At 54.4% G+C, this 47,835-nt stretch carries 40 protein-coding genes and 3 tRNA genes; 24 read left to right on the plus strand and 19 right to left on the minus strand.

Annotated elements, in window-relative coordinates; all coding sequences use genetic code 11:
• Positions 1 to 44: 44 nt before the first annotated feature.
• Positions 45 to 2,279 (plus strand): T9SS type A sorting domain-containing protein, encoded by a 2,235-nt coding sequence (locus tag MKJ04_RS11595; RefSeq protein WP_241641804.1) that lies wholly within the window; start codon positions 45 to 47, stop codon positions 2,277 to 2,279.
• Positions 2,280 to 2,308: 29 nt separating this feature from the next.
• Entirely contained in the window at positions 2,309 to 2,665 is a 357-nt protein-coding gene (locus MKJ04_RS11600; protein WP_241641805.1) for a hypothetical protein, read from the plus strand.
• Positions 2,666 to 2,685: 20 nt separating this feature from the next.
• Here MKJ04_RS11600 and MKJ04_RS11605 read toward each other — a convergent pair whose 3' ends face one another.
• The 9 genes from MKJ04_RS11605 to mfd form a co-directional block, all read right to left on the minus strand.
• Entirely contained in the window at positions 2,686 to 3,459 is a 774-nt protein-coding gene (locus MKJ04_RS11605; protein WP_241641806.1) for an amidohydrolase, read from the minus strand.
• 87 nt (positions 3,460 to 3,546) lie between these two features.
• Complete coding sequence (locus MKJ04_RS11610) at positions 3,547 to 4,695, minus strand: pyridoxal phosphate-dependent aminotransferase (RefSeq protein ID WP_241641807.1); 1,149 nt, start codon at positions 4,693 to 4,695, stop codon at positions 3,547 to 3,549.
• A 51-nt stretch (positions 4,696 to 4,746) separates the two neighbouring features.
• Positions 4,747 to 5,334, minus strand: coding sequence for a uracil-DNA glycosylase family protein (locus MKJ04_RS11615; protein WP_241641808.1), 588 nt, complete (start codon positions 5,332 to 5,334; stop codon positions 4,747 to 4,749).
• Positions 5,335 to 5,582: 248 nt separating this feature from the next.
• Entirely contained in the window at positions 5,583 to 6,044 is a 462-nt protein-coding gene (locus MKJ04_RS11620; protein WP_241641809.1) for a hypothetical protein, read from the minus strand.
• Between the two features lie 195 nt (positions 6,045 to 6,239).
• Positions 6,240 to 7,019 (minus strand): hypothetical protein, encoded by a 780-nt coding sequence (locus tag MKJ04_RS11625; RefSeq protein ID WP_241641810.1) that lies wholly within the window; start codon positions 7,017 to 7,019, stop codon positions 6,240 to 6,242.
• A gap of 325 nt (positions 7,020 to 7,344) precedes the next feature.
• Positions 7,345 to 7,752 carry a response regulator gene (locus MKJ04_RS11630; protein WP_241641811.1) on the minus strand — a complete coding sequence of 136 codons (408 nt, stop codon included), beginning with the start codon at positions 7,750 to 7,752 and terminating at the stop codon, positions 7,345 to 7,347.
• Positions 7,753 to 7,779: 27 nt separating this feature from the next.
• Positions 7,780 to 10,068, minus strand: coding sequence for a PAS domain-containing protein (locus MKJ04_RS11635; protein WP_241641812.1), 2,289 nt, complete (start codon positions 10,066 to 10,068; stop codon positions 7,780 to 7,782).
• A gap of 142 nt (positions 10,069 to 10,210) precedes the next feature.
• Positions 10,211 to 11,824, minus strand: coding sequence for a PAS domain-containing protein (locus MKJ04_RS11640; protein ID WP_241641813.1), 1,614 nt, complete (start codon positions 11,822 to 11,824; stop codon positions 10,211 to 10,213).
• A 132-nt stretch (positions 11,825 to 11,956) separates the two neighbouring features.
• Entirely contained in the window at positions 11,957 to 15,334 is a 3,378-nt protein-coding gene (mfd, locus tag MKJ04_RS11645) for a transcription-repair coupling factor (RefSeq protein ID WP_241641814.1), read from the minus strand.
• A 274-nt stretch (positions 15,335 to 15,608) separates the two neighbouring features.
• On the opposite strand from mfd, the gene MKJ04_RS11650 reads away from it, so the two are divergent.
• The gene (locus MKJ04_RS11650; protein ID WP_241641815.1) at positions 15,609 to 15,848 is read left to right on the plus strand and encodes a hypothetical protein; all 240 of its coding nucleotides are present in this window, start codon (positions 15,609 to 15,611) and stop codon (positions 15,846 to 15,848) included.
• Complete coding sequence (locus MKJ04_RS11655; RefSeq protein WP_241641816.1) at positions 15,849 to 16,181, plus strand: type II toxin-antitoxin system RelE/ParE family toxin; 333 nt, start codon at positions 15,849 to 15,851, stop codon at positions 16,179 to 16,181.
• 419 nt (positions 16,182 to 16,600) lie between these two features.
• On the opposite strand, the gene MKJ04_RS11660 is transcribed toward MKJ04_RS11655, so the two are convergent.
• Both MKJ04_RS11660 and MKJ04_RS11665 read right to left on the minus strand, forming a co-directional pair.
• Positions 16,601 to 17,149 carry an REP-associated tyrosine transposase gene (locus MKJ04_RS11660; protein ID WP_241641817.1) on the minus strand — a complete coding sequence of 183 codons (549 nt, stop codon included), beginning with the start codon at positions 17,147 to 17,149 and terminating at the stop codon, positions 16,601 to 16,603.
• 92 nt (positions 17,150 to 17,241) lie between these two features.
• On the minus strand, positions 17,242 to 18,312 hold the full coding sequence (locus MKJ04_RS11665) for a J domain-containing protein (protein WP_241641818.1): 1,071 nt from the start codon (positions 18,310 to 18,312) through the stop codon (positions 17,242 to 17,244).
• Positions 18,313 to 18,669: 357 nt separating this feature from the next.
• Here MKJ04_RS11665 and MKJ04_RS11670 point away from each other — a divergent pair, with 357 nt between their 5' ends.
• The 5 genes from MKJ04_RS11670 to MKJ04_RS11690 all read left to right on the plus strand — a co-directional run bounded on the left by MKJ04_RS11670 (position 18,670) and on the right by MKJ04_RS11690 (position 23,573).
• Positions 18,670 to 19,617, plus strand: a complete 948-nt coding sequence (locus MKJ04_RS11670) for a sterol desaturase family protein (RefSeq protein ID WP_241641819.1) — start codon at positions 18,670 to 18,672, stop codon at positions 19,615 to 19,617.
• Between the two features lie 741 nt (positions 19,618 to 20,358).
• Entirely contained in the window at positions 20,359 to 21,324 is a 966-nt protein-coding gene (locus MKJ04_RS11675; RefSeq protein ID WP_241641820.1) for a DUF2157 domain-containing protein, read from the plus strand.
• A complete protein-coding gene (locus tag MKJ04_RS11680; protein WP_241641821.1) occupies positions 21,314 to 22,390 on the plus strand; it encodes a DUF4401 domain-containing protein in 1,077 nt (358 codons plus the stop codon). Before MKJ04_RS11675 ends, MKJ04_RS11680 begins: the two co-directional genes overlap by 11 nt.
• Entirely contained in the window at positions 22,377 to 22,886 is a 510-nt protein-coding gene (locus tag MKJ04_RS11685) for a GDYXXLXY domain-containing protein (protein WP_241641822.1), read from the plus strand. The genes MKJ04_RS11680 and MKJ04_RS11685 overlap by 14 nt, the downstream gene beginning before the upstream one ends.
• Before the next feature lie 156 nt (positions 22,887 to 23,042).
• Entirely contained in the window at positions 23,043 to 23,573 is a 531-nt protein-coding gene (locus tag MKJ04_RS11690; RefSeq protein WP_241641823.1) for a DUF2911 domain-containing protein, read from the plus strand.
• 123 nt (positions 23,574 to 23,696) lie between these two features.
• On the opposite strand, the gene MKJ04_RS11695 is transcribed toward MKJ04_RS11690, so the two are convergent.
• Together MKJ04_RS11695 and MKJ04_RS11700 are read right to left on the minus strand one after the other, a co-directional pair.
• Positions 23,697 to 23,810 (minus strand) — tRNA-Asp (locus MKJ04_RS11695).
• A 224-nt stretch (positions 23,811 to 24,034) separates the two neighbouring features.
• Positions 24,035 to 24,571: a YfiT family bacillithiol transferase gene (locus MKJ04_RS11700; protein ID WP_241641824.1), complete on the minus strand. Its 537-nt coding sequence runs from the start codon at positions 24,569 to 24,571 to the stop codon at positions 24,035 to 24,037.
• Between the two features lie 300 nt (positions 24,572 to 24,871).
• Here MKJ04_RS11700 and MKJ04_RS11705 point away from each other — a divergent pair, with 300 nt between their 5' ends.
• Positions 24,872 to 25,345 (plus strand): DUF4174 domain-containing protein, encoded by a 474-nt coding sequence (locus MKJ04_RS11705; protein ID WP_241641825.1) that lies wholly within the window; start codon positions 24,872 to 24,874, stop codon positions 25,343 to 25,345.
• A gap of 6 nt (positions 25,346 to 25,351) precedes the next feature.
• On the plus strand, positions 25,352 to 26,158 hold the full coding sequence (locus MKJ04_RS11710) for an SDR family NAD(P)-dependent oxidoreductase (protein WP_241641826.1): 807 nt from the start codon (positions 25,352 to 25,354) through the stop codon (positions 26,156 to 26,158).
• A gap of 75 nt (positions 26,159 to 26,233) precedes the next feature.
• Here the strand turns inward: MKJ04_RS11710 and MKJ04_RS11715 are convergent, their stop codons facing one another.
• Positions 26,234 to 26,797: a lipocalin family protein gene (locus tag MKJ04_RS11715; RefSeq protein WP_241641827.1), complete on the minus strand. Its 564-nt coding sequence runs from the start codon at positions 26,795 to 26,797 to the stop codon at positions 26,234 to 26,236.
• Between the two features lie 10 nt (positions 26,798 to 26,807).
• Complete coding sequence (locus MKJ04_RS11720; protein ID WP_241641828.1) at positions 26,808 to 27,242, minus strand: GNAT family N-acetyltransferase; 435 nt, start codon at positions 27,240 to 27,242, stop codon at positions 26,808 to 26,810.
• A 261-nt stretch (positions 27,243 to 27,503) separates the two neighbouring features.
• On the opposite strand from MKJ04_RS11720, the gene MKJ04_RS11725 reads away from it, so the two are divergent.
• The 4 genes from MKJ04_RS11725 (at position 27,504) to MKJ04_RS11740 (ending at position 32,198) form a co-directional block, all read left to right on the plus strand.
• Complete coding sequence (locus tag MKJ04_RS11725) at positions 27,504 to 28,001, plus strand: YajQ family cyclic di-GMP-binding protein (RefSeq protein WP_241641829.1); 498 nt, start codon at positions 27,504 to 27,506, stop codon at positions 27,999 to 28,001.
• Positions 28,002 to 28,271: 270 nt separating this feature from the next.
• Positions 28,272 to 29,063, plus strand: a complete 792-nt coding sequence (locus MKJ04_RS11730) for a TerC family protein (RefSeq protein WP_241641830.1) — start codon at positions 28,272 to 28,274, stop codon at positions 29,061 to 29,063.
• Between the two features lie 126 nt (positions 29,064 to 29,189).
• Entirely contained in the window at positions 29,190 to 31,508 is a 2,319-nt protein-coding gene (locus MKJ04_RS11735) for a M20/M25/M40 family metallo-hydrolase (RefSeq protein ID WP_241641831.1), read from the plus strand.
• Between the two features lie 132 nt (positions 31,509 to 31,640).
• Positions 31,641 to 32,198, plus strand: coding sequence for a DUF4142 domain-containing protein (locus MKJ04_RS11740; protein ID WP_241641832.1), 558 nt, complete (start codon positions 31,641 to 31,643; stop codon positions 32,196 to 32,198).
• Positions 32,199 to 32,593: 395 nt separating this feature from the next.
• Here MKJ04_RS11740 and MKJ04_RS11745 read toward each other — a convergent pair whose 3' ends face one another.
• From MKJ04_RS11745 to MKJ04_RS11755, 3 genes are all read right to left on the minus strand, one after another.
• A complete protein-coding gene (locus tag MKJ04_RS11745; protein WP_241641833.1) occupies positions 32,594 to 33,253 on the minus strand; it encodes a hypothetical protein in 660 nt (219 codons plus the stop codon).
• 416 nt (positions 33,254 to 33,669) lie between these two features.
• Positions 33,670 to 34,686: a dipeptidase gene (locus MKJ04_RS11750; protein ID WP_241641834.1), complete on the minus strand. Its 1,017-nt coding sequence runs from the start codon at positions 34,684 to 34,686 to the stop codon at positions 33,670 to 33,672.
• Positions 34,687 to 34,756: 70 nt separating this feature from the next.
• On the minus strand, positions 34,757 to 37,243 hold the full coding sequence (locus MKJ04_RS11755) for an outer membrane beta-barrel family protein (protein ID WP_241641835.1): 2,487 nt from the start codon (positions 37,241 to 37,243) through the stop codon (positions 34,757 to 34,759).
• Positions 37,244 to 37,657: 414 nt separating this feature from the next.
• Here MKJ04_RS11755 and MKJ04_RS11760 point away from each other — a divergent pair, with 414 nt between their 5' ends.
• Complete coding sequence (locus tag MKJ04_RS11760) at positions 37,658 to 38,740, plus strand: glycoside hydrolase family 113 (protein ID WP_241641836.1); 1,083 nt, start codon at positions 37,658 to 37,660, stop codon at positions 38,738 to 38,740.
• Positions 38,741 to 38,949: 209 nt separating this feature from the next.
• Here MKJ04_RS11760 and MKJ04_RS11765 read toward each other — a convergent pair whose 3' ends face one another.
• Positions 38,950 to 39,489, minus strand: a complete 540-nt coding sequence (locus MKJ04_RS11765; RefSeq protein ID WP_241641837.1) for an RNA methyltransferase — start codon at positions 39,487 to 39,489, stop codon at positions 38,950 to 38,952.
• 429 nt (positions 39,490 to 39,918) lie between these two features.
• Here MKJ04_RS11765 and mutS point away from each other — a divergent pair, with 429 nt between their 5' ends.
• The 8 genes from mutS to MKJ04_RS11805 all read left to right on the plus strand — a co-directional run bounded on the left by mutS (position 39,919) and on the right by MKJ04_RS11805 (position 47,425).
• Entirely contained in the window at positions 39,919 to 42,546 is a 2,628-nt protein-coding gene (gene mutS, locus MKJ04_RS11770; protein WP_241641838.1) for a DNA mismatch repair protein MutS, read from the plus strand.
• Positions 42,547 to 42,919: 373 nt separating this feature from the next.
• Positions 42,920 to 42,992: transfer RNA gene (locus tag MKJ04_RS11775), tRNA-Gly, on the plus strand.
• Between the two features lie 83 nt (positions 42,993 to 43,075).
• Positions 43,076 to 43,159, plus strand: a tRNA-Leu gene (locus tag MKJ04_RS11780).
• A gap of 203 nt (positions 43,160 to 43,362) precedes the next feature.
• On the plus strand, positions 43,363 to 44,457 hold the full coding sequence (locus MKJ04_RS11785; protein WP_241641839.1) for a site-specific integrase: 1,095 nt from the start codon (positions 43,363 to 43,365) through the stop codon (positions 44,455 to 44,457).
• Between the two features lie 2 nt (positions 44,458 to 44,459).
• Positions 44,460 to 45,470: a hypothetical protein gene (locus MKJ04_RS11790; protein ID WP_241641840.1), complete on the plus strand. Its 1,011-nt coding sequence runs from the start codon at positions 44,460 to 44,462 to the stop codon at positions 45,468 to 45,470.
• A 60-nt stretch (positions 45,471 to 45,530) separates the two neighbouring features.
• Positions 45,531 to 45,926 carry a helix-turn-helix domain-containing protein gene (locus MKJ04_RS11795; protein ID WP_241641841.1) on the plus strand — a complete coding sequence of 132 codons (396 nt, stop codon included), beginning with the start codon at positions 45,531 to 45,533 and terminating at the stop codon, positions 45,924 to 45,926.
• A complete protein-coding gene (locus tag MKJ04_RS11800; protein WP_241641842.1) occupies positions 45,926 to 46,459 on the plus strand; it encodes a hypothetical protein in 534 nt (177 codons plus the stop codon). The genes MKJ04_RS11795 and MKJ04_RS11800 overlap by 1 nt, the downstream gene beginning before the upstream one ends.
• Before the next feature lie 54 nt (positions 46,460 to 46,513).
• A complete protein-coding gene (locus MKJ04_RS11805; RefSeq protein WP_241641843.1) occupies positions 46,514 to 47,425 on the plus strand; it encodes a phage/plasmid replication protein in 912 nt (303 codons plus the stop codon).
• Positions 47,426 to 47,835 lie beyond the last annotated feature (410 nt).

Genomic DNA, 47,835 nt, shown 5'->3' on the forward strand with positions numbered 1-47,835 from the left:
GTCTAAATAAAGCACTGGCCTGGCAGCCGCCTCAGCTCTTTACCATGAAGAAGTACCTCTCCCTTTTATGCCTTACATTTTGCACCCTGGCAGCAGCTGTAGCCCAGCAACAGGAGCCGTTCAAGTTCCGGTTCCGGCACGATGTGCCTGTGGCAGCGCCAGGCAAGCCACTGTCTGCCCCCTGGAGCGGTGGCCTCAACACCCCGCAGTTTTCCACCATCGACCTGAACAAGGATGGGCAGGAGGATCTTTTTATCTTCGACAGGCAACTGCAAAAAGTGTATACCTGGCTGGCCGTGCAGCAAAACGGGAAGTGGCAGTATCAGTATGCACCTGCGTATGAGGTGTTTTTCCCGGCGGAGCTGGAGAGCTGGGTGCTGCTGCGCGACTACAATTGCGACGGCCTGAAGGATATTTTCACCAGCAGCCCGCTCGGCATCAAGGTATACAGGCAGGAGGCAGCCACGCAGGGGCAACTGCAGTTTTCGCTCGCGGAAGAGGCGCTGTTTTATAACAACAATCATATAAACTTGCAGATGCTGAGTGTTGATATCCCTGCCATCACAGACATTGATAACGACGGCGATCTGGATGTGCTGATCGCAGAGTTTTCCGGAGGCTATACCCTGGAGCTTTACCGCAACCAACAGGCCGAGGAGAACCTGGCGTGCGGCACCCTGCAGTTTGTGCAGCAGACCAACTGGTGGGGCAGAATTACGGAGTGCACTGGCTGCAACAACTACCTGTTTAGCGCTTTCTGCCGGGTGGCGGCACCGCAGCATACCGGCCACGACGGCTCCGCGCTGCTATTGTTAGATATGAACGCCGATGGCGACAAGGATCTGGTGATGAGCGGCGTGCAGTGCAATAATCTAGTGCTGATGGAAAACGAAGGCACCGTTGAAAATGCGGAGATGACCAGCTTTCTGCCTGCCTTCCCGGCGGCTACCCCCGTGGCGTTTACGGGTTTCCCGGCAGCATACTACGAGGATGTTACCTTTGACGGCATACCGGATATGCTCGTGGCACCCCAGGCAGCGCAGGGTATCGTGCAGGGAGTGAACTATGAGAATTCGACCTGGCTTTACCGTAACGCAGGCGCAGCCAACCAGCCCGAATTCCAGTTTATACAGGACGATTTCCTGCAGGGGCAGATGATAGACGTGGGCGATGGGGCTTTTCCTGCCTTCGCCGATATCGACGCCGATGGCGACCTGGATATGCTGGTCGGCAACGTGGCCGCGCCGCATGGGAATATGTATAGCGCCTCGCTGCGCTTTTACCGCAATACCGGCACCTCCACTTCTCCCGCCTTCGCGGTAGAAGACTACGATTACCTGGGCCTGCAGCAGGCGAATCTTTTCAACCTGAAGCCTGCCTTTGCCGATATAAACGGCGACGGTGCCACAGACCTGGTGCTGACGTATAAAACCGCGCAAGCCAACTCCACCCGCATCAGTTTTATACCTAACAAAGCTACCAAAGGCCAGCGGGCGCAGTATGATTTTAAGGACGTGCAGCAGCTGCAGGCCATTTCCGAAAATGCCGCGTCCGCTTTGGTAGACGCCGACACTGATGGCGACCTGGACCTGCTGCTGGGCAAAAGCGACGGCAGCCTGCTCTTTTACCGCAATACCGGTACAATGGCGGCACCTGTGTTTACAGAAGAAATCGCCTCCTTCGGGGATGTGACACAAGATTATGCGCGCCGCTTTTTATACCCTGCCACCGCCGACGTAGACGGCGACGGTATACCTGATTTGCTGACTACAGACGAAAGCGGCACCCTGCGTGTATACCGCAATATAGCGGCCGCTTTACAGGGCGATGCGTTAACCGCTGAAACAGAAGTGCTGGAGAACGAGCTGCTGGGCGCCACTCAGGCAACGCGTTTCGGCAAAGGACAGAGCATCACAACGGCTGCGTTAGGGGGAGAAAACACGCTATACCTTGTCATCGGCACGCAGGGCGGCGGGTTATACCTGCTGGAGCAGGTAAGCGGCAACACCGGCGCACTCCCCGCGCCAGAAGCTGCCCTGACGCTGGCGGTGTATCCGAACCCGGCCGACAGGGGCGCCGTCGCCGTGGCGCGGATGGACGCATCTGAGCCGGTGGTGCTACAGGTATATGACGCCATCGGCAGACAGGTATACCGCAGCTCCGGCACCCATACCCGTAGCCATACCATGCCGCTGCAGCGTCTGCGGGCCGGCATATACATCGTCAGGGCCACCTCCGAAGACGGCAGGCATGTTTCAGGCAAGTTGATGGTATGGTAAAGCAGGCATTCCTCTATCTTGATCTGACAATGGCTGCTGCTTATCGCAAGGGATTGCCGGAGAAGGTGCAGCAAATCTTGCCAGAGGCGGCTGTGCTGGATGTGGATTCGACTTCAGGCGAACTGGTATTGCACTATGCTCTGCGTCTGCTCCGCGAAAGTGAAAAGGCTGTGGTATATATAAAAGCTGACGCTACGGTAACAGGTTTCGGAGGCATCCTGCCGCTCTTGGAGGAGTTGTTTGATGGGAACGAACAGCGGCTTATACTGCTGTCCGGCGATTACCCGCGTCTCCTGCGCATGTTGCAGGCGCGCCCGCAGGTGCAGTTTGCGCAGGTAAACGAGCAAGACGCGCTGGAGGCGGTAAAGCAGTTTCTGGAAGAATAGCCTTTTTTTACTTGCAGAAATTACAGCAGCTTAAACCCATCCGCGTCCAGGTGGGCGGGGAAGGCTTCCCGGAAATCTACTAGCTCCTGCTTGCGCAGCGTAAGGGTATGGATGCCCTCCGTGTGGCTCGTCTCCAGGAGGTGGTGCCCTTTGGGATGTATAATGGCAGAGTCGCCGGCATACGGGTGGCTGTTGCCGTCGGTGCCCACGCGGTTTACCCCCACCACATACGTTACGTTTTCGATGGCGCGGGCCTGCAGCAGCGTGCGCCAGGCCAGGCTGCGCACCTGCGGCCAGTTGGCCACATACAGCAGCAGATCGTAACCGCTGCCTATGTTGCGGCTCCATACCGGGAACCGGAGGTCGTAGCACACCAGCGGGCAGACGTTCCAGCCCTTCAGGTCCACCACCAGCCGCTCTTTGCCCGCCGCGTAGGTATGGTGTTCCCGGGCCATCCGGAAGAGGTGCCGCTTATTGTATGTTTGGTAACTGCCGTCGGGGCGCACCCAGTACAGGCGGTTGTAGTATTGCCCGTTTTCCTGCACCATCACGCTGCCGGTCAGCACGGCCTGGTGCCGCTGCGCCTCTTGCTGCATCCAAGATAAGGTAGGCCCAGCCGCAACTTCTGCCAGAGAACTTGCCTCCATACTGAAACCGGTCGTGAACATCTCGGGCAGCACGATCAGGTCGGTATGCGGCGCGGCCGCGGCCAGCTTTTCCGAGAACATGGCGCGGTTGGCCTCCGCATCCTGCCAGTGCAATGGCGTCTGAACGATAGTGACTCTCAAGTCCATACGTGGTTGTTGTTTTTTGATGATCGTGTTTTGAAGGAGGTATAAACTGAAGGATTCCCTGCTTTGGGTCCTGCTGGCGCAAACTTACTATAGCCGCGCCAGCCTTTCGGCGGCGACACGCAGCGTCTCCTCATTCTTTGCGAAGCAGAAGCGCAGGTACTTGTGGTCTGTTTTCTCGTGGTAGAACGCCGAGACCGGTATGGCCGCCACGCCCGTTTCTTTGGTCAGGCGCTTTGCAAATTCCAGATCCGGCTCCGCAGAGATTCGGGTATACCGCGCCAACTGAAAATACGTGCCCGCCGAAGGGATGATCTCGAACCTGGAGTCCTGCATGCGCTCATTGAAGAAGTCGCGCCTGGCCTGGTAGAAGTCGGGCAGTTGCAGGTAGTGCGCTTCCTCTTCCATAAAGTCGGCAATGGCCATCTGCAGCGGCGTGGGGGTGCAAAAGGTGATGAACTGATGCATTTTGCGCAGCTCTGCGGTAAGCGGGGCGGGGGCCACCGCGTACCCTACCTTCCAGCCGGTGGTATGGTAGGTCTTCCCGAAGGAGGAGATTACGATGCTCCGTTTCCGCAGGTGGGGGTGCTGCAGGGCACTGTAATGCTGCTGCCCGTCAAACACCATGTGCTCATATACCTCATCGCTGATCACCAGGATGTCTGTTCCCTCCAGCAGGTTGGCCAGCGTGTCCATGTCTTGTTTTGTGATGATCGCGCCAGTGGGGTTGTGGGGCGTGTTGATGATCAGCAGGCGGGTGCGGGAAGAAACGCACCGTTTCAGCTGGTCCCAGTCGATGCGGAAGTCGGGCAGAGTGAGCGGAACGTAAATCGGAGAGCCGCCGCACAACCTGATCACCGGGGCATAGGAGTCGTAGCAGGGTTCGAGCAGCACGACCTCATCGCCTGTTTTCACGGTGGCCGTGATGGCGGCATACAGGGCCTCCGTCGCCCCGGCTGTCACGGTTACTTCCGTGTCGGCATCGGGCCGGTAGCCATACATCCGCTCCGTTTTCCGACTGATATTCTCGCGCAGCTTAGGCACTCCGGCCATCGGGGCATACTGGTTAAAGCCCTGGCGCATGTATGAGTCCACCAGGTCGATCAGCGGCCGCAGGCAGTTAAAATCCGGGAAGCCCTGGGAGAGGTTAATGGCCCCGTGCTTATTTGCCAGCGCCGACATCACCGTGAAGATGCTCGTGCCTATGTCCGGGAGTTTGCTCGAAGGATAGTTGATCATAAGGGGAGTGGCTTGTTGAAGGGGTAGTATGATGCAACGGGAAACAATGCGTTAGGTTTTTGAGAGCACCCCTGCCACCAGCTGCTGCAACGCCGGAACCGCATCGGCCTCGAACCAGGGGTTTCGCCGGAGCCAAAACTGGTTGCGTGGCGACGGGTGGGGTATGGGCATGTACTGCGGGAGGTAACCGTGCCAGTTGGCCACTGTCTCCGTGAGGGTAGCCTTGGCGGCAGCGCCCAGAAAATGCTCCTGCGCATACTTCCCAATTAGAAGCGTGAGCTGTATATGCGGCAGCAGGGCAAGCAACTGATGGTGCCAGTGGCGGGCACACTCCGGGCGGGGCGGCAGGTCGCCGCTTTTTCCTTTGCCCGGATAGCAGAAACCCATCGGGATGATTGCAATCCGGGCGGCGTCGTAAAAGGTGTCCGGCTCCAGGCCGAGCCATTGCCGCAGGCGCTTGCCGCTTTGGTCGTCCCAGGGGATGCCGCTGGCGTGCACCCGGGTGCCGGGCGCCTGCCCCACAATCAGGAGCCTGGCACTGGCACTGGCGTGCAGCACGGGGCGCGGGCCCAGTGGCAGGTGTTCTTCGCAAAGGCGGCAGGCCCTGACCTGTTGCAGCAAATTCTCTAAATCAGGCATCGTTCTGCAAAGATATGGCGAATGGCGTATCGAGGTGGCATGCAGCACTTGCCTCAAGAGTAGCGAACTCTATATAAACATAGACGAGCAATTCCTGCTCATGCGGTAGTCAGGACCCTTGGCGCGAGGCGCTGAATGGTAGCGTGCCTGACGCCTCGCCGATTAAGGGAGATGGAGGGGTATGGCGTAACACAACGAAAGCCGGATATTCCCGGCTTTTGGTGTGTTCATACAGTTGGTTGGCGAAACTACTGGCGGTTTCTGTCTCTGTCTCTTTCCCTTTCTTCCCAATACTGATCATCGTCAGGTATACCGCGCCTGCGGCGGCGGCTGTCGTCGGGGTGCTGTATAGACTCGTCTTGCTGCCAGCGGTCTTCTGCGCGCTGGTTGTCGCTATCAAAGTTTATGTCGCGCTGGCGCCAGGACGTATCGTGGTGGCGTTGCGGCTCCTGATGGCGCGAGGAATACGGCCTGCGCTGGTTTGGCAGCCACTCCTCCCATTGGTGCTGGAAGCGCTCGCTTCGTTCGTTGTGTCCAGCGTTACGGGGTTGCCATTCGTGCTGGTGCAGATTTAGCGGCCGGACAGGCTCTCCCCACCGGCTTTTAAAGTCGTTGAAGTAGCGTCCGTCCTCAAAGTTCTCTTGCTGCTCCCGGCGGTGGCGCAGGTCCCGGTGGTGCGGGTGTCGTGGGTCATTTTCGTCGTGATGCATGGTTTGTGTCGTTAATATGAATGTATTGCTCTGGAGCGTGGTATAAATATGTACGCGGTGAGTATCAGTATGTTCGCACAGAGCCAGAACCGGAAGTTACAAAAAAACGAAGCCAACTGCAAGAATCGGCTTCGTTTTCTGCTACCCTGAATGGGTATACTACCAAACCAAACCGGTTTGGGCTTTGCGGTTATTCTAGCGGCGGTCGCGTCCTTTGTCCGACTCGTCGGCCCAGCGCGGGCCGCCCTCATGGCCTCTGTCGAAGTCGCGGTCACGGTAATTCTCGAAGCCATACCGCTTATGCGAGTCCACGCGGTCGGCGTTAGACTGGTAGCGGGGGCGCGGCTGGTAGTTGCGGTCGTCTGAGTGCCAGATGTCGTTCCAGGTGTCCTTTACCCGGTTCATGATACCGCGGTCGTCGTGCTGGCGGTTGTGGCGGCGCTCGTCTGCCCTGTCGGGGGTATAGCGGTTCTCCGAATACCAGTTGTGCGAGCCGCTGCCGTAGCGGAAATCGTCCTCCTTGTAACGGCTTCCGCTGCCTGGTCCCTCGCGCCACGGATCATTCTGATAGCCGCTCACGTCATTTTGGTTTCCCTGCGGTGCGCCTCCGGGAGTTTGCGGCCTGCGCATGTTGTGGATTTCCTCGTGCTGATAGTGGGCGCGGCCATGGTCGCCGTGATCTATAAACGAGCGCTCGTTGCGGTATGAGCTATCGGAGCGGCTGCCGTAATGGTCTTTCAGATGAGCGTTCTGCCCCTGGTTGTAGCTGCCACTGCGGCGGTTCTCCTCCTGGGGGCGTCTGTCGCTGCCCTGGTCCTGCGCGCCGCGTGGGCTGGGGCCTGTATGGAAGAAATTGCCTTCATCCCATTTCCGGTCATGGTCGCGGCGCTTTGCATAGCGCTGGTTGCTGCCCTGTTCGTGGCCTCCCTCCGGGTTGTCGTTTTGGTTTCTGTTTTTATATGGATTGTATGCCATAGCTTTGTGTCGGTTTAGGTGGTACAACTTATCCCCACCCCTTAGAGCATGTTTAAAATTCATCTTTTGGGCTGCAAATTGTTCATAAAGGAACCTGACTTCACCTTTTTATCACCCCATAGCGCTGCTATGCGGCTCAAAAAACGCTTCGCCAGAACCCTTCCTGAACAATTTTCGCTTCCAAAAACGAAATTTAAATATGCTCTTAGGCGGGATTTATGTTTACGGGATCGGGAGGGCGTTAGTTAAGCTGTGACTGGGGGTATAAACACAGCGGCACCCCCATTGCCGGGGGTGCCGCTGTCACGATGCGTAGGGGTATACCCTAAAAGTATGTCTGCATAATCTCGCGCACATCCGTGTCCGTCAGGGGCTTGGAGTAATGCTGGCGCACATCCGGGAAATTCTTCAGCTTTTCGAGGTCGTAAAAACTGGCCGAGGAGGTGAGCATCAGCATCACGGTGCCGTCCTTGTCGGCCTCGGGCACTTTCCTGTACTCCTCCAGAAACTCAAAGCCATCCATACCCGACATCTTGATGTCCACAAAAATGAGGTTGGGGCGCGGGTAGTCCTTGTCACCGGCAAAAGCCTTGTTCAAATAACCCAGGGCTTCCTCGCCATCCGTCACGATGCGCACATCCGAGGCTATCTCCATGCGCGAGATCAGGCGGTGGTTCAGGTAGTTGGTCGTGTCGTCGTCGTCGATCAGGAGAACCGTGTTCAGTTGTTTCATTGTCTCTTCATTTACGTACTGGCAAAGCTACTGCTTTTTCTGCTTAAAATATAGGTAGAAGGTAGTGCCTTCGTCGGGGTTGCTATCGATGTTGATGTAACCGCCGTGGTTGGTCAGGAGCCTGTTCACGATGTACAGCCCCAGCCCCGAGCCGCTCACGTGGTTATGGAAGCGCTTGAACATCTGGAACAGCTTGCTCTGGTGTTTGTTCATGTCGATTCCGAGTCCGTTGTCTTTCACCTCCAGCTCCACATAATCGCCTTTCAGCTGGGTGCGCAGGCGCAGCTCCGGGGGGCGGTTGGGTATGCGGTACTTGATGCCGTTGCTGATGAGGTTGAAGAGAATGCTGTTCAGGTTTGCCCTGGTGAACTGCAGCGAAGGCACCGCTGCAAAGTCAAGCTCGATGCGCGCCTCTGTCTCCTGGATCATGTCCTGAAGGCTGAGCAGCACCTCCTCGGCCAGGCTTTTCAGGTCAACCGACTCCAGTTTGTGGCTGCGTGTCCGCTGCACCCGCACCACATCCGTGAGGTCCTGTATGGTGTTGTGGATTTGCTGCAGCGCCTTGTCAAACATCTCCATCATTTTCGGTGCCTCCGGATCGGAGAACACGGCCGTGCGCATGAGCTCGGCATAGATCCCGGCCATGTTGATGATGGGCAGCTTGAGGTCGTGGGAGGCAGAATACACGAAGCTGTCGAGGTCGTGGTTGATGCGCTCCAGCTCCAGATTCTTCTCTACCAGCTCTTCCTCTGCTTTCTTGTGGTCCTCAATGTCGGTGCAGGTGCCAAACCACTTCACGATGGCGCCCTCGGCGTTGCGCATGGGCAGTGCCCGCGCCATGTGCCACCTGTGGCTGTCGGAGTTAACGTTGCGCAGGGGCACCTCCATATAGTATGGCTCCCCGGAAGAGATGGAGGTGCGCCAGGAGTCTATAAACCGCTGGCGGTAGTCTGGGTGGATGGCGGGCAGCCAGCCTTGTTCCTGGGTTTGCTGGGCAGACATGCCGGAGTAATCATACCAGCGCTGGTTCACGTAGTCGGCGTCGCCGCTCGGTCTGGCGCTCCACACGATCTGCGGGATAGACTCTGCCAGGAACTGGAATCTCTCGTTGATCTCCTGCATCGCCAGCAGCATCTGCTTCTGGTTCTCAATGTCTGTCTGCGTGCCAATCCAGTGGGTAATCTGGTCCTGCTCATCGCGTATGGGCACGGCGCGCACCAGGAACCAGCGGTACAGACCGTCCAGGGCCGACTTCCAGCGGCACTCCGTCACGAAGGTCTGCCCCTGGGCCAAAGCCTCGTCCCATGCCTGTAGCGTTGTGGCGGCATCGTCGGGGTGCAGCAGGTGGCTTATGTTATAGTCTGCAAGGTCTTGGTGGGAGGTGCCGGTATACGTGTGCCAGCTTTGGTTTCCGTAATCTATCCTGCCGTTGGGCTGGGCCGTCCACGTCATCAGGGGGAGCGACTCCAGCAGCGTTCTGGACCAGGCCAGGCTTTCCTGGAGTTGCTGCTCGTGCTGGCGGCGGGCGGTTATGTCCAGCATGGCCCCCACCATCCGGATTGGCTTGCCGGCGGCGTCGCGGATCACGCTGCCCTTGTCATATATTACTTTATAGGAACCGTCGGCACCGCGGAACCGGTATTCGCCTTCCCAGTAGTTCGTGTTGCCGTCAATCACCTTGTGTATGGAGGTGTGTATGCGCACCGCGTCCTCGGGGTGTATAAAATCTGTCCAGGAGGTGATGGTCATACCGGCCTTTGTGGGGTAGCCGAAAAGCTTCCGGTAGCCATCGTTCCACCAAATGGAGTCGTTGCGCAGGTTCCAGTCCCAGATCACGTCGTTGCTGGCCATGGCAATGCGCTGGAAACGCTCTGTGCTCTCCTGCTTTTCCTGCTCGGCCATAACCTGGCTGGTCACCTCGCGCACCTCGTGTATGATGTACTGCACCGCTCCGGCCGCGTCCAGCGCGGGCGTGCTGCTGATGTGCCAGTACCGGCTTTCGTAGCTGCCATCCTGGCTAATCAGGTCGTAGCGCTGCGCGCGGAGCTCGTGCGGCTCCCTGTGCGTGAGCACGTGCTGCAGCGAGGCCTCCACGCTTGCCCTGGATTTCAGCTCGTGGGCATCAGGATTTTCGGGGAATGAGTCGAACAGATTCCTGCCAACAAGTTGCGCTCGCGTAGACTGTGTGACTTTCAGGTACTGATCGCTGGCAGCCAGTACGATTAATTCTGGCGACAGGATGATGTATAATCCGGGTAGTAACTGAAAGAGGTTCTTGAAGTCTAGCGCAATTGGCCTTGCAGGAGCATTTTCCATAAGTATAATTTCCTGATAACAGGTATCGGGGAAGTGGTCTAACGTAAATATACCAGATTAGGGGCCGGATATATAGACCGCGGGCTGAATTTTGTGGCGTGCCCGCCGGATTTCCTCCGAAACAGCCACCGCCGTGGAAGCGTTACCGCTGCCGCAGCTCATTGGCGAGCTGCTCGGCTTTCTTCTTTGCCTCGACCAGCTCCGTCACTTCCAACGCCGAGATCAGGATGCCCGTAGTGGACCCGTTTTCCGCAAAAGGCTGGTATTTGAAGTTAAAATAAGCCTCGTGTGCCTTGCCATCCCCGCCGATAGGGTCAACCTTGGTCATAAACTCGTTTATCTGCACCGTGTCTCCCTGCTGGTATACCTGATCCAGCAGGTCGTTGAAGCCGAGGGGCAGCAGCTCAGGCCATATCTCGTGGGCCGGGTGGCCCAGGTAATTCCGGTTTCCGTAGAGGTGGTATATGCCGGGGGTTACGTAGCTACAGATATGCTCCGGCCCTTCGAGCAGGCAGAGTTGCACCGGCGAGAGCTCCAGGATTTTCTTCAACTGCTGGTCTTTCGGCCATACCCTCTTCAGCGACTGCCGTTGGTCCTCGATGTCGGTATAGGTGCAGATCCACAGCTTTACCTTGCCCGCAACGTCAAACATCGGGACGCTGCGGCGCAGAAAAGTGCGGTATGCGCCGTCTGCCGCGTTGCGGATGCGTAACTCCATCTCGTGTGAGTGCCCCTCGCGGGCTGCCTCATGCCAGCTAATGAGGGCATCTGACGAGTCGTCGGGGTGCACCACATGGACCCAGCCATCGGTCTGTCCGGGCTTCATGCCGGTATAGCTGTACCAGTTGTCGTTGAAATACAGGGTCTTCCCGTCGGCGTCGGCGGTGCTGGCCATGTGGGGCAGGTTCTCAAGCAGGTGCCGGAAGCGGGCGTCGCTCTCCTGCAGGTCCTTCTTCAGCCGCTTGCTTTCCGAAATGTCAATCATGGAGCCAAAGGTGCGGATGGCCTTGCCCTGCTCATTATACACGATATAGCTTTGGTCTAGCACATGGGCATACGTGCCGTTTGCCTTCTTTAGTCGGTACTCGCCGGTCCAGAATTTCTCACCCGCCGCCAAGGCGTCTGCCATGCTTTGCCGCACGGCCTTCAGGTCGTCTGGGTGCACGCACTTGTCCCACGCGTCGCCCACCATCTCTTCGGGGGTATAGCCAAACAGCTCCTGCAGCCCCTTTCCCCAAATCAGGTCGTCACCTAGAATATCATACTCCCAGGCCACCGCATGCAGGGAGTCGGACAGCATGTCTATCCACTGGCTGTTTTGCTGGCTGATGCGCTCCTGCAGCATGTGCGATGTAATGTCCTGGGTCTCGTGCAGAATGTAGACGATTTCCCCCTCGCTGTTCAGCAGTGGGATGTTCACTGTCCGCCAGAACATTTTCCTGAAGCCGCCGCCCTGCGCCAGCGGCACATCAAACCGTAGAACGGGCATGGTATGGGCCTCTTTGTGCTGCAGCACATGGCGCAATGAGGCCTCGAGATCCTGCTTCGCGAGGCTGTTGGATTCGTCCGGGTTGTCGGGGAAGGTGTCGAGAATGTGCTTCCCTACTACGTCCCCGATAGCAAAGTTAGACGTCTGCGCATACCGCTCCGTAGCGTCCAGAATAACCAGGTCAGGGGAAAGGAGCAAGTACAGCCCCGGCAATGCCCTGAAAACCAAGGCAAAGTCAGGAGAAAGCAGATGTTTGGTTTGTAGCATATCGGTAAAACAGAAAACCAAGCTAAATGATTTATAAATTAAATAAAAAATAGCTAAAGTGCAATTTGTTATACGTCGTTCTACTTAAATTTAAAGTTGTTACACTGATGCGGTACTTCTTTTCACCCCTTTTTATGCCTGCGCCGAAGACAGCTCTTTCACTCCAAAACCCTCAAACACCTCCTTTGCCTCGCGCAGATTCCGGATGTCTTCCACAATCACGATCAGCTTATGCTTGGCCTCCTTCAGGCGCGAGCGGCGGGAGTGCTGCTGCACGTACTTGAGGATGTTGCCGAAAGCATCCGACTGAAAGTACTTGTCGTTGTTCTCGCTGGAAAGGTAGCCCTTCATCACCTCTTTTTTGATGGTCAGCTTCTCGAAGCCGAGCTGCTGTGCCTGCCAGCGCAGTTTTACGATTTCCACCAGTTGCTGCACGGCCTCCGGCAGCGGCCCGAAACGGTCCACGATGCTTGCCCGGAGCGTCTCCAGGTCGTCCAGGTCCTTGGTGCTGTCGAGCTTGCTGTAGAGGTTGAGGCGCTCGGAGATGTTGCTCACATACCAGTCCGGTATCAGCACCTCCATGTCGGTTTCGATCGAGCACTCGCGCACCGGCTCGATAAACTGCTCCAGGTTGTCGCCCAGAAACAGCTCCCTGAACTCAGTTTCTTTCAGCTCTTTGATGGCGTCGTCGAGAATCTGGTGGTACATCTCAAAGCCCAGATCGGTGATGAAGCCGCTTTGCTCGCCGCCCAGCAGGTTGCCGGCCCCCCGGATGTCGAGGTCGCGCATCGCGATCTTGAAGCCTTCGCCCAGGTCTGAGAACTCCTCCAGCGTGCTCAGGCGCTTGCGGGCATCGGAAGGGAGGCCAGCCACAGGCGGCGTGAGCAGGTAGCAATAGGCTTTTTTGTTGGATCGGCCCACGCGGCCACGCATCTGGTGCAGGTCGGAGAGGCCGAACATGTGCGCCCGGTTGATAATGATGGTATTGGCGTTCTCAATGTCTAGGCCCGACTCGATGATGTTGGTGGATACCAGCACGTCGTAGTCGCCGTTCACGAACTTCATCATGCGCTTCTCCAGCTTCTCCGGCTCCATCTGGCCGTGGGCGTAAGTAACTTTCGCATCGGGCACCAGGCGCAGGATCATGGCGGCAACCTCCTCAATGTCCTTTACTCGGTTGTGCACGAAAAACACCTGGCCGTGGCGCTTCATCTCGTATACCACGGCATCGCGGATCAGGGCCTCGTCGAACACATGCAGCTCTGTTTTAACCGGCTGTCGGTTGGGCGGCGGCGTGCCAATCACGCTCAGGTCGCGGGCGCCCATCAGCGAGAAGTGCAGCGTGCGCGGAATAGGGGTGGCAGTGAGCGTGAGCGTGTCCACGTTCACCTTCATCTCCTTCAGCTTGTCCTTGGTCTTCACCCCGAACTTCTGCTCCTCGTCAATGATCATCAGGCCGAGGTCCTTGAACTTCACGTCCTTGCTCACGATGCGGTGCGTGCCGATCAGGATGTCTACCTTGCCCTCGGCCACGCGCTTCAGGGTGTCCTTGGTGTCTTTGGTCGTTTTAAAGCGGTTGATATAGTCCACGGTAACCGGGAACTGCTCGAGGCGCTGATGGAACGTGCGGTAATGCTGCATGGCCAGGATGGTGGTGGGCACCAGCATAGCGACCTGCTTTCCGTCGCAGGCGGCTTTGAAGGCGGCGCGTATGGCTACCTCGGTCTTGCCAAAGCCCACGTCGCCGCACACGAGGCGGTCCATCGGGTGGGGCAACTCCATGTCGGCTTTCACGTCTTCGGTGGCCTTGCCCTGGTCGGGGGTGTCCTCATATATAAACGACGACTCCAGCTCGGCCTGCAAAAATCCGTCGCGGGTATAGGCATAGCCCGGTGCGGCCTTGCGCTTGGCATACAGGCTGATCAGCTCCAAGGCGATGTCCTTTACCTTGCTCTTTACCTTCTTCTTCTTGTTCTCCCACTCCGGCGAGCCCAGTTTGCTCATGCTCGGTGGGCCGCCCTCTTTGCCGCTGTACTTGCTTATTTTGTGCAGCGAGTGGATACTGACATACAGCAGGTCGTCGTCGCGGTATACCAACCGGATGGCTTCCTGCAGGCGGCCGCCCACTTCCACTTTCTCGAGACCCGCAAAGCGCCCGATGCCGTAGTCCACGTGCGTCACGTAGTCGCCGGGCTGCAGCGAGCGCAGCTCTTTCAGCGTCATGGCCTTGGTCTTGGAATGTCCTTCCTTGGCCTTGTGCTGGTAGAAACGGTCGAACAGCTGGTGATCGGTATAGCAGGTTATTTTCAGGGTCTGGTCGATGAAGCCCTCGCGCAGCGAAACCGGCAAATGCTGGAAACGCACGTCGTGGTCCAGTTCATCGAAGATCATGGTGAGGCGGTTGATCTGGCGCGGCGAGTCGGTGGCGATGATGTTCGCAAAGCCGTCGCCCTGCTGCTCGTGCAGGTCTTTTACCAGCCGCTTAAAGTCTTTGTTGAACGAGGGCTGCGGCTTTACCTGCATCTGGATAACCTCGGCGCTTTTGAAATGGAAGCGCTTGCCGATCTCCACAATGTTATAGTCATTAAGTAGCTTTTTGAACTGCTTCTGCGTCTGGAACAGCTGCTCGGGGTCCGACACGATCTGGGTGCCGCCGCTGCCAGCCATCATCTTCTCAAACGCCTGCGAGGCCTTATCGAAATACTCCTCGATCACGTCCAGCGTCAGGCGGATGTCCTTGAACCAGATGTTGGTGTTGTCGGGCAGGTAATCCAGGAACGCCTCGCGGGTTTCCTGCAGCAGCTTGGTCTGCACGTTGGGGATAATGGAGATGGCCTTCTTCGTCTCCACCGACAGCTGCGTGTCGGGGTCGAAAGTGCGGATGCTCTCGATCTCATCCCCGAAAAGCTCGATGCGGTAGGGCAGGTCGTTGGCGTAGGAGTATACATCCACGATGCCGCCGCGCACCGCGTACTGGCCCGCCTCATACACAAACTCGGTGCGCTCAAAGCCATACTCGGCCAGCATCTCGCTCAGGAAGTTGGTGTCGAGTTTCTCGCCCACCTTCGCGCCCAGTGTGTTCTCGACCAACGATTTTTTGTTGATCACCTTTTCGGTCAGCGCCTCCGGGTAGGTCACGATCAGCTCGCCTTTGCCGGTTTTCTGGTTGAGGCGGTTGAGCACCTCGGCGCGCATGAGTATGTTGGCGTTCTCGGTGTCGTCGAAACTGTAGGGGCGCTTATACGATGTCGGGAACAGCAGGACCTCCTTCTCGTCGCCGAGCAGGTTCTTGAGGTCGGTATAAAAATAAGCCGCCTCCTCCCGGTCGTGCATCACGAAGAGCTGATGCTGCTGGTTCAGGGTATAAATCGCAGAAGCCAGCACAGCATCCAGGCTCCCGGCAAGGCCCTTCAGTTGCAGGCGGTATTTGGTATTGGCTTTCAGCCGTTCGGCGATGGTCTGCACCACGCTGTCGAGGCGGTACAGCTCTAAGAAATCTTTAACTTTCAAGGTATTCGATTTTTAAGGCACAGGTATCCCGGCAAAAAACGCAAAATAGCCTTAAGCCATACCTATGAAAATAGCTAAGCCTAAAGCGCTCCTGAACTAGCGTGTTCTGTTGGTTATAGTTCTTCGCTACAAAGATACTACAAGTTAGCGTTTTATCAGAACCGGAAGCGCGGGGAGAAGGTTGCGAAACACAGCAGCTGAAAATAGTAGGCTTGCGTTAAATAAGATTGTATATTGTTATAGTGAAAGGAAGGTAACCTTAAAGTTTACAAGTATGAATGTGCAGTTTGTGTCGGACGAAAGAGGTGAAATCACGGCTGTTCAGATTCCGATTGAGGCATGGCGGGAAATTGAGCGCAAGATAAAGGCGGTTGATGCCAGCGAGTGGCAGGGCGTTTCGAACGAGGAGATAGCCGCCATTGAGGCAGGAGACAGAGATTTTGCGGAAGGACGCACCCTGTCAAACGAAGAAGTATTGCTGAAAAGCCGGGCGTTAAGAAAGAAGCGCGCTTAAATGCCTGAGAAGGAAAAAGCTGTTATATGGTCTGAAAGGGCCACCAATGAATACTTGGCGACACTTGATTATATTGCACAGGAGTGGGGCAGCGCAGCGGCAGAGAAGTTTGAAAGCGCCATTTTCGGCACGGTGGAACGTATCGCACGTCATCCGGCCCAGTTTCCGCTGGTAAATTCTAAAAGGGCGATAAGAAAGGCTATTGCCACTTCTCAAAATTCTATCTTTTTTCGGGAGAAGGAGACGCATGTCGAAATACTATCATTTAGTTTAAACAGTAGGAGAATCCCATGCCGCAAGTTTAGCGCCAGCGCAACTTGTGGCTTACTGTGACGCCAGTTTGTAACTGGCGTTATACTCATTCCTAGAGTTTATACCCATCTCTGCACTTGCATCAGTTATAAACTGGCTATAATGTCCACCGGCGATCAGAATCAGGATATATGGTTTGGCAGGATGAAAGTGCTTCTTCAAACGTATGTTATTGCTGCTTTGACAGGCTGATGCGCGGACAGGTCGCGACCTGTCCCTACAGAAGGGGAAAATCGTATACTGGCGCATGATGCGGCCAAACCGCCCCCCCCATGCCGCAAGTTTAGCGCCAGCGCAACTTGTGGCTTACTTTGATGCCAGTTTGTAACTGGCGTTATACCCATTCCTGGCGTTTATACCCATCTCTGCACTTTCGCCAGTTATAAACTGGCTATAATGTTCCACCACCAGTAACCGCTGCGCTCAAACTGGCGGTATAGTTAGTGTAAAAGTATGATGTTGACCTTACCTTTTTCGCCAGTGTAATCCAGGGCGCTACTGTAGGGGTAATCTTGCGGATCCCGTACAAAACCTGCTTCTATCGGATTATTATGGATGTATTCCACCTTCTGCTCTAAAAGAAAATTTGAGTTTAGCTCTATGGGCTGGTTGTGCTGCTGCCAGAACTGATACGTTTTGTTGTTTGTATTTTGCTTTCCGGCCCGCTCAAACATCCAGAGCATCCAGTCTTTTCGGCTTTCCTGAGGGTTATCGGCAATAGCCTTAAGTATAGTTTTGGAAGTATACTTTTTCAGATCGCGAATGATGCCGGACTGGTTGTCGGTTTCAGAGCCGATAATTAGGTGAATGTGGTTCGACATGATGCACCAGGCATACACTTCCAGTCCCTTATGCTTAATGCAATAGTTCAGGCTGTCAACTACAATTTCTTTATAAATGGGCCTAGTGAACACATCTATCCAGTAAACGGTAGCGAAGGAGATAAAGTGGAGCTTGCTTTGGTCTCTAATCTTGTAGTTTCGGCTCATGGTCAGTATACCCAGACTGCTATTTCATGTTACAAACATGCATTATATATAGCCGCAAATTATACTGGCGCTAAACCTACGGCAAGTAATAACTACCTCAGCTCCTTCAGCATATTCCTAACCTCCTGCGGATCCTGAAGCGTGCGGACGTTTAGCTTCAGGTGTTGGAGTTCATACCCTAAGTCTTCTTTGGCTTGCTTAAACTTCTGGTTCATCTGTTTGGGCGAGCCGCAGAACTGCTCATAAAAGCCGGCGTTGTGGCCAAAAGAGAAGTTGTTGAGCTCGTCTTTCAGATCATTTATCTGGTCGGTCAGGATTTGGATATAGTATGTCAGCTGGTTTTCGGGGAGCTTGTGGAGCGATTGCTCCTGCAGAAACTCCATCTGGAGCCGCAGCAACTCAAAGAAATCGTCGTGGTGGTAGGCCAGGGTTACTTTTTTCATGGCTTCCTCTTTCCAGACACGCGCCGTTTCGTCCTGCTCTGTGTCGGGGTGCAGCTGCTTGGCGAGCTCGGTGTACACGCGGCGGCTAGCCTTGCTGATGTTGTTGAGCTCGGCTTTCGCCTGGGCTTCTTTAGCCAGCTGCGCCTTGGTTTTTCGGTTTTTCTGGCGGTTCTGTTTTTCCCGTTCCCGCTGCTCCGCTTCTCTGTCTAGCTGTGCCTGGTAGTCTTCAAATGGATCAGCATCCGCTACTTCCGCTTCTGCGGCAAATGTGCTTTCGAAGGGCTCGTCAGGCTGTGTTTCAAAATAGTCGTCGGTATAGTTTAGCCCTTCCGCAAACGGAATCTCAGCATACCGGTCGTGGTACTCCAGCATATCCGGGCGGTTGTGCTTCGCGATCAACTCACGGCTTATACCCACGATCAGGGCGGCGAGCTTCTCTTTTTCCTGTCTTTTGAAAAAAGGGAGCGCATAGGCCGCATCCAGCAGCTTTACTGTTTCCGCGCGCTGGGCCGCAACCTGCTGTATAACCGGCTGTAGTTCTTTCTCGAAACGTTGCTGCGCCACGGCTATACTTTCTTTCCGGGCAGCGATCTCCCGCTTCAGCTTCTCTATCTGCAGGGTCTTTTCGTTGAAGGCGTGCTGCAGCGTGCTCAATTCGCTTTTGCCCGGAACAATAATCTGGGGTGTGCGGGAAAGGGCTGGCGGATGGCTTTGGGACATATACATAGCGCTATAGGCCAGGAGCAATAAAATGCATCGCGCCTTGGCATCACAAAGATATGCTTTATCGACGAATCCTTGCCGGTATGGATGAGATGAGGAGAACGCAGGCGAGGCGTAACGTCGCGTATGCCTTGCCACATTGGCTGCTAGGCAACTTAAGTTTACAGTTGATAATTGATGTGCAGCACTTGGTGTATGGCCCGGGTAGACGCATGTTTTGTTGCGCGAAAAGGACGGCAACTGAGTGACCGCCGCATACCGCGCCAATAGGAAGAAAGCTGATAAATGCGTAACTTCGGCTGAATGTGGAAGGCTTTCTGACCCTTCCCGTGTTACGCTTTGCCTTTTGTCACCATGGAAATCCTTCTCGAGAACTTACCCAACCCCTTTGCCTATTTCGTCCCCATCTTTGCCATCCTCATCCTGGCGGAAGCCTACATCAGTTACCGCGAGGACAAGGAACTGTATGACATAAAAGACTCTTTCGCGAGTACCTGGGTGGGTATAGGGGCCGCCATCATGAACACCCTGACCAAGATGTACCAGATCGGGCTGTTTTACCTTGTCTTCAAACTCTTTGAGCCCGTTCGGGAGCAGTTTCTGGGGTATGAGAGCCTGGGCTGGGCCTGGTGGGTATGGGCGCTCTGCCTGCTCGGCGATGACTTCAACTTTTACTGGCACCACCGTTTTTGCCATACTGTCCGGTTATTCTGGGCCGCGCACGTGGTGCACCACTCCTCGGAGAAGTTTAACCTCGGCACGGCCTTCCGCAACGGCTGGACCATATTCATCTACAAGCCGGTGTACTGGCTGTGGCTTCCTGCGCTGGGGTTCGACCCCGTGATGCTGGCCCTGTGCATGTCCTTCAACTCGATTTATCAGTTCTTTCTGCACTCCACGCTGGTGCCCGACATCAAAGGCTTTAACAAGGTGTTCAACACGCCGTGGGTGCACCAGGTGCACCATGCCTGCAACATAGAGTACCTGGACCGTAACCATGGCGGTATCCTTATTATCTGGGATCGTATTTTCGGAACTTTTCAGGACAAAGAGCATAGCATAGCCCCTAAGTTCGGTATCCTGCACCCGCCGCAGTCGCACAACCCGATCAAGCTCAACTTTCATGAGTTCAGCGATATATGGAAGGATGTGCGGAACGCGAAATCGTGGGAGCACAAATTCAAGTATATGTTTTACCCGCCAGGCTGGAGCCCGGATGGCAGCACCAAAACAGCGCGGCAAATGCAGGACGAGTTGGAGCAAGCGCGTGTCGAAGCCTCTCAGCAGCAAGTCGTTGCCTGACGCTGCCCGGCAGGAGGTTAACTTTTCCGCTGCTGGCTGTAGCCAGGGAAAGCAGACACGAAGGGTATAAAAGAAGAAAGCCTCTCCGGTAGTGATACCGGAGAGGCTTTTTGGCTGTAGGGGAAGGAATCGAACCTCCACGGAGCAGTTAGGCAAATATCTTTGTACTAGTGACAGGTCAAAAGTTGCTTTATCCCAGAATCTCCACCCCCGAGATCGGAGGGCTTGTCTGCCAGTTTCAACACCCTACATTGTGTTTGATGATTCAAATATAGACGCTTGTTTTTTAAATTGCAAATATTTCAAAAAAAATAATTTATTTATGCGACTATAACATGTAATACGCCATAAATTTTGATAGGTTATAAATTTATGCACTTTATTTGTTCACGCCACTTATTGCGGTTTAGGTCTGTTTACTGCATTTTAGGTATAACCAACACGGGGGTATGTGTAGCAACTCCGCGTAAACCACAGGCGTAGCCTTGTCTGCTGCCACTCCCGATGTATTTTCAGGATACCTGATTTGCCAGACTGGCGCTTGTTTCTTTATTGATATGCCTCAGGCTGCCCGGCATCGCGTTTAATTCGCCCGCCGTGTTTCTTTGGGCTGGCTGCTTTAGCGTATGTTTGAATTTCATTTTTCGCTTCCAAAAATGAAATTTAACTACACTCTTTGTACATTAACATACAAGGCCGAGCCATACCCTGGCCCGCCTGCCCTCACCTATAACCCGACACATGAAGCCACTCCTTACGCGAGAGCTGCTTTACAGCATTGCCCGGCACAGCAACTGGCGGCCGGGCAGCCTCGAAGCCACGTTCCGAAGCGCAGGCCTGTACGCCAGTCCGCGCCGCTGGGCCCTATTTGCGCAGCTGCTCCTGTTGGGCGCCGGGGCAAGCTTTCTGGTGGCGGGCGTGGTTTTCTTCTTTGCCTACAACTGGGCGGCTATGCACAAATTCCTGAAGCTCGGGCTGCTGCAGGCGCTGGTAGTGGGCATTACGGGTTTTGCCCTGTTCGCTAAGGGCCGGGAGAACATCCGTAACCTGCTGCTCACCGGCAGCACGGTGCTTGTCGGCGTTTTGTTTGCGGTGTTCGGGCAGGTATACCAGACTGGGGCAAACGCCTACAACTTCTTCCTGGGCTGGACGGGCTGCGTGGCGCTGTGGGTGCTGGTGGCGCAATACCCGCCGCTGTGGCTCATTTTCCTGGCGCTTCTCAACACAACGCTGGTGCTGTATACCCAACAAGTAGCCACACACTGGCCCGCCGCTGTGCTGCTGGACCTCCTCTTTGTCTTGAACGGCGGGGCGGTGCTGGTATGGGAGTGGGTAGCCCGGAAGAAGAGAAACCGGATGCGCGGCAAGTGGTTGCAACGCCTGGCGGGGCTGGCGGCCGTTATGGCGCTCACAAGCAGTCTGGTGGTGGCCATATTCACGAACCTGGGGCAGGACAAAGGGCTTTGCCTGCTGCTGGCAGCCTTAGGGTATGGGGCGGGCCTTTGGCAGGGGCAACGTGTGCGTGATCTGTTTTACCTCTCGGTCATACCCTTCGGTGGCATTGTGGTGGGAACCGCGCTTCTGGTGCGCGCAACAGAGTACGCCCCTGATCTGATGCTGCTGCTCGCCAGCCTTTTTGTTATTGGCACCACCACCTTGCTGGTCCGTTATATTTTGCACGTTAACCGGCAATGGTATGGAAAATAAGAAGCAACCGGATGTGCGTGCCCTGTTGCAGCAACTGCGGCAGGAAGAGGGAGAGGACTTTGTGTATGATGAGGCCAGGATTGAGGCGGAGGCTGCGCAACACACTGCGCTGTTGGCAAACCTCCCCGTAAAGCTCCTGACGATACTGGGCGGCCTGCTGGCCAGCCTGTTTTTGCTCGGCTTTCTTTTTTCCACCGGCCTGTACGAGTCTCATGCGGCAATGCTGGCGGTGGGGCTTGTGTTTTTGGCGGGGTCTGTTTGGGTGGCCCGCACAGCCCACAACACCATGGCCGAAACTGCCTGCGTCTCCTTTCACCTGATCGGTTACCTGCTGTTCTCCCTGGGCTTCTCCGGCCTGGTGCAAAATGAGCTGGCATTATACGGCGCTCTGGCCTTGCTGGCGGTGCTGGCGCTGTTTTTAGCAACAAACAGCGTCCTTCTCTTCCTGGCCGTGCTGATGTTGTTTGGCAGCCTGGCGGCGATGCTGCTCTATTTCCGGGCGTTCGATTTCATACATGCCTATACTGGCGTCACAGCATCCCTGCTTACCTACCTGAGCCTGCAGGAGGCACGCCTGATCAGCAAGGGAGCCTGGTTTAACCGCGCCTACCGGCCTGTGCGGATGGGGCTGGTCATTGCGCTTCTCGCGGCGTTGGCGGTGCTGGTGCACCCGGCGCTCTTGTCGGTGCAGGTGGCGCACTACTGGGTGTCTGGGGTGCTGCTGATCGGGGCCGTGCTGTTGGTGGTGGCCATGGTGGTGCGGGATGCGGGCCTGCCACCGAAAATGCGCGTGCTGGTGTATGGCGTGTGCTGCCTTGTGCTGGCCCCCACTGTGCTGTCGCCGGCCGTGCCGGGGGCATTGCTCGTGCTGCTGACAAGTTTTTACATCGGGCATAAGCCAGGCTTCGTCCTTGGCCTGCTCTCGTTGGTCTACTTTGTTATCCTCTTTTATTACGATCTGCAGTTCACGCTGCTTCAAAAGTCGGGGATTCTCATCCTGAGTGGCGCGTTGTTTCTAGGAGGCGCCCTGTTGCTGAAAAAACTACTGAAACATGGTATGGACTAAGCGAAACCTGGTGATCCTGCTCAACCTGCTGTTGCTGCTGGGGTTCTTCAACTGGTCGGTGCTGCAAAAGGAGCGGATACTGGCCCACGGCAAACTAGTGCTGTTGCAACTGGCTCCCGTCGACCCCCGGTCGCTGCTGCAGGGCGACTACATGCGCCTGAACTACGCCATCTCGCAACCCACCAACCTGAGCAGCCTGCCCAGCCGGGGCTATGTGGTGGTGCGTGTGGGCGCGGGCGGTATGGCACGTCTGGTGCGGTATCAGGAAGAGACCAACCCACTGAAGGCCGGTGAGCAACTCATCCGGTACAGCAAAACCGAAAGGTCCATACAGATCGGAGCGGAGTCATATTTTTTTGAGGAAGGGCAGGGCGAGGTATTCGCTGCCGCGGCGTTTGGCGGCCTGAAAGTAGACCAGCGCGGCAACAGCGTTCTGGTTGGCTTGTATACCGCGCAGGGCCAACTCATCAGGCCGCGCTCAGCCAAGAAAAGGTGATCCCGCACACCAGAGCATGCACGTTTGTATAAAAATAGTAAAGTATCAAATGCGCTAAATTATATTGGCTGCGTATAGTAAAGCTGTTACTATGTCTCTTGTAGACAGGTGTTTCCGGTTTCGGGGCGCCTTTTGTGAAACCAAATTTATATACTTATGAAGCACACACGCATTTTTAACTCCTTGGCCATACTTCTGGTGTTCGCCTTGATTTCCAGCGGGGCCTGTGCCCAGAACGACAACGCGAGCAAGCCAAGCCCGCCTGCTGAGGCTAAGGGCAAAGTGGGCGACGCAACGGTGACAGTAAACTACAGCAGCCCTGCCGTGCGCGAGCGCACAATATGGGGCGACCTGGTGCCGTACGGTAAAGTGTGGCGCGCCGGCGCCAACGAGGCCACTACCGTTACCCTGGACAAAGACGTGATGGTGGAAGGCAAGGCGCTGCCGGCAGGCACATATAGCTTTTATACCATCCCGGGGGAAGGCGAGTGGACCGTAATCTTCAATAAAACCGCCAAGCAGTGGGGCACGGAGTACGATGAGGCCCAGGACGCGCTTCGGGTGATGGCCACACCCCACAAATCAGACGAGATGCACGAGCGGCTTGCCTATGAGGTGACCGACGGTGGCCTGGTGCTGCGCTGGGAACATATGGAACTGCCTATTGCCATCACAGCCACGGAGTAGCCACTGCCGCACCTAACCAAAACATGCGCTGCAAACCTTCCGGTTCGGGGCGCATGTTTTTTTATGACTATTGGTGTGCAAAAGCCACAAAAAAAGAAGGCGCTCCTGTGCGGGAGCGCCTTTTGGCTGTAGGGGAAGGAATCGAACCTCCACGGAGTAGTTAGGCAAGAGATGCTTTATTCTAAGGCCTCCACCCCCGAGATAGGAGGGCTTGTCTGCCAGTTTCAACACCCTACATTGTGTTTGATGTTTCAAATGTAGAACAAGCATTTGTATTTTCAAAATTTGGCAATAAAAAAAGTAAAAAAATATTTTATCAATAAAAAAATACCCCTTTTGTAACTGATTTAGAATATATAAGACACTTGTATTAATAAGTTTGCGGAGGTATAGGTATAAAGGGGTGAGCACACTGGTATCTTATTGATTTTCAGTGGACAAGGACCACGCAGCAAAGAGCCTCACCAGCCCTTTCGTTTCTGTAGCGCCGTGATGTGCGCCAGATGGTGCGCTCCGTGCCAGGCATACATGCCAATATGGTCGCGGATGCGTTGCTCCCCGCCCTGCGGGTGGATAAACTTTCTGTCCAGTTGCGGTGGCTGAAGGCTCCGGAGCAACAGCACCCACCGCTGGTGCAGGGCTGTCAGCAAGGCAACCGATACCTCCGGTGGCCCCAGCAGGCTGTCCGGGAGATTGGCCCATGCACCTTCATCGTATGGCCGGATAGTGGGCAGGTCCTCGGTCAGGGCCAGCTTCTGGCGCATATAGCCGTTCAGGTGGCTGTCGGGGAGGTGGTGGATAACCTGCCGGACGGTCCAGCCGCCTTCGCGGTAAGGCGTGTCCAGTTGTGCGGGAGTCATGGGGGCCACCGCCTCCTGCAGCCTGGCAGGGAGCTCGGCGATAGACTGGATCGCGGCGGACACCTGCGCATCGGTGAGGGGCAAAGCGGCGCTATACCGGCCAATTGGGTAGCGAAGTTGTTCGGTCTCGTCTTTCATTTGTGTGGGATCCTAATGGTGATTGGGTATAAAAAAGTGATCGGTATAAAGCTGCCTTAAACTCCTGCAAATGCATCGAGAGAAAAAAGCGGAAGCATATACATACGCGTATTTCTTCCCCAAAGCGTATGGACAAGGTATTTCAAAAGCCGCTGCCATACCAACGAATAGTACTGCTTTTCCTTTACATGGCCAGGCACATGGTTTTCGGGTGTGTTTGGTGATTTGCCTGTTGCCCGGATGGCCAGCAAGGAGAAAGGGGCATCAGCCATACCCTCAGGCATCTGCGTATGCAGAAAGATGAAAAAGATCGTGACATCGCTGGTTGTGATAGGCGCGCTGCTTTTCGGGCTGCGGGCTGATGCGCAGATAAGGCCCTCAGCGGCAAGCCTGGAGCAGTATAAATGGAAGAAGCGCCCGCTGCTGCTTTTCTCCCCTTCAGCACAGGATCCGGCCTATCTCCAACAGAAAGAGGTGCTGCAGCAAAACTTGCAGGGTATCCGGGAGCGGGGCATGGTGGTCATCGAGCTGGTAGGGGAAGACAAGGTATACGTAGACGGTATACTGCAGAAGCGGCAGCAGGGGCAGCAGCTGCGTGAGTGCTTTCGCGTGGCTCCGGAAAGCTTTGCCGTGCTGCTGGTCGGCAAAGACGGAACTCAGAAAAGCAGCAGCGCGGAGCCAGTTAGCATGGCAACGATTTTCGGGCTGATAGACCAAATGCCGATGCGCCGGCAGGAAATGCGCGGGAAAGACAATAACTCCATCCAACACTAAAATCATATGACGACAACGCAACCCAAGACCACCTATACCGCCCTTATTACAGGGGCTTCCGCAGGCATTGGCTACGAGCTGGCAACGCTTTTCGCGCAGCATGGGCACAACCTCGTGCTGGTGGCCCGCTCTGAGGAAAAGCTCCAGGACATGGCCCTTCAATTTGCCATCAAATACAAGGTATACACCAAAGTGATTGCGGCAGATCTGAGCCAAAGCGATGCACCGGCAAAGGTGTTTGCGCAACTGAAAACAGACGGCACAGCCGTAGATGTGCTGGTGAACAACGCCGGTTTCGGATACTATGGCGCATTTCGGGAAACGGATCTGCAGCGCGAGCTGGACATGATACAGCTGAACATAGTGGCACTGACAGAGCTCTGCAAGCTGTTTCTGGAGCAGTTGCGCAAGGGGCATCACGGTAAAATCCTGAATGTGTCGTCAACGGCGGCTTTCCCGCCCGGCCCCCTGATGGCCGTGTACTATGCCAGCAAAGCGTATGTGCAGAGCTTTACGGAGGCCCTGGCCACAGAACTGCAAGACGAAGGTGTTACCGTGACGGCGCTGTGCCCCGGCCCCACTGAAACGAAGTTTAAGGAGGCGGCCAACTTAGAGGGCTCGGGCCTATTTGCCAGTCAGTTTATCGCCGATGCGAAAGCGGTGGCAGAAGAGGGGTATGAGGGTATGATGGCTGGTGAGGTAGTGGTTATCCCCGGCATCCAGAACAAGCTCACGGTGCTCGCCACACGCCTGATGCCCCGCAGTATAACCCGCCAACTGGTTAAAAAGGTGCAGGGGAAAAGGAACACCTAAGGCAGTGCGTCTTCCGTTATCCGCTTGCGGTGTGCTGGCGTTTTGCGGCTGCCCCAAGGCCAGCGCAGCCGGGTGCTACTGGCCCTGTGTATCGGTATAGCAACTCTGATCCGTTACCTGCAGCTTTTCCACCGGGAACCCCTTTTGCCGTGCCACCTGCACCAATCGGTCATATAGGGCTTGGTCCAGTTGCGGGGTGCGGGAGAGGATCCAGAGGCTTTCGCGGTCCGGGGAGCCGACGAGCACGTGCCGGTAGTCCGGGTCCAGCTCCAGAATCCAGTAATCGCCCCGGAACGGCCAGAAGAACTGCACCTTGAGCTTGCTGTTGCCGCTGCCCGCCACCGGGAAGGCTTTGCCTTTGGCGCCCTCTTCTTTGCCCGATGGGCCACCTTTGCGGCAGAAGTTATAGACCTCTACATAGCCTTCCGGGTGTTTGGTGTACTCGGCATACACGCAATGGCAGCCTTTTTCGTAGCGCTGCGGAAAACGGGCGATCTCATACCAGCGGCCCTGGTACCGATCGAGGTCTACGCTGGCTACGGTTTCGAGCGGGAGGTGGCTGCTGCTGCAACTGCTGACCAGGGCGGCGGCGGCCAGCAGGGCCCCTGCACTCAGCCAAAGTTTCGTTTGCTTTTTCATCAATATGCTCTTAGCTAAGCTGTTTGGTCATGCGGTAATGCTGTATGGTGCCGAACAGCATATAGGTTGGCTCTTGCACTTCATACCCGTTCCGGCGGTAAAAGTTTACGGCGTTGTCGCGGGCCTGCAGCATCAGGCTCGAGGCACCCAGGGCCTTGGCGCGGGCCTCGAGGTACTGCATCAGTTTGTTGCCCAGCTGCAGGCCCTGCTTGTCTTGCCGGATGCCCATAAAGCGCAGCTGGCCTTCCTGCGGTGTGTTCAGGTGCAGGCGGCAAACACCCACAGCCTCGCCCGCCTCGTCTACCAGCATGGCATGTATGGCGGTGTCGTCGTCTTCCACGCGCTCGCTTCCCTCGGGCTGCCCCCACGGCGCGCGCAGCGTCTGGTAGCGCAGGCGGTAATATTTCTCAAATTCCTCCGGTGTGGCGGGTTCTATCACTTCCATTTTACTGATTGCTAATTGTTAATTAATGATTGCTGCTGAATTGTTTAGTAGATAAAGGGTTAGTTGCGACTGGGTAAGTAACTGCTGTTCGCTTGCTTTCGGCAATTTCGGAGTTCAACAAAATGGCCATTTAACAAGCAAGCCATTTAACAATTAAACCATTGACTACTCAACAAACAGCAATTAACAACCAAATAGCATAACTTTGTGGGCTTTATAGCGTGTAAAACTAAATTCGGATACAAACCAACACACAAAACTATGGCATCTTTCGACATCGTCAGCAAGGTAGATCCGCAGATCATGGACAACGCCGTGAACACTGCCCGCAAAGAAATCATGAACCGCTACGACTTCCGCGATACCAAAGGCAGTTTGGAGTACGACAAAAAAGCGAACGAAGTGCACATCGCGATGGAAAACGACATGCGGGTGCAGCACACCGAGGACGTGCTGCTCGGCAAAATGGTGAAGCAGGGGCTGGACGGCACCGCGCTCGACTTCTCCAAGGAGGCGTACCAGTCGGGGGCGATGGTGAAGAAAGACATCAAAGTGAAGGCCGGCATCGACAAAGAGACCTCCAAGAAAATCATGAAGCTCATAAAGGACAGCAAGCTGAAAGTGTCGGCGGCCATCATGGACGAGCAGATCCGGGTGACGGGCAAGAAGCTCGACGACCTGCAGGAGGTGATCGCGATGCTGCGCGGCAACACCGATACCATCGGGATGCCGCTGCAGTTCATCAACATGAAATCTTAATTGGTTCCAGTGGTTGAATGGCTAAATTGTTGAAGGGTTTATATAGATGGCATCACAACCTCCCGGATTTGGAGCCTGAAAATCTTCAGAGAAACCTCACCAAGTAGGATGGATGAAGCATCTGTTTCCTGGCAATTTACTTCTTCTATTTCCGATAAGCTCCGTCGCTGTCTATATATGAATCGGCACAGTTATACTTGTTATACAGCCATTTAACATACAGCCATTTAGCAATTAACAACTGACAATCAACAATTAACAGCCGCCTCTATGGAAATTTTCGCGAATCCGGATGCCTGGATAAGCTTGCTGACGCTGACCTTTATGGAGGTGGTGCTCGGCATCGACAACATTGTGTTCATCTCGATTGTGGTGGGGCGCCTGCCCAAAAGCCAGCAAAGCAAGGGCCGCACCATCGGGTTAGCGCTGGCGCTGGTCTTCCGCATTATCCTGCTGCTCTTTATTTCCTGGATCGTGAGCGCGAGCGCGCCGTTGTTCAGCATCAACCTGCCGTTTACCGAGTCCGATTTCCCGGTATCCTGGCGCGACATCATCCTGTTTGGCGGGGGCTTGTTCCTGCTGGCTAAAAGCACCACCGAGATACACAACAAGCTGGAGGGCGAGGAAGAAGGGCACGCAACCGGCGAAGGCAAGGCCACTATGGGGAAGATCCTGGTGCAGATCGTGCTGATCGACATTGTGTTCTCCTTCGACTCTATCCTGACGGCTGTGGGGCTGGCGCAGGAGGTGCTCATCATGATCATCGCCGTCATCCTGGCCATGGGCATCATGCTGGCCTTTGCCAAGTACGTGAGCGACTTTGTGAACGATCACCCGACCGTCAAGATGCTGGCCCTGTCGTTCCTGATTCTGATCGGGTTTATGCTGGTGGTGGAAGCGCTGCACCAGCACATCCCGAAGGGGTATATCTACTTTGCCATGTTCTTCTCGCTGGTGGTGGAGATGCTGAACCTGCGCCTCCGCAAGAAATCCGTGCCCGTGCATTTGCGGCAGAATGAGGTGCTCGACCCCGAGGAAGAGGAAGAAAAGGAAGTGGTATAACGCTGCCGGAAACGGCTTTACAGATCGGCACCCCTGCTTGCAGGCGGTGCCGATCTGCTTTTATGGGCATGCAGTAGCCATACTGCCAGATTCTGCATAAATTAAAATCTGCAAACCTCCTGACCTATGCCATACCGAAACCCTGCCGTTGCCGCTTTTGTGCTAGTGGTGCTAACGGCCGCTGCCTTTCTGAGTGTTTATTTGCTGGTGCCGCCAGCGCCTGTGCCAGCCGATGCCCCGGCGGCGGTGTTCTCGGCGGAGCGGGCGATGCGGCACGTGCGGCAACTGGCCAAAGCGCCCCACGCCATGGGCACGCCAGCGCATGCCGAGGCCCGGGCCTATCTGCTGCAGGAGATGTCCGGGCTCGGGCTAGCCCCCCAGGTGCAGGAGGCGGCGGCCGTGAACCAGGCAGGCAAAGTGGCTTACGTGGGGTATGTATACAACCTGCTCGGCCGACTGAAGGGAACAGGGACTGACAACAAAGCGATCCTGCTGATGGCCCATTACGACTCGCAGCCCAATGCTCGCGGTGCCGGCGACGACGGCGCTGGCGTGGCCGCGATACTGGAAACAGTGCGTGCCCTGAAGCAGGGAGCGCCCCTGGACCACGACGTGATTGTGCTGCTGACGGACGGAGAGGAGTATGGGCTCTATGGCGCGAAGGCCTTTATCGGGCATCCGTGGGCGAAGCAGGTGGGCGTGGTGCTGAACCTGGAAGCCCGCGGAAACAGCGGCCCGAGCATGACCTTTGAGATGAGCCCGGAAAACGGCTGGGTGGCCAGGCAGTACATCGCGGCGGCTCCATACCCCTACGCCGGGTCGCTGGGGTATGAGATTTACCGCCGCATGCCCAACAACACCGATTTTACTGTTTTTAAAGAGACAGGCTATACCGGCCTGAATGCAGCTATCATCGGAGGGTTCGTGCACTACCACAAGGCCACCGATGCCCCTGAGAACCTGAGCCAGCGGAGCCTGCAGCACCACGGCAGCAACCTGCTGGCTCTTACGCAGCATTTTGGCCATACCTCCCTGGCGGCCACCAAAGCCCCGGATCTGGTCTTCTTCAACTTCATCGGCCGTTGGATGGTCCGCTACCCGGCCCAGTTGAACCTGCTGTGGGTAGCCATCGCCACGCTGCTGCTGGTCGTCACGCTGCGGGTGGGGCTGCGAAGGGGCGCGGTGTCAGGGTGGCAGGTTGTGGGCGGTTTTTTTATGTCGCTGCTGCTGCTGGCTGCCGTGGTGGTGCTCTTTATCCCGATCAATAGTATGGTGCTGGGGCTGCTGTCCTTCACGCATCCTTTCAACGGCCTGTATAGCGCTGACGTATTCTTCGTGGCATACCTGCTGCTGGCCCTGGGGCTGTTTCTGCTGCTGAGCTGGCTGGCGCTGCGCTGGCTCCGCTTGTTCTCCCTGATGATGGGCATGCTCGTGCTGCAGTTTTTGATGATGGCTGCCCTCTACCTGCTGGTGCCCAATGCCGCATACCTGTTGCTGTTCCCGCTGCTGTTTGCCCTGGCAGGTGTGCTGGCGGTTTTCCTGATGGGGCTGCATGCGCTGCCCGTGGTGAACTTCCGGTTTGCGCTGGTGCTACTGCTGGCCGCGTTGCCCGCTGTTTTCCTGGTGATGCCGATTGTACAGGTGGTGTTCACGGTATTCGAGCTGCAGCTTCCTGTGGCTACGGTCGCCCTCTTTGGGCTGCTGCTTGGGCTGCTGCTGCCTTTGCTGCATATACTGGAGCGAAGCTTTAGCTGGCGCAAGATACCGCTGTTGCCGCTGGTGCTGCTGGTGGCGGGTGGCATTACCGTGTCATACGCCATAACCAGCGAAACCCCATCTCCGCAACGGCCCTTGCACAGCCACGTCAGTTATTACCTCAACGCCGATACCGGCACCGCCTACTGGGCCTCCGCTTTTCAGGCCACCGACGACTGGAACCGGCAGTTTTTCCGGAATGCCACCACAGGCGCTCTGACGGATGTATACCCACATGCTGCTATCCAGTACCTGAAAAGTGCCGCAGCCCCGATGCGCGTGTCCGCCCCCACCGCCGAGGTGCTGCAGGATTCAGTGGCTGATGGAATCCGTCTGCTTCGCCTGCGGTTGGCCTCCCCACGGCAGGCCGCCCACCTGGAAGTGGTGCTGCATCCGCGCCAGCCAGATGCCCTGCAAAGCGTTTCGCTTGCAGGCCAGCGGCTGCAGTTGCAGCCGCTGGCTGGGGCTCAGGGGCCAGTATACTTCACGCGCCTGCACGGGCTGCCCACCGGCAAAACGGTGCTGCTGGAGCTTCGGCTAAAGGCAGGCGTTCCGCTCACGCTCTACCTCTACGACCAAAGCATCGGCCTGCCGCCAGCGCTGGTAACGCAGCCAAAGCCTGCGCACGTTGTTGCCGAGCAGGGGCGGGAGAGCAACCTGACCGTTGTGCGGCAGGTGTATACGTTCTGATAGAATATAATCCGCCAAAAATATAGTAGCCCTGCAGGGCATGACTGTATTTTTAGTGGAAGTTTCGGGAATGGCAAACCAAACATACCCCGTGTGTAGTATAGAGTAGAAATACTACCCAAGCCCTTCACTATGTTTTTTGATAAGCTCCTGTCACTTGCGTTTGGTGTGCTGTTTCTGTTGATGCTGGCCTGCAGTGGGTCACCTTCCGAGAATGAGGCCGACACCATTTCCGTTACCCGCTCCCTGCAACGCGACCCCGCTTTCTGGGACTATGCCGCCAGCAGTAACATGCTGCAGGCGGAGATCGGCCGTTTGGCCACGGAAAAAGCCGCTTCTCCAAAAATTAAGGCATTGGGGCAACAGGCGGCGGATTTCCACAGCCAGGCCCTGGTGAGCCTGAGGAAGCTTGTGGCCGGTGAGAGCAACCTACAGTTGCCCGATAGCCTGGGCGGGGCCGACAAAGGCCTTGTGCAGGAGTTCATGCTATTGGAAGGGAACGAGTTTGACGTGCGCTACCGCAACTTTATCATCAGCTCGCACCGCACCCAACTGGACCGCTACGAGGAGGCGATTGGCCGCGCAGACGATCAGGAAACACGCGACTGGCTGATGCACATGCGCGCACACATGCGCAAAGCGCTGGACACGCTGGCGCAACCCGATTCTGTGGCGATGCCTGTGCAATAGCAGGTTGTTGGGTGGCTGGAAAGCTTTGAGCGCTGGTATTTGTGACGCTGGCGGCAGGTAGTATAAACAGGTAGTATAAATCAGCAGGATTTAATATAATCATGCCAATTGATTAGCACGAACAATAAGCAAGTGAATTTCCTCTCCTGCGGTAGGAACCCAATTAGGAGGAGTATGGGTAGATTATTTTTTGCTTTTTCTGAATGAGCAAGCCTAAAGCGCAAAATAGATTCGATAGTGGGATTTCTCCAACACAACACAATCAGGCGAGCAAAACTGTGCTGAGCAATGCAGATAGGGTATGCAAATAGCCTGAGCCACGGCCTTGTCAGGGTGAACTTCAGTATACTGTTGCGTATTTGAAAGATTAAATCGGAATTAGAGGGGAGAACAGGTTACTTCCAAAGGTCGGCAGCCTTGCAGGCCATCCGGAAAAACAACTCTTTATCCAGACCGGCCACCTGGCGGGCCTCCGTGTCGGCATAGCCGTTTTCCACAGCGTTCAGGTAATCGTAGTAGAGTTGCGCGAGCTCCAGCGAATCATCTTCAAAACAGTCAACAAGCTCTTCGTGTACAATCTTCTCCGGCTCAAAAACTTTGGAGGGGTATAGCTTGTCGAGTTGGTAGATCAGGTATTTCTGCTGCGTTTTATTTGACTTGCCCCCAAAGAGCTGCTCAATCGGCAGGTCCTCGTCTTCTTCGTCATACTCCTCAAAATCATCTTCCACAGCCATCGGCTCATAAACGATAATGTCGTGCCCTGTCAGTTCGAGGTACTCGTCAAACTGTTCTTTTATCGGGATGAGCGTGGGCACATCGTATGGCTGGTTGAGGATATCGGCAATATGGAGGGCAATCTCAGTGCCTTTTTCGCCGGCAGCAATCAGGATCTGGTTAAACTGGCTGAAGTCGCAGCCCAGGTACACGAACTTATACTCATCGTTGAGCACGGTAAAACACCAGAGCGTGATAAACTCGGTGTCGTCTATCACCACCGTGTCGATGTATAGCTCATTAATCTGTAAATAGTCCGGCGAATATTCCTGAGCATCCATGGCCGTCGAGTTTAAGAGTATAAGATTTGCTGCTTTCGGAGTACGATACAGGTGCTGTTAAAGCGTATACGGAGTTTCGTCTCGTATGGCAAACATTCTATATATTATTTTATACCATAAGCATGGTCTGGGTTACAACACAGCTGATTTTTCTGATGCTGAAGCGCTAACATAGTATAGCTTAGCATGAAATCCTGTCCAAAAGACATCCCTTTAAGTGGCTGATAATTAGGTATAAATCAGGTTTATGTTCAGGTATATAACGCTGGAGTACTTGAAAAACTTATCAACAGGTATAAATTTTCGCTGGAAGCGTATTTTCTGCATAAATTTAAGATAAAAAAGCATTGGCCGTGCACGAAGGGATAAAAACGGGTTAGTTTCCAGGGTGCTTTTCCATTGTTCGGTGTTTAAACTTAATCAGCCCACAGGCGCTCTATAAACTGGTGCGCGTTCCGGAAGGCCAGCTTCTCCAGCTGCCCCTGTGGCAGCTCGTGTTGCAGGCGCTCTAAAAGGTAGCGGTAGCTGGTGCCCGCCTGGTCATGTGCGGGATGGTAGAACGGGAAACGCGCCGGGTCAGGGTGGTCGGCAAAGTAGAAGTAGTCGGCCCCGAAGCAAAGGGCATCCTGCGCGCCCTGGCCCAGGCCATACCGGATGTGGTGGAGCAAAGCCTCCGGGTCCTCGGTGTGCACGAAAGCCCGCACAAAGTTCATCCCGATCAGGCCCTTGCGGCGGATGGTCTCCTGCGTCAGCTCGTCGGGCAGGTTGCGCTTGTGCTCCCATACCGGCCGGAAGTTGGAGTGGCTGGCGATAACCGGTATGTCCAGCCGCTCTTTGTCGATATGGGTGAGGATGTCAAACGCCAGGGCATCGCTGGTATGAGAAAGGTCTACGGCAATGCGGCGGCCGTGCAGGTAGTCGAGCAGCATCTTGCCGTCGCGCGTGATGCCCAGCTCGCTCATGTTGCCCCCGCCGAAGCGGTTGGGGGTATGGTGCGTGAAGCTGATGTACAGCACGCGGCCACAGGCGGTGATAATCCGCTCCAGCTTCTTGAAGCCGTCTTCCAGCGGCTCGTCCTCCTCGCAGAAACCGGCGGCGTTCTCGATGGCGGCCACCATGCCGGTGCCGTCCTCGCATTGCAGGGCACGCTTCAGGCCTGCGAGGTCTGTCACGGCGGTTAGGCGGTTATCTTCGGCCTCGGCCAACTGTTTGAACATGTCTCGCTGCAAAGCCGCGTAGGCGGTGCTACCCGGTTCTGTGGCAGAATAAATGGCCATTACCTGCAGCTTCACGTTGCCTGCTGCCAGTGCGGGCAGGGCGCATCCGATCTCCGCCACATTATCCGGGGCGGAGCCCGGCACATCCGTCAGGTATACCAGCAGGTCACAGTGCAAGTCGATTACAGGCAGGCGGTGTAGGGGAGTTTGGGGCATGGCGCGGTGTTTACCGGGGTATACGGGAGCCGTCCGTCATGAGGTATACCAGCGGGTGGTGCGGCGATCTCTACTCAAACCCATCGTCGCTGTCGGCCGGGCCCTGCTCGTTGCGCTGGCGGCGGCTGTTCTGGTTATTGTCGCTGTTGATGCGGTAGGTGAAGCCGAGGTATACCACCTGCGACTGGCGCTTATACTCCGCATCTGTCCGGAAGGTAGGGCCATAGTTCAGGAAGTTGAACTGGCGGGTGTTGAAGACATCGGACACGCGCAGCGACACGGTGCCTTTTTTGTTGAGCACGTCCTTTTTCATGGCAAAGTCAGTGCTGAACATCTGCTCCCGGCGGCCCTGAATGTCGGCGCTCGGGGCACGGTAAAAGGCCGAGAGCTGCAAATCCAGGTTTTTCCATACCGTCATGTTCGAGTTTACTTTGGTGTTCCAGCTCAGCAGGCTGCTGCTCAGTTCCGTGTCTCCCTGCACCGAGCTCAGCTGTGTCTGGAAGCCCGAGAAGTTGGCGTTGAAGCGCCACCACTTGGTCACCGGGTAGTTCAGCCCGAGCTCAAGGCCATAGGAGATGTTGCTGGAGAGATTGAGAAAGGTCATCTGCGTGCCGGGTACTTCCTCGCCGTCCACCACCACAACTGTTGCCGTCCGGAAACGGTCGATCTCGTCGGTGGTATGGCGGAAGAAGAGACTGGAGTTAAAGGAGATGTCGCCCCAGTAGCGCAGATAGCCCAGCTCCAGCGAGTTGATGAACTCCGGGCGGAGCTGCGGGTTGCCGAAGCGCGTGTTATACTGGTCGGTCTGGTCTACGAAGGGGTTGAGGAAGCGGCTGCGCGGCCTGTTGATCCGGCGGCTGTAGCTGAACTGCACTTTGTTGTCCTTGTTAAAATCATTAGTGATGAAAAAGGTCGGGAAGAGGCTGAAGTAGTCGTTCCGGAAAACCTCGTCGGTGGTGCGCTGGTCAGCCTTTGTCAGCGTCTGCTCTGCCCGCACCCCGGCCTGCACACTCACCGAGCCGAACTTGTTGCTGTAGTTCCCATACACCGAGTATACCTGCTCGTCATACACAAAATGGTTGCTCTGCACGGCATTGTATACCAGTTGGTCTGTCGTGTTGTCCAGGTCAAAAAAGCGGGAGTCCTCATCCAGCTGCTCGTACGAGGTGCGGAATCCGGCCTCAAGGCGGCTGTCTTCAGAATAAGGGTATACATAGTCGGCCTTGGTCACGAAGCGGGTGTTGGCATCATCCACAAAAGTCCGTTGCACCTGAGGCAGTTGCTCCGGCGATGCGTTTACCTGCGTCTGCCGGAAGATACTCTCCTCCTCGTCCACATTGGTGGTGTACACCGCGTCCGCAGTCAGTTCCTGCCCCTTCTGGGCGAAGGTCTGGCGGTAGCCCAGTGTCAGGTCCATCGCCTGCTCATCTTCCGTTTCGGCGGAGGTGCGGCGGCTGGTGTTCTGCAGCTGGCGGTTCTCATCCAGAAAGTGGTATAGAATGTCATTCTCGTCTTCGTCTTTGGCGGGGCGGTACAGGGCCGAGGCCGAGAGGGTATGGCGGGGCGTGAGGTAGTAGTCGGCACCGAGCCGGAAGCTGTGCGACACATCCAGGCTGCTGCGCGCACCGTCCTGCACCCGGTAGCTGGTGCTGTCGATGCGGTTGGTCAGGCTGTCGAGGTAGTAGTTCTCCGTAAAGCTGTCGCTGCTGCCGGGCCTGCTGCGCTGCCTGTAATCATACCCCCCGTTGAGCGACCACTTGCTGTAGCGGTAGTTCAGGTTGAGGGAGGTGTTGTAGTTGTCGTAGGTGCCGGCGGTTACGGACGCCGAGCCGTTGAAGCCGGGCTTCCGCTCTTTCTTCAGCACCAGGTTGATGATGCCGGAGGTGCCCTCGGGGTTGTACTTGGAAGAGGGGTTAGTCACCAGCTCGATGCTCTCGATGAGGTTGGCCGGAATCTGGTCCAGGGGGATGCTGGAGAGCGACGAGCGCTTGCCGTCTACCAGCACCGTCACGTTGGCGCTGCCGCGCATGCTCACGTTCCCGTCTATGTCTACTGTTACTGAGGGCAGGTTCTGCATCACCTCGGCCACGGAGCCGCTCTGCGCGTTTATGTCCTGGCTCACGTTTACCACCCGCTTGTCGAGGGCATACTCCACCAGCGCGCGCTCTGCCGTTACCTCCACTTCGCTCAGCTGTGTGGCTCTGGCCTTAAGCGCAATATTGCCTAGCGCCACCCGCGGTTGGGCAGGCGTGATGCGGATATCCGGCACAAAGCGGTTGGGATAGCCCACCATCGAGGCCCGCAGCACGTAACGGCCCGCTGGCACGCGCTCCAGCAGAAACGTGCCGTCTATACCCGTGGTAGCCCCAGTGGTCAGGCTGGAGTCGGGGAGGGAGAGGAGCACGACGTTGGCAAACCCGACGGGCTTGCCGGCACCCGCCTCCACCAACGTGCCGCTGATGCGGCCCTGCGCAACGCTTGCGGAGCTTTGCGCCAGTGCGGTGTGGAGTGGCAAAAGAAAAAGGAAGAAGAGGAAACGGTATGTATAGGTTTTCATAGTTTTTGCAGTCGTTCGGTTTGTTTCAGAAAGTGCAACAGGGATTCTGCCGGGTGGCCTGTGGCTGGTGTAGCCTGCTTCGGTCACTACAGCAAGGCGGGCTTGTATAGCGAAAACAGAAAAGCATTCTTGTAAGGTAAGACAGCGGGACGGGGCGAAGGTTTAATAGGGTGCGCTACTTTTTATACGTTATACCCTCCGGCGGCAGCCCCAGGTTGTGGCGCACGGCAAAAGGCAATGCTTCCTGCGGTAAAACACCGGCGATTTAGTACCTTATGCTGCGAAGCCCATGGCCCGCGAGGAAAGCTGCTCCGAAAAGAAGCACATCCGCGAAGAGGCAGGGTTTATCCGGAATGATCAGGCGGGCAGGTGCTTGCGTATAACATTGTTCTCCCACACCAAACCGACGTTACCATGAGACAGCTGCTCCTGCTTTTTACCGCCATCACGTTGCTGGTCGTGCTTTTCTGGAGGATGCGCCTGAACGCCGACCCCACGCCCGCCTCCACAAGCACAGCTTCCGCCGTTTCAGTGCCAGCGGCGGAGAAGTTCCGGGGTGTGAACTGGGTGGGCGGCGACTCCGTGACGCTGGAGCAACTGCAGGCGCTGAAGCAGTATAACGTGAACTGGATTGCGCAAACGCCCTTCGGCTGGCAGCGCGACTATGACTCGCCGGAGGTGATGCTGAGCAAGGGGAACCGCTCTTACTGGGGCGAGCGCGACAGCGGCCTCATCCATACCAACACACTGGCAAAACAGGCGGGCCTCAAAACGATGCTCAAGCCCCACATCTGGCTGATGAACCGGGACGGCGGAAAGTGGCTGGGCGATATACGCATGCAGAGCGAGGAGGAGTGGCAGCAGTGGTTTGCCAATTACCAGACGTTTATCCTGCACTATGCCCGGCTGGCTGAAGCGCAGCAACTCGAGGCGCTGTGCATCGGCACGGAGTTATACCTGCCCGCCGTGGAGCGCGAGCAGGATTGGCGCAAACTCATCCAGGAGATCAGGAAGGTATACACAGGCCAGCTGACGTATGCTGCCAACTGGAACAAGGAGTTTGAGGAAATCAGGTTCTGGGATGCGCTCGACTTCATCGGCATACAAGCCTACTTCCCCCTGACGCAGCGGCAAAACCCGAGCGTGGAAGTCCTCCGGCGAGGCTGGAAAGAGCACATGAAAAGCATCGAAGGCATACAGAAGCGGTATAACAAGCCCATAGTGTTCACCGAAATCGGGTATAAAAACACGCCCGATGCCGCCATCGAGCCCTGGCTCTGGCCTGATAGAAAAGCAGAGGACGTTCCCCTGTCAGAGCAAACGCAGGCCAACGCCTACGAGGCGCTTTACCAGCAGTTCTGGCAGCAGCCTTGGTTTGGCGGCACCTTTATCTGGAAGTGGTACCCCCGCCTGCGCCCCAACCGCCGCGACCACCTCGACTTCACGCCACAAGACAAGCCCGCCAGCCAGATCATGGCGCAGTGGTATGGCTCCTAATATTGGCCCTACCCTTTGAAGGGGGTAGGGGGATGATTACACCTACATATAAATTAACCTGTATGTAATCTATCATACAGTTATGGTAAGTTTCTAAAGTGGTTTGGGTTTTTCTTCCGGCCTTTCATCCCCCTGCCCCCTTCTTCGTCGAGGGCCCCTACCCCCAAGGAGGACTTTTCTCTAACCTGTCTCTCTATACTTTTGCGCAGCTATACCTTCTGCGCCATAGTCTTGCTCAGGAAATCCCATACCACCACGCCGGTTGCCACCGAGATGTTGAGGGAGTGCTTGGTGCCAAACTGCGGGATTTCCAGGATAAGGTCTGATAGCGAAACGACTTCCTGTTCCACACCCATCACCTCGTTGCCCAGCACGAAAGCGTATTTCTGCCCTGCTTCCGGCATAAAGTCATGCAGCATGGTGCTGCGCTCTGCCTGCTCCACCGCCCCGATCTTATACCCGTCTGTCTGCAATGCCTTTACCAGTTCCAGTGTGTCAGGCATATATACCCACTCCACCGACTCCGTGGCGCCGAGGGCCGTTTTCTCGATGTCGCGGTGCGGGGGCTGGCCCGTGATGCCGCAGAGGTATACCTTCTCCACCATAAAGGCATCGGCCGTCCGGAACACCGAGCCCACGTTGTTGAGGCTGCGCACATTGTCGAGCACCAAGACTAACGGTATTTTTTTCTTATTTTTGAAGTCTTCAACCGAGTCCCGGTTGAGTTCGTCCATCGAGAGTTTACGCATATTTTTTAGACGCTAGACTTTAGACATAAGATACAAGACCTTTTGTTTCCAGCGCTGCGGCAAAGTTCCGGTGGTTTTGGGCAAAAGGCAAACTGATTATTGCTTGTTACATTGTTGGATGGTTAAATGGGGGCGGCTAATTCGGATTTTACATAGCTGTTTCGGATTTCTTAATCCGAAACTAACCCTGAAGCGGATTTCCTAATCCGCGTTTATAGTAACACGGGGACTAGGAAGTCCCCGACAGATGGCTTTCGGACTTGGAAGTCCGAAAGAACAAGCATGAGAGCAAAGCTGCAAGCCTCAGAAAGTATAACGCGTGATGCCTCGGCATCCGGCAAAGTATAAAGTATAAAATCGGCTGTATGGATAAAAGATTTGTACATAATCAACCAGCTATCCATACAGCCATGTAACCATAAAAAAGGTATGAAAGGAGAAGGCAAAGGCACAGTAACCCCGCTGATGAAGCAGTATAACGCCATCAAGGCGAAGCACCCGGGGGCACTGCTGCTGTTCAGGGTAGGGGATTTTTACGAGACCTTCGGCGAAGACGCCATCAGGGCCAGCAAGATACTGGACATTGTGCTGACCAAGCGCGGCAACGGCTCGGCCTCCGAAACGGCGCTGGCCGGTTTTCCGCACCACTCCCTCGATACCTATTTACCCAAGCTGGTGCGCGCCGGGGAGCGCGTGGCCATCTGCGACCAATTAGAGGACCCGAAAACGGTGAAGGGCATCGTGAAGCGCGGCGTAACCGAGCTGGTAACGCCCGGCGTGTCGTTTAACGACCAGGTGCTGGAGCGGCGCAGCAACAATTATCTCGCCGCCGTGCACTTCGGCAAAACCGAAACTGGCATTTCTTTTCTGGATGTCTCCACCGGGGAGTTTATCACGGCGCAGGGCGACCGGAACTATATAGGCAAGCTGTTGCAGAGCCTGGCCCCGTCGGAGGTGCTGTTTTGTAAGCGCGAGAAAGAGACGTTTGTAGACCGCTACGGCCCCGACTTCCGATACTATGCGCTGGAGGAGTGGGTGTTCAACTACGACTTTGCCTACGAGTCGCTGACGCGGCAGTTTGGCACGGCCTCCCTCAAAGGCTTTGGCATCGAGGGGATGACGGAGGGCATCATTTCGGCGGGCGCGATCCTGCATTACCTGTCCGAGACGCAGCACCACGAGATCAGCCACATCGCCACCATCTCCCGCCTGGAAGAGGACAAGTATGTATGGCTCGACCGCTTCACGGTGCGCAACCTCGAACTGCTGTTTCCGCAGCACCCCGAGGGCGTGCCGCTGATCCAGGTGCTCGACCAGACCGTGACGCCGATGGGTGCCCGCCTGCTGAAGAAGTGGGTTGTGCTGCCGCTGAAGGACCTGACCCAGATCCGCCGCCGCCTCGACACGGTAGAAGCCCTGACCAGGCACACCGAGCTGCTTGCCGAGCTGACGCAGCACCTGAAGCAGATTAACGACCTGGAGCGTCTGATCTCGAAAGTGGCGGTGCGTCGCGTAAACCCGCGCGAGCTGGTGCAGCTCTCCAAGGCCCTGGATGCCATCGTGCCCATTCAAAACTCACTGGCCCTGAGCAACATTCCGGCCCTTCAGCGCCTGGCGGCCCAGCTGACGCCCTGCGACGGGCTGCGCGAGGAGATTAAAAACGTGCTGAAGCCTGAGCCGCCCATGCTCACGAATCAGGGCAACATGATCAACGAGGGTATAAACGCGGAGCTGGATGAGTTGCGTGCCATCGCCTTCTCCGGCAAAGACTACCTGGCGCAGTTGCAGCAGCGCGAAGTGAAGAACACGGGCATCAGCTCGCTCAAAATCGCCTACAATAAGGTGTTTGGGTATTACCTGGAGGTGAGCAACGCGCACAAAGATAAAGTGCCCGCCACCTGGATACGCAAGCAGACACTGGTGAACGCCGAGCGCTACATCACGGAAGAGCTGAAGACCTACGAGGAGAAAATCCTGAACGCAGAGGAGCGCATCTTCACGATAGAGTTTGGCCTCTACAACGAGCTGGTGATACACGCCCTGGATTACGTGGCCCAGGTGCAGCAGAACGCCAAAGTGATCGGGGTGATCGACTGCCTGAGCTCTTTTGCCAACATCGCCTTCGCCAACAGCTATACCAAGCCGGAGGTAACGGACGAGCACGTGCTGGACATCCGGAAAGGCCGCCACCCGGTGATCGAGAAGCAGCTGCCTTTGGGCGAGCAATATGTGCCGAACGACATTTTCCTGGACAGCGACGAGCAGCAGATCATCATCATCACAGGGCCAAACATGGCCGGTAAAAGTGCCCTGCTGCGCCAGACGGCCCTGATCGTGCTGATGGCGCAGATCGGGAGCTTTGTGCCGGCAGAGGCGGCCACACTCGGCATCATCGATAAGATATTTACCCGCGTAGGGGCCTCTGATAACCTGTCGAAAGGCGAGTCGACGTTTATGGTGGAGATGACCGAGACGGCCAGCATCCTGAACAACCTCTCGGACCGCAGCCTTGTGCTGATGGATGAGATCGGGCGGGGTACGAGCACCTACGACGGTATATCCATTGCCTGGGCGATTGTGGAGCACCTGCACAACCACCCCAAGTGTCGCGCCAAAACGCTTTTTGCCACTCACTACCACGAGCTGAACCAGTTGGCCGAGGATCTGCCGCGCGTGAAGAACTTTAATGTGTCGGTGAAGGAGGCGGGCGGCAAAATCCTGTTTATGCGCAAGCTGGTGGAAGGCGGGAGCGAGCACAGCTTCGGGATACATGTGGCCCAGATGGCGGGTATGCCGAACAACGTGGTGCTGCGCGCCGATGAGATTATGCACCACCTCGAAAAGGAGAAAGTGTCGGAGCATGCCCCGCAGCAACGCATGAAAACCGCCCCGAAGAACAACTACCAGCTCAGCATGTTCGAGCTCAACGACCCGCAACTGGCGCGTGTGAAGGAACTCATGGAAGCCATCGACATCAACACCATCACCCCCGTGGAGGCCCTGCTCAAGCTAAACGAGCTGAAGCTGCACCTTCAGGAAAAAACGGCGTCTCGCTAAAGCCGTTCTCAGGTTTATACCTGCTGTTTGCCTCCCCAAAGCCTTTCCTATTCGTCGTTTCAGGGAGACCAGCAGGAGTGAAGGCACGTGCATTGCCGTTTTGCGCGAGTCCTCCTGATACAAAAGGCAGCGCAGTAGCGATATGGCCGGAAAAGTAGTTGCGTGCTCATGAGGCGTAGCTCACATTTCCGCGAACTAAAGCCGTACTTACAGTCTGACGAAGCATCAGATAGGTTTCCTGGGGAATTTTCTCCCTGAAAATCAGTGGCAAAGGCATATTTGGGAGATTTTTTTTAGGCTGGCTATTGACAAGTAAGATATTGTCTATATCTTTGCATCACTAAATCACTACGGCGGTTTGGTAAAACAAAAAGCGGGAGTAGCTCAGTTGGTAGAGCGCGACCTTGCCAAGGTCGAGGCCGCGGGTTCGAATCCCGTCTCCCGCTCGCTTAAAGAAAAAGACAAAGACGTTGTGCTAAACAACGTCTTTGTCTTTTAAGCCCATCTCTTCAGGAATAGCCTGAAGGTTGCCGGGATGGTGGAACTGGTAGACACGCAAGACTTAAAATCTTGTGAGCGCAAGCTCGTGCGGGTTCGATTCCCGCTCCTGGTACTCAACTTGCTATATTTGCTAAAGCAGATATACTGAAAAAGCCGCTTAAACACTGTTTTAAGCGGCTTTTTGCTTTTATAGCCCTTTCCTGATATACCCCGCTTTTTCCCTTGTTTTGATGTTTTTTGTAACTGGTTTGTAACTCGCTTGTAACTCCATTTGATATAATTTATTATATTGGATAACAAAGGAATACAAGAGCTATGCAAGGGAAAAAACAAACTGCAAAAGAGCCTGTGAAGCTTAGGCAGAAAGAGCTTAAAAATGGCAATCTGAGCCTGTACCTGGATTTCTACTATGAGGGGGTAAGGGAATTTGAGTTCCTGAAACTGTACCTGATAGCCAAACCCAAGGATAAGCAGGAAAAGCAATCTAACAGCACCGTTTTAGAGCTTGCACAGCGCATCAAAGCCAAAAGAACAGAGGAACTGCTAACAGGAGCTTTAAACCTTGCCTCAAAGAATCAGGGCACAGTAGATTTTGTAAAGTACTATGAGGGCTTTGTAAGCCACTATACTAAAGCAGATCATAGGGTACTAAGTGCCTGCCTGAACAAGTTTAAAGCCTTTCTGAAAGATAAGCATGGTACAGAACGCCTGCCTTGCAAAGACCTTACCCCAAACCTAGTATTAGCCTTTAAGGATTACCTGGAAACCAAACAGACAGGAGAGGGGCCACAAACCTATTTTACCCGCTTTAAGAAAGTGGTGAAGCATGGCATAAGGGAAAATCTGTTCCCTAAGTACCCGCTGCCTGAGAAAGTAAAGTTTAAGAGCGGGGGTATGAATAAGGGGGTACTGAACTTAGATGAGATAGGCAGGTTAGCCGCCGCACAATGTGGCAATGAGGTAATAAAACGCGCCTTTCTGTTCGCCTGCAACACTGGTTTAAGGTTTGGGGATATTAAGGCCCTGAAATGGCAGGGTATAAGCGATTGTGAGCTATTTGTAGTGCAGAACAAGACTAAGGAGGTGCTGAGGCTTAAACTTAACCAGAACGCCCTTAAATTAATTGGAGAACGGGGTAAACCGGATACCCTTGTATTTACCTTGCCAACCTTTGAGGGCTCAGTTAAGACGATCAAAAATTGGGTAGCAAGGGCCGGTATAGACAAACGCATTACCTGGCACAGTGCCCGCCACTCCTTTGCCACCAACATACTTGTATTGGGCTATGATATTAAGACCCTTTCCCAGCTCTTAGGGCACACTTCTATACAGCACACCCAAAAGTACCTTAGCATTGCAGATGAGCGCAAAGCACAGGCTGTAAACGCATTACCAGATCTTAATTTCTAGCTATGGATAAAGAGGATTTGTCTTATCGATATTCCGATGGAGATGGGGAATGGCATACAGGTGTCTACACTTATTCCTATGTTGATTGGTTAGAAGGGAAAATACCACCTGAGGATGTAAGCCCTTTAATTGAAAATAGAGAATTAAGTAGTATAGATGGAGGGAAAATATATGCCTCACAATGTTTAGCATACCTTCTAATGCTGAGAGGTGAGCTGGAGTATAGAGTACTGGGTGAATTTTTAGAAAGCTACACGCACTCCTTTCTAAAAAAAGAATTAGTAGAAGAGGAATTAGTGAAGCTAAGAAAAGACATTTTGTTATTTAAAGAGAGGCTTCCAGAAAAATATTATGATGCGTTATTAGGTACAGATGGCAGAACGCTACTAACTTCTAATCAAATTCACAATATACTTAATCGGGAAGGTGAGGTACACCTGACAGATGGTGATACCACATTTGAAATTATAGTTAAGTTCAAGCATCTTGATTGGCTTACTTGGTTAAGTAGTATTAGCCAAGAAAGAACTCAAGAGTACTCCTATGTTGATTTAGATATATTAGCTATAGATTATTGTGACAGTTTGTTTGAAAATGATATGGAAAAATTTCAAAATGGAATCGACTTTTTTGGTAAGAGGACAGGAAGTAACACAGTGGTGCCTGCACAGAGAACAACTAGTCATGCTCCCCCTCGCACATTCCAAAGCCTGTTTAAACATCCTAAGCAAGCAGAAAAGATTCTTAAGCTTGTAGAAGAAAATCTATCTAGTACAGGTCAATGGATAACTGAACCTAGAGGCCGCTATTTAGTCGCTTTGTATTGTGAATTACAGGCTAAAGGTTATTTAATTAAAAGCCTCAGTGCCCCTATAATAGCTGTATCATTTAAAAATCAATTTGATGTGCAGCTAAGTTCTAAGGTATATCAACCGCAAGAAAGGAATAAGGCTAATGACTACAGAGATTATTTTAAGCATATACCACCTTGCCAGCCTAGTACCACAGCATAGGATATTCTTTTAGTTCCTATTTAGTTCCTATTTAGTTCCACTGGAACTAAAGGAACTACTTTGTTTCCTGCCTTTGCAATCTTTGCTCTTGTTATAACAGACAAAGGAAAGGCCTTTCCATTTCAACACTTTTCAACATCAAAAAAAGTAGAAATGGAATTACAACATTTAGAGCAAGAGCTTCAGAGTATAAAAACATTACTCCTTAGCCAAAAGACAGTATTTAACTTTGATGAGGCAGCAGCCTATACAGGACTATCTAAGAGCTATCTGTATAAAATGACTTGTGCCGCACAAGTGCCCCATTATAAACCCCAGGGTAAGCACATCTACTTTAACAAGACAGAAGTAGACCAATGGCTGCAAAGAAACCCTGTAAAGCCTGTAAACCATGCTGAGCTAGAAGAGCAGGCAGCAACCTATGTAGCACTTAAAAACATGGGGAGGGGCAAATAATGATAGCGGCATACTACAGATTTGAGAACCTGCCTGATGAGATTAAAGCAAAGCATAACATTAGAAGTAAGGTAAGGCTGGATTGCACCGCCTACACTAACGCTACAGGCTATACAGGGCTAAAAGCTTTTCTTAGCCCCAAAGGGCAAATGTACCTGTTCAAAATTCCTGCAAGGGAGTTTGTTAAAGCCAACAGGAAACACTTAGCAGCTTGGGCACTGTCCAACGGTAAGTATAACCTATCCAGCATTTACTTTGAGGATGTAGATTATCCTGAGTATGGCTATGGTTACCCCAATGCTAAGCGGCTCCTAAGCAATGGCCTGGAAAACCCGTTATTTCCTTTCAGGAGTGATTGCTATCTGTTTATTACTAATCAGGATCTTACTTTAGTGGAGGTATTGGTAATTATTGATGGCAGGAACTCAGTATCCGGCTACTACCAACGCCTACTGGATGGTGAACTAGATAGCGAGCTTGAACAGCTAAGAGCGCAGGCTAAGCCGCTCTTTATTTATGGCATTGCCTTATAGTAAGGTGTTTCATTTGATGGATTATATCAAAAGATGTACTGTACTACAAAGGAAGTGCTGACACGGGAACAGGTAGGCGGTTCTACATGGAACTGCCTACCTTACCTAACTAACCTATCAGAAACCTACCATAAGGACACAGGGCAAACTTATATTACAGGGCATAGGGATAATCTAAGGGTAAGTGTATCAGAGCGGCAAATAAGCATTATAGGTAGCTTGGCAAAGTTCTTTTTGGGTACTAACCTGCACACCCTTACCCTCCCAGATAGTAGCAGGGCGTTTGAGAAAATGGCAGATATCCTGCACCTGCCTATACATAAAGCTGAAATTAGGGTAATAGATATAGGGCATAATATTTTTACAGATTATAAGCCTGAGCGATATTATATTAACTTAGGAGAAAGTGCAGGCTATAATCGCCTAGTACAGCCTAAAAGCATTACTTACCATACTGGCAAAAGAAAAGTAAAGGCCTACAACAAAATAGCCGAGTGCAAAAAGAGCAGAACCCTGATACCCGATGTTTATGCAGGTAAAAACGTGCTGAGGTTTGAGGTATGCCATACAGAGCGCCTGCCTGAGCAGTTTAACAGGGCAGTCATAACACCAGACACACTAACAGATGAGCGGTTTTATATGAGTATGTATGACCGCTGGTATAAAGAGTATGAAGCAATAGAAAAAATAGGGTTATTCAACATGGATATAAGCAAGATCAATACCCCCAAAGACTATTTAGATCAACTCCTGATATTGGCAGTGCAGGAAAAAGGATTAGATAATGTACTGCACCATATTGAGGTAATGAAGGAGCAAAAGGTATTCAAACACCCTGCCTATTACTCCAACCTTAAAAGAGATTTAAAGAAGTTGCTGAGCAGCAATAGCCCTTTTGCACAAGAGCCTGAGCTACTAAAAGAGCTTAACAGTAAAATGGAACGGGTTAGGCGGTACTACAGGTAATGCAGGTAGGCAGGTAACAGGCTCAAAGCGAGCCTGTTTTTTTATGCTTTTTATCAAAGGTTCAGCACTAAGCAGGCAAGATGCTGGAATATGTTAAGAATATAATAAGTTTTGATGCCTGCAACGCCTTAAAAGGAGCTGCCAAAGATTTTAATGCTATCACACGCGCACGTTATGGACTCTAATTAATTAGTTACTGGCAACTATAGAAAACTACATATTATCTTTCAATATACCACACGTGCAGGATGAAGCATAACAAATAAGAAGTTCACAAAACTTCACATTATCGCGCGTTAAGTAACAAGACCCTGAAAACAGTTGAGTTTTCTTTATAATGGACCCCAAGCTTAGGACAGCTTTTCTTTGAATTTGATTGGATTAAGCAGCCACTTTCTGGATGCCGTAAA

This window comes from Pontibacter sp. E15-1 (genome assembly GCF_022601975.1).
In the GTDB taxonomy this organism is placed as follows: Bacteria; Bacteroidota; Bacteroidia; order Cytophagales; family Hymenobacteraceae; genus Pontibacter.

Excerpts from the sequence above, each read along its gene's own strand:
- MKJ04_RS11595 (WP_241641804.1), top strand. The coding sequence starts at position 45 with ATGAAGAAGTACCTCTCCCTTTTATGCCTTACATTTTGCACCCTGGCA.
- MKJ04_RS11600 (WP_241641805.1), top strand. The coding sequence starts at position 2,309 with ATGGCTGCTGCTTATCGCAAGGGATTGCCGGAGAAGGTGCAGCAAATC.
- MKJ04_RS11605 (WP_241641806.1), bottom strand. The coding sequence starts at position 3,459 with ATGGACTTGAGAGTCACTATCGTTCAGACGCCATTGCACTGGCAGGAT.
- MKJ04_RS11610 (WP_241641807.1), bottom strand. The coding sequence starts at position 4,695 with ATGATCAACTATCCTTCGAGCAAACTCCCGGACATAGGCACGAGCATC.
- MKJ04_RS11615 (WP_241641808.1), bottom strand. The coding sequence starts at position 5,334 with ATGCCTGATTTAGAGAATTTGCTGCAACAGGTCAGGGCCTGCCGCCTT.
- MKJ04_RS11620 (WP_241641809.1), bottom strand. The coding sequence starts at position 6,044 with ATGCATCACGACGAAAATGACCCACGACACCCGCACCACCGGGACCTG.
- MKJ04_RS11625 (WP_241641810.1), bottom strand. The coding sequence starts at position 7,019 with ATGGCATACAATCCATATAAAAACAGAAACCAAAACGACAACCCGGAG.
- MKJ04_RS11630 (WP_241641811.1), bottom strand. The coding sequence starts at position 7,752 with ATGAAACAACTGAACACGGTTCTCCTGATCGACGACGACGACACGACC.
- MKJ04_RS11635 (WP_241641812.1), bottom strand. The coding sequence starts at position 10,068 with ATGGAAAATGCTCCTGCAAGGCCAATTGCGCTAGACTTCAAGAACCTC.
- MKJ04_RS11640 (WP_241641813.1), bottom strand. The coding sequence starts at position 11,824 with ATGCTACAAACCAAACATCTGCTTTCTCCTGACTTTGCCTTGGTTTTC.
- MKJ04_RS11650 (WP_241641815.1), top strand. The coding sequence starts at position 15,609 with ATGAATGTGCAGTTTGTGTCGGACGAAAGAGGTGAAATCACGGCTGTT.
- MKJ04_RS11655 (WP_241641816.1), top strand. The coding sequence starts at position 15,849 with ATGCCTGAGAAGGAAAAAGCTGTTATATGGTCTGAAAGGGCCACCAAT.
- MKJ04_RS11660 (WP_241641817.1), bottom strand. The coding sequence starts at position 17,149 with ATGAGCCGAAACTACAAGATTAGAGACCAAAGCAAGCTCCACTTTATC.
- MKJ04_RS11665 (WP_241641818.1), bottom strand. The coding sequence starts at position 18,312 with ATGTCCCAAAGCCATCCGCCAGCCCTTTCCCGCACACCCCAGATTATT.
- MKJ04_RS11670 (WP_241641819.1), top strand. The coding sequence starts at position 18,670 with ATGGAAATCCTTCTCGAGAACTTACCCAACCCCTTTGCCTATTTCGTC.
- MKJ04_RS11675 (WP_241641820.1), top strand. The coding sequence starts at position 20,359 with ATGAAGCCACTCCTTACGCGAGAGCTGCTTTACAGCATTGCCCGGCAC.
- MKJ04_RS11680 (WP_241641821.1), top strand. The coding sequence starts at position 21,314 with ATGGAAAATAAGAAGCAACCGGATGTGCGTGCCCTGTTGCAGCAACTG.
- MKJ04_RS11685 (WP_241641822.1), top strand. The coding sequence starts at position 22,377 with ATGGTATGGACTAAGCGAAACCTGGTGATCCTGCTCAACCTGCTGTTG.
- MKJ04_RS11690 (WP_241641823.1), top strand. The coding sequence starts at position 23,043 with ATGAAGCACACACGCATTTTTAACTCCTTGGCCATACTTCTGGTGTTC.
- MKJ04_RS11700 (WP_241641824.1), bottom strand. The coding sequence starts at position 24,571 with ATGAAAGACGAGACCGAACAACTTCGCTACCCAATTGGCCGGTATAGC.
- MKJ04_RS11705 (WP_241641825.1), top strand. The coding sequence starts at position 24,872 with ATGAAAAAGATCGTGACATCGCTGGTTGTGATAGGCGCGCTGCTTTTC.
- MKJ04_RS11710 (WP_241641826.1), top strand. The coding sequence starts at position 25,352 with ATGACGACAACGCAACCCAAGACCACCTATACCGCCCTTATTACAGGG.
- MKJ04_RS11715 (WP_241641827.1), bottom strand. The coding sequence starts at position 26,797 with ATGAAAAAGCAAACGAAACTTTGGCTGAGTGCAGGGGCCCTGCTGGCC.
- MKJ04_RS11720 (WP_241641828.1), bottom strand. The coding sequence starts at position 27,242 with ATGGAAGTGATAGAACCCGCCACACCGGAGGAATTTGAGAAATATTAC.
- MKJ04_RS11725 (WP_241641829.1), top strand. The coding sequence starts at position 27,504 with ATGGCATCTTTCGACATCGTCAGCAAGGTAGATCCGCAGATCATGGAC.
- MKJ04_RS11730 (WP_241641830.1), top strand. The coding sequence starts at position 28,272 with ATGGAAATTTTCGCGAATCCGGATGCCTGGATAAGCTTGCTGACGCTG.
- MKJ04_RS11735 (WP_241641831.1), top strand. The coding sequence starts at position 29,190 with ATGCCATACCGAAACCCTGCCGTTGCCGCTTTTGTGCTAGTGGTGCTA.
- MKJ04_RS11740 (WP_241641832.1), top strand. The coding sequence starts at position 31,641 with ATGTTTTTTGATAAGCTCCTGTCACTTGCGTTTGGTGTGCTGTTTCTG.
- MKJ04_RS11745 (WP_241641833.1), bottom strand. The coding sequence starts at position 33,253 with ATGGATGCTCAGGAATATTCGCCGGACTATTTACAGATTAATGAGCTA.
- MKJ04_RS11750 (WP_241641834.1), bottom strand. The coding sequence starts at position 34,686 with ATGCCCCAAACTCCCCTACACCGCCTGCCTGTAATCGACTTGCACTGT.
- MKJ04_RS11755 (WP_241641835.1), bottom strand. The coding sequence starts at position 37,243 with ATGAAAACCTATACATACCGTTTCCTCTTCTTCCTTTTTCTTTTGCCA.
- MKJ04_RS11760 (WP_241641836.1), top strand. The coding sequence starts at position 37,658 with ATGAGACAGCTGCTCCTGCTTTTTACCGCCATCACGTTGCTGGTCGTG.
- MKJ04_RS11765 (WP_241641837.1), bottom strand. The coding sequence starts at position 39,489 with ATGCGTAAACTCTCGATGGACGAACTCAACCGGGACTCGGTTGAAGAC.
- mutS (WP_241641838.1), top strand. The coding sequence starts at position 39,919 with ATGAAAGGAGAAGGCAAAGGCACAGTAACCCCGCTGATGAAGCAGTAT.
- MKJ04_RS11785 (WP_241641839.1), top strand. The coding sequence starts at position 43,363 with ATGCAAGGGAAAAAACAAACTGCAAAAGAGCCTGTGAAGCTTAGGCAG.
- MKJ04_RS11790 (WP_241641840.1), top strand. The coding sequence starts at position 44,460 with ATGGATAAAGAGGATTTGTCTTATCGATATTCCGATGGAGATGGGGAA.
- MKJ04_RS11800 (WP_241641842.1), top strand. The coding sequence starts at position 45,926 with ATGATAGCGGCATACTACAGATTTGAGAACCTGCCTGATGAGATTAAA.